The organism is Dapis purpurea BLCC-M126 (assembly GCF_050015975.1).
Taxonomy (GTDB): Bacteria; Cyanobacteriota; Cyanobacteriia; order Cyanobacteriales; family Microcoleaceae; genus Trichodesmium.
The window spans coordinates 1-44,792 of sequence record NZ_JBNHER010000247.1; the positions used below are offsets into that span (position 1 = coordinate 1).

Here is a 44,792-nt window from a genome sequence, read left to right on the forward strand (position 1 = left end):
TCAATTATCAATTAATGAACTCCTGTCTCCTGTCTCCTAACTCGTAGCTAACGCGCATATTTATAAAGATACGCTTAGGGGTTCTACAAGCGAAAAATTTGGCAATGGCGCTTGTGAAGAGAACATTTTTTTATGCCGAATTAAGCGGATTTGATATAACTATTTGAGCAATAGTATATTACTACCCATTTAGGGCGCGGACATTGGTAAATCCTGTTGACAGAATATTTGGGCTCCGAAGACTCACTCAGATTACTTTTGACTTTTTACTTGAGTGTAGCGCTATATCAGTGCCAATTTTTGAAGTGTCTACTTTTAGGGTAATCCTCCTTTCCGATATTAACAGTAAAATGTGGGATTAGCCTGATGTCTAAGATGTTGTGATTAGAATAGTGGCATATATCTATCACTATTTGGAGAGCAAAGTTACTACAGTTAAAGCATAGAGTTAATCAAGGAATTTAACAATGACATCTAACTTCTGCCTCGAACAAGTCAACTCCCAGTCTCCCTCCTTTGTTGCTCATACTAATACAGATTCTTGTATCACTATTGCCTGGCTTGACTTAGTAGCATCAACAGTAGACAATTTTGATGGAGATGATTGGTTAGCCTTATGTGGTGATATTGACGAAGGTGAAATTTACCGAGATTGGTTTATTTGGCAAGATGTAGACTTTTCCGAAGAGTGGGAAGCTTACGATTTGGTTACTAACAAGAGATTTGTGACAACAGATTTATCCTTACTTAAGGCTAAAATTGATGCAATAGAAGATGCCAGAAGCAACATATCCATCAGAAACTGAGAAAATTAATTATTGTGAAAAAACACTGTTATTGCAGGTAGCAAAACTTATCTGTTATCTGCATTGCTACTTTATAATGTTTATTGATCATCAAAAATATCCCTATACATTATTAATCTCATCAATGATGAAAATCACAATTGACCTATGGCATAAATCACTTACATTTTATCTATTTCCATATAATATCAAAATATAAATTAAATTAACAAATACTATTAAAAGTTTAATTTTAGTCTACTCTAATACTTTCAGTATTTTTTTTATTACTTTATTAAATTTTCCTCAGAGAAACACAACGGTTTCCCTTAACTTTGCAGCTTATTCAAGCTGCATTTTTTTTAATTGTAGTAGCGTTGCTAAATTAAGATATGAAAAATAATCTGTGCAAAAAATTTGGATTATTGAGAATTATAATCTCGGAATATTTGCACATATTAGGGTTTATAGTTTAAATCAGGAAAGCCAAAAATAGTAGTGCAAGAGAGGATTTGTTGTTGGGGAATTCACCATTATCTCCAAAACTTTAATCTCTGGTATTATAAGTAAAGTAGGCGAATTACTAAAATCAGGAAAAACTAATGGCAACAGCTATTTTGAACGGGGTTGTTTTAGCACAGAGCGATGAGTGTGAAATTGTCGAAGGTAATTATTATTTCCCATCAGATACGGTGAACCGTCAATATTTCAAAGAAACTAATACCCATACTAACTGTTTCTGGAAAGGTAATGCGAGCTACTACAATATTGAAGTCGATGGTAAAGTCAAAAAAGATGGTGCTTGGTATTATCCTAGTCCTAAAGAAAAAGCCAAAAAGATTCAAAACTATATGGCCTTTTATCCTCCTGTGAAAATAGAAACCTAGGAAGAAAAATTGGCCACAATCATTCTAAATTATTCATCCACAAAACAACAACAAGATCAAACTATGTTTTTTCTAGCTCTTTGTGGAATAATCGCCTCTGAAGCGATCTTAAATTTATGGGGGTAAATACAGAAAGCGAAAACTTATCTAAAGTTCCTCAAACTTACTTATAATTATAGCTATAAAACGATTTAGGAGTAAGTTTGTTCAGTTGTCTATCCATTGAGTCCCTATCAACTACAATTAAGGTATGAAGCTAGTTGAACGTCATGTTATAACGAAAAATCATCCTTTTTGGTCTGAAATTGACCACAAGGCTTTTTTATCTAAAAATCTGTTTAATTTAACTAACTACTATTATCGTCAATATTTCTTTACTACTCAAAAGAAATTAAATTTTACTGAACTTTATCACCAGGTATCTAAAACTTCCGATTATCAAGCTTTACCTACCAAGGTAAGTAAGCAAATTATTAGGAGATTAGCTCAAAGTTGGACAAGTTATTTTTCGGCTTTAAAAGAATGGAAAAAACAGCCTAGTAAATTTTTAGGAAAACCGAAAATTCCCAAATATAAACATAAGACAAAAGGCCGAAATATTCTGCCCTATCCAGATGAATCAATTTACAAAAAAGCCTTAAAAACAGGAATTTGTCATCTGTCGATGAGTGAAATAAAAATTCCCACCTCACAGACCGAAATAATAGAAGCCAGAATTATCCCCAAAAGTAGCTGTTATCTAATAGAAATAGTCTATGAAAAATCGGAGGAAACAACAGATAATCAACAAATAGCAGGAGTAGATTTAGGAGTAAATAACTTAATAGCTGTAACAACAAATCAAACAGGAACTGCACCTCTTTTGATTAAAGGCAGGCCATTAAAAGCCATTAACACATTTTATAATAAACAGCGCTCTTGTTTACAATCTCAATTACAAGCTAACCACAATCAAAAGACATCTCCGAAGTTAAAAAAATTAACTCACAAACGAAATTGTCGAGTAGAAAACTATCTCCATACAGCAAGTAAAAGAGTAATAGATTGGTGTGTAAACCAGGAAATAGGCATCTTAATTATTGGGCATAACCAGACATGGAAACAGGAGGTAAAATTAGGTAAAAAGAACAATCAACAATTTGTGAATATCCCTCATTATAGGTTAATAGAGATGTTAAGGTATAAAGCCAAATTAATCGGAATAAAAGTAATGATTACAGAAGAATCTTATACATCTCAATCGAGCTTTTTAGATGGGGATGATTTACCAAAATATGGAGATAAAAAACCTAATTTTAGTGGAAAAAGAGTAACAAGAGGGTTGTATAAAACCAGGGAAAATAAATTATTAAATGCAGATGTAAATGGGTCGTTGAACATTATTAAAAAAGTAATTCCTGATGTCTTTGACCAAGGAATAAAGGGTTTGCCGTTTAACCCTGTGGTGCTCGATCCACTACGAACAACTAAGCTTTCAGATTTTTGAGTAAGTTTGAGTAAGTTTAGTTGAGCGGTTCCTTAATTTTCTAGATATCCCAATTATTATAATTATTACTAACAAAGAAAATGGTTTCTGACGGCCTCATTTTTATACTTTTTCTTATCTTCCTGATCCTGCTATTTTTTGGGTCTGGTCTCTAGATTGACAAAAATCATATCGTGAACCATTTAGTCTAAGAGCTAATATATCAAGATTATACTAAAGAGAATCTGATATGATCGTTGCAAGACAGTGATTCAACAAGTTAAGCTTTAATCAAATATTATTACCCGATGCAATGTCAAACTTGACTTTTATACCAAAGATTGCTATTGGGGTAATAATTGGCTCAACCATTTATGATTAGTCTTTCAGTTCCCCCCCTCGCAATTCTGGTTGAGAAGCTCCTTTAATATTTAGTTTATTAATCATCATCTAAAATAAAATTTCCACATTTTAAGACATCTGACTTTATAATATTAGACAGGTGACTGTTAGAGGATGTCCAGATGTTATTCCCAGATCAAGTTTCTCAGAACTCAGAAACTGAACCCATCCCTAGAATATATCAAATTTTAGGATTTGACAGAATACCTAAAAATATTTTGGAATTGCCCCAAGAACTGCAAATAGTCAGTATAATTCGTCAGGGATTTTCAATAATTTCTGTAATTAAAGTAGCAGAATATTGTGGTATTTCTGAGTCACAAATGGCAGCTTTATTAGCAACTTCCGAACGGACTATATCTAGGCGCAAGAAAGATCAGAAACCTCTCGATCTTTCAGAATCAGATAGACTTTATCGTATTGCCAGAATTTTTGCACACACATTAGATGTATTTGAAAATGTGGAAACAGCAAGAGATTGGTTGAAAAAATCAAATCGTGCCTTGGCTGGAAAAACTCCTTTAGAACTATTAGATACAGATGCAGGCACACAACAAGTAGATGAACTTTTGAATAAAATAGAGTATGGAGTATATAGCTAATGATTAATGATTGATTATTAATGGCTAATGCTTGTTAGTCATCAATAAAAACTAATAGAAATAGGTCGGTTCTTAACTACCTATTGATAGTTGAATAATGAGTTTTAGCTAACTATCAGCTAAAAATTCAAGGGTTTAAGTACCCCACGATATTTGAAAAATTAGTGGTGTGTGTTAATGGGGGTTATAAGATGAGGAGTAATAACTCTATAGTCCCCCATTATACATCTTGAGAAGCTGATAACACAGTTCCTATTGAAGAAGCTTGTTGATAGCTAAGTGCTAAGTACTGCTTCAATCAACCCAAAAAATCACTATAAATCCTGGTTTTTTCTTAAATTAATAATAATTAAAAAGATAATAATTATGAGTTTAACAGTATGGCGAATCTCTCATAAAAAATACATTGATATTGCTTTTACAGGTGAAGCTTATAGTCCTAGTAGAGGTCGTTGGAATTCTAAAGGAACAGCTTTAATTTATACTTCAGCAACATTATCTCTAGCCGCATTAGAAACTTTAGTTTGCATGGAAATAGAAAATTTTGGTAATATATTTGTATCTATTAGTGTAAGAATTCCTGATAATTTTCCAATTAAACAAGTAGATGAATCTCTATTACCTCATAACTGGCGTGATACTCCTCCACCGGAAGCTTTAGCCTCTATTGGAGATAAATGGTTGAGTTCTAAAACTACAGCAGTTTTGAGGGTTCCTTCTGCTATTATTCCCCAAGAATATAATTATTTGATTAATCCTCTACATCCAGATTTTGAGAAAATTTCAATTGCTCCACCTCAGCCTTTTATCTTAAACCGCAATCTAAAAAGTATCAACAAAAATTTGTTGGCAAAATTTTAGAACTAGGGGTTGATGGCAGGGCTGTTTCATTCTCTTGAAAGACAGATGGGGAGACAAAGGAGATTTTCGTTCCTAGTTCGTTTCAAAATCATCAAATTTATCCCACAATCATTTGAGTCTATTAATCAATTATCAGTCATTTGAGGCGTACTTATGAGAATAATCAGTTAGGCTTTAATCAGCTAGTTCGTTCAAATCTAGAGTTATTTAGTTGTATTTTGCCATGTTTCTACCTCTAAATCCCTCCTGCACCTTAAAAAAGCTAACTTCTTGCTTTTTGAAACAGCCCTAGGGGGAGATGGGGAGATGGGGAGATGAAATGGCAACAAAATATAACATTAGTATGCAAAATGGTATAGAATTTGTAATAATTGTCTAGCTCAAGTTGATTGGAATTGTAATTAGAAATTCTGTACCTTTTCCTATCTGAGAATTACATTCTAGTTTTCCTTGATGTTTTTCTACAATAATTTGGTAACTAATCGAAAGTCCTAATCCAGTTCCTTTTCCAATAGGTTTTGTGGTAAAGAAGGGATCAAATAAATTCGATCTAACTTTTTCAATCATTCCTCCCCCATTGTCACCTATCAAAATTTCTACCCAATTGTCTTCCCTTACTTGAGTTTTTATCTTTATACAACCAGCATTACACTGCTTTTCTTCACAAGATTGAGAAGATTGGTTATCTTCAATTGCATCAATAGCATTACCGATAATATTCATAAATACTTGATTGAGTTGTCCTGCATAACAGTTGATACTAGGAAGTTGACCATATTCTTTAATTACTTCAATACCAAGAAATCCTGGTTTAGCTTTGAAGCGATTTTGTAAAATCATTAAAGTGCTGTCAATTCCTTCATGCAGATCGACTTCTTTAATTTCTGCTTCATCCAGACGCGAAAAATTTCGCAGTGATTTGACAATTTCTAGAATTCGCTCTGTTCCAATTTCCATAGATTTGAGAACTTTTTTGATATCTTCTTGGAGAAAGTTTAATTCAATAGCTTCAATTTCTTCCTCAATTTCAGGATGGGGATCGGGATAATGATTTTGATAGAGTTGAAGTAAATTGAGTAACTCTTGAGTATAATCTGCTGCATAAATAACATTTCCATGAATAAAGTTAACTGGATTATTAATTTCATGGGCAACCCCGGCAACCATTTGACCTAAGCTTGACATTTTTTCACTTTGAATCATCTGAGCTTGAGTCCATTTCAGTTCTTCTAAGGTTTGCTGTAATTCTTGTGTTTGTGCTTTTAATTGAGCTTCTGATTCTCGTAGAGCATTCTCAGCAAGTTGACGATCGCTAGCTTCAATTGCTAAAGAAACCATATTAGCAATTGAACGGACAAAAAATTCATCTTCAATAGTCCAATATTTGATTTTACTGCACTTTTCTATACAGATAATACCCAGCATTTCTCCACCGATCCAAATCCCAGCGTCAAGCATAGAAAAAATATCTAAAGGTTTGAGATAGCTCTCAGAAAATTCCTTCGTTCTAGGATCGTTACGAGCATCATTAGCGGCAATAATATTATCTTGTAGTGAGCTAATCGCTTGTAAATAATTAGGATAATCCTTGAGGTTAAGATTTATTTCTCCAATATGTTCATTGAGTTTGTGTTGGTACAAATCTAAAGATTTTAAATAAGTTTTTGAGTCATCATACAACCAGACTCCCACTCGTTCAACCTCTAATATTTTCGCGGTAGCTTCCGTAATTGCTTGTATACCTGTTGATAAATCTCCTTGATTTACAGCTCGATTTTGAGCAAGTTCCATTAATATTCTATTGTCATTTTGCAGTCTAGTTTGACTTTGTTTGCGCTCGCGAATTTCTATAATTAGCTGTTCTTGGGTATAATTTAACTCTTTTAAAGTTAGCTTTTTTTCTTCAAGTTCTTTTTGCAGTTCAGTTTGAATAATCGCCTGACTTGCTAGTGGACGTAATAGCAAAACAATCCCACCTACACCCAAAATAGTCAAAACAATTATGACAATTGCAATAGTAAAAATTTGGCGATTTATGCGAGCATACAATTCCTGACGTTCGATGGCGATCACCAGTCCCCAATTTACTTCTGATACAGGTTCATAGGCAATCATTTGACCATAACTCCAAAACTTAAGTTTGACAAATATTACTCCATAATCTTCAGAAAATAAAGTTTTTTCCAACGCTTCAGCAATTGATTCGGATAAACTTTTATTTTCATTTTTAGATGATAAAAATAATTTTATATTTTGTTCTTCTAAGGTTCCTAAAAAGACTTCTCCAGTTTTACCAAGACCCCTATTATCTCTGATAATTTTTTCTAAACCCTGGATTTTAAACAAAACCAAATCTGTACCTACTTGCTGTTTTTTTGAATTAATAATTGGTTGACTAATAACCAGATAAAATTCATTTTTTATGCGAATTGGATTACTAATTTTATATTTTTGGATTGGCAATTTCCAAAGTGTTTTAGGGATAGGTAAACCAAGTTCAACTACTAATTGGTTGTCTATACCAAAGCGACTAATTCCAACTACATCTTCACTCTGACTAAGGGCATCTTCTAGATCACCTGCTACTATAGAAATATCAAAATCAGATTTATTATTGTTGCGGTTATAAATTTCTAATTCTCGTCTTGCGTAGGTACGACTAGCAATTTGTGAAGTAATACCCCTAGCCCTAGAAAGAAATTCTTCCACTGCTAATCTTCGAGTTCGTAAAGCTGACTGTAAGTTACTTTCTTCATTCCTTCTGAGTTTTTCATAAAGGGGGAATATACTTATTATTGCTACCAATATACTGATAGTAAATATTCCTACTGCAGAATAAAAGATTAATAACCGTTGTAATTGTTTAGAGTTCATTCTTTTACCGAAAAATTGGATTTAAAGCCTTCCTCTTCAGGTTGGGAATGAGAATTAAATAAAGCCCAGAATTTTTTTTAAGAATTCCCATTATAGGGAGCTTAGGAAATTCAACTTGTGTCGAGAATAAAATCCTCATTCCGTAGGTTGTTTCATTCTTCAGGAAATAGCTATAGGCGAGAGGAAAAATAAGAGGAATAAGGCATAAAAAGAATAAGCATTCTCATCGTAACCATTACCGAATAATACAATTTATCAAAAAATTTTCTACACTTTATTGAGTAGGGGAGTAAGGGAGTGGGGGATTGGGGATAGAAGTAAACATAATAATAATTAACATGAACTAGCTAATAATTAGGGAATAAGTTATTTAGCCGATGTTAATTACTTAATAACTGAAGTGTCATCTAAGTATAGCATTAATGCATGGGAATTGGTATAATTAAGGTCTAAAGCCTCTCCTTAAAAGGAGAGGTAATTATTAACTACCTATCAGCTTTTCCGTTCCGGAATGATCCGCAAACAGGATTTAGCTGTCAGCTAAAAAATTAAGGGTAACTGTCCCCCACAAAGGAGTGAAAAAATTAGTGATGCCCCTTTTATGGGGGATTCAGACTCCCATTATACACCTTGAAAATGCTGACTGCTGAAGTGCTGATAGCTGACTGCTACTTCAATAATTAATTATTAATTATTAATTATTGAAAGGAATCCTCAATTTTTAGGAAAATAAATATCTGTATGTGCCTCTTGTCTCTTGGCCATTTAACTATTGTACTTGACTACCGTGAACTCTAGGATCGGCTTGACTTGCTTTGATCGGTGCTAATGAGGCATCAAATTCAGAACCTTGACCAACTGTACCATTATATGGTAGAGAACTTCCGGCAACTAAAGCTTCTATATTTGCTGCCATGAGAGACTTCGGTATCTCTCCAATAGTCTGGCCAACTTCAGTTCCCTCTCGATCTAAAAACACGAAGTGGGGAATACCATCTACCCGGTATTTAACCAATTCTGGTAACCACTTGCTATTATCGACATTCAACATTACAAAGTTGGTATTCTCAGCATATTTTTGTCTAATTTCCTCTAACTCAGGAGCCATAGCTTGACAACTGGTACACCAATTAGCATAAAACTCAACTAAAGTGGGCTTATCATTACTGAAAGCTATATCTAGAGGTGTTGAAGTTTCAGCCATTTCATTTAGAGAAACAGAGGTAGTCTCGGTTCGTAATCCGATAAAAATGGTTACTGATAAAGCGATCGCAACCAAAACAATAATGAAATTTCTCAGACGCATCGCCAAAGAAGAACTGTTTGTAGGATTAGATGGGTTTACATTCATTGTGAGAAAATTAAATAATTATTACAATTACCAGGTCTTTTTGAGAGGTGGCATGAAAACAATGTAGCCTTTGAGACTAGACAACTAAAGTCTTCTTGTTATATGGTATAATTAATAGCAATTTCCAGTTAGAAAAATCTATGGTTGTCAGCGAGTTTTAGTCGCTCAAATTTCAGGTATATCAACCACACAGTAAAAATACAACTTTTGTAGGGACGTTCGATGGAACGTCCCTACTGTGTTCTAATATAATCAAAACTGCTGTAACTAAATAATCAGATAATGAAAAAAATCAATTTTCTAATTTATAAATAGAGGATTAACTTGTGAAAAAAAGAGTAACATTAACATTTCCACAACGGTCAATTCATATGCCAATTACCTATAGATTAGCAAAAGATTTTAATGTTGCTGCTAATATTATTCGCGCTCAAGTAGCACCAAATCAAGTAGGTAAATTAGTGCTAGAATTATCAGGAGATATTGATGAGTTAGAAGCTGCACTAGAGTGGATGAGACTGCAAAATATAGATGTATGTCTAACTAGCAGAGAAATTTTAATCAATGAAAATAGCTGCGTAGACTGTGGTTTATGTACTGGTGTATGTCCTACAGAAGCTCTAAGTCTAGAACCTAATACCTTTCGTCTCAATTTTGTCAGATCCCGTTGCATTGTATGTGAACAATGTATTCCTACCTGTCCAGTTAAAGCAATTTCTACTAACCTATAAAATAATGTGAAACCAATACCTTTAGTTTCTTTCAGTCTACTTTTAATCAGTTATAGTATTTTGGGCTGGAGTCTAGCCAATGCTCAAGTTTCTCTGGTTTTATATCTAGTTGTTATAGCTGGTATTTTTTTATTAGATACAATTTTAACCTTTCGTTTACTTGATTTAAAAGCAATAGTTCCCTGGTTTCAATCTGATATTTTTACTTTCCTTTCTGCAATTTTTATTGCTTTTTTATTTGTAGTTTTCATTAGATGGATCAATATTTTTGTCCATGGTTTAGTATTGGTATCTGCAGGAATATTAGGTAAATTAGAGACTCAAGTTTATGGTTTAAAAAAATGGCAATCTTTTGGCATTTTACTAATTATTTCAGAGGGTGGTTTTGCTCTGGGAAGCGTACTTTACATATTCCTCAAAAACTATACATAGTAATCCTATTTTTTTATGTTTGAATATTATACCAAGCGTGAAAAAACAATGCTATACTTAGGTGAAATTTCAATTATTCAGTAATTAACATAGGCGCATGGAACATTTTTGATAATTACCATCCCAGTTACTGTTAATTATTGATCTTTATTACTTCTTTATCACTCTCCTACTCCCCATTTAGCTAAAACTCTATTTTCTAAAGCTTAGGAATTGGGAATTACTAAAGCAAAATTTTAAATAAAAATAACTGTGATCCTAGTTACAAAAAATACTGCTGTATTAACTTGTTGTGAATGTAGGATTCAGAAATAGTGGGCAGTCTGAGGAAAGGCAGTATGGGCTAATTAAATTTGAGGGGTCATATAGCAATCCTATTTTATTCGTGTCAAAAATCTTGCCACTTTTTGGGAATAGGTATAGAGGGAATGGTTAATGGACAATAGTTCCAGAGTTTATTTCTAGTTTTTGAATTGTTACAACCTATTTATGATTGCTATACCATTATCAGACAGCTTTATTTGACAACTACTTTCTACTTTGTAACTTAAGTATTGTCCCAAATGTTACTCAACCACAATTACTAATTCCCTTAGCTCATCTATAGAACGCCTAAGCGTATCTCCAGAAAATAGGTCGCAGAGATAAGAAATTGATAATTTATGGGTAATAATTGATTTGATGATTGGATTTTGGGAGATATCTAATACACCCAATCTCCCCATCTCCTCCTCTACTTTTAAATAGATACCAAATGGGTTTTATATTGATTCATTAGTCCCTGATTTAGACATGACAAAAATTTTTTCTCTATTAAGTAGAGAATATCCCGTATTTCCCCCTTTTCCCTAATAACTTTTATTTGTGGGTATTTAACAAGACATGAAATAACTATCTTTTTTGAATTTAGTATTTAAGTACACAAATAAATCAAATTGGCAGCATCAACATCAGCAATTTAGCCTAGGTTATTTGTAGAAATGTAAAGTTTAGAAATGTAAACCGTAGTTGTTATGGACGTTTAAAAATTGTCACAAATAAACCTACCAATAATAGTTAATTTCTGAGATAATAAAAAATAAGCGTTTAACTGTTCTTGACCCCTACCTATCAATGGTCGGGGTTTTTTATATCTAATTACTGTACAAATTTCATTTACTCCAGATATTATCGGATTATTACCAATTTTCTATAGGGAGAAATTACTATCTATAATCTTATCGACATAAAATATGAATTCATATTTTTTTTAAAATTCAAACATTGGAATCGACAAGTCATTGACTAATTAACTTACTACCCTTGACTTTACCACCCTTTTGATTTCTTCTAGCACTAACATTGTCACTTCTTCAGGAGTATCTTTACTACTAATATTAACATGAACATCTGCATTCGCATAAAGTGGTTTTCTTTCCTCTAAAAGCTCCTGAAGTTTACCCAAGGGGTTACTATTCTGAAGTAGAGGTCTAGTCCGATCACCTTGCAAGCGACTATATAAAACTTCTACTGGAGCATCTAACCAAACTATTATGCCATGTTGCAAATAACTCCAGTTAAAACGGTTAGTAACTATACCACCACCTGTCGCAATAGTCAATTTTTTGTAACTAGATACTTCTGACAATATATTTCTTTCTAACTCTCGAAACGCTGCCTCACCCTCAGTAGCAAAAATTTCGCTAATTGACTTGCCAGCAGCTTGAGAAATCAAACTATCCGTATCTAGAAAACGATATCCCAACTGTTGGGCTAACAAATGTCCCACAGTTGTTTTGCCAGCGCCCATCATCCCAACTAAATAAAGATTTACTCCTTCTAACAATTCCCTATTAACAATCTCCATATTTATCCAAATAATTGGCTCTAAAACTCCGCCTTTTAATCAGTTAGCCTCCTACGGAGGAACTGCCTTAACAGTTATCAGCTAAATATTTTTCTAGTTTTATCAAAATAACAAAGTAAGAATTTAACTTCTGACTTCTGAGTTCTGACTTCTGACTTCTTTAAGACTCACTGCCTTGTTTATTAGCTTTATCAGGAACTTCGTCTTGAGTCTCTTCATTTTCAGTAGGTTTAGATATATCTGGAGGTGGGGGAGGAGTAATCACCCGATAATCTGCATCATACACAGATTCGGTTTGACCAACCCCAGAACTACTAGGATCGCGATAACCATAAGAATAGACAGAACCAGACCACGACTCTGTTTTTGGCTGTTGTTCTGCTTCATAATTTTGCTGTGCAGAACTTTGATTAAAAGACCCTTGTGGCTCTTCAATATCTTGTTGTTTTGTGCTACTGTCCCAAGAAGGATTAACTTTAGGAGGCTCTTGTTCCCAGTCATCAAAGTTTTCATCTTCCTCAGTTGGTTGAGAATCTTTATTTAGATTAAAGGAACTTTGAGAATCTGAAATTCCTTGAGACTGTGAATATCTATCCCTACTTTCTTCTGGTTGATCTGGATATTGAGATTTTCTAGAGCGAGGTCTGGAAGGTTGTAAACTTCGTTTCAACAGGTAATTGGAAAGTCCAAAGATACCATAAATTAACAAGTAAGTAATTAAACCCGCAATCAGAGCGCCTAAAATCCATACAGATAGAGGTAAAGGTATAGATTTTAACCCCAGAAAAGTTAAGGACAAACTAGGAGACCAATTTTGCCAAGCAAATAAGGCCAACCCACCGATGACTACAATTAAAACAATTAACAATAGTAAATTCCGATTTCTATTCATTGCCTATCCACCTTTTAATAGGAACACAATCTAAACCAAATTGGTCTAAAGCACGAGCTACCACAAAGTCTACCAAATCTTCTACAGTTTGGGGATTATGATACCAGGCCGGGATTGCTGGGACAATTCTTGCTCCTGCTTCTGCCAGAGTAGTTAAATTTCGTAAATGAATCAAGCTCAAAGGTGTTTCCCGAGGCACTACGATTAGTTTACCACCCTCTTTTAATTGTACATCTGCTGCCCGCTCTAGTAAATCTGAACTGAATCCAGCGGCCAATTTACTTACTGTTCCCATACTACAAGGGATAATTATCATACCCTGAGTTCGATAGGAACCACTCGCAACATTTGCCCCTATATCTTGCCAAGGATGACAATAGAGTTTACCGTTACTTTCTTCTCCAGCTTGCTCTCGCCAGAATTTTTCTTGTCTAGTTGGTTCAGCAGGCATTTTAATATTTTGCTCTGCTTGCCATACTGAATAAGTAGCTTTTGATGCTACTAAGTCAATAGTGTAATTAGCTGCCAGTAAAAACTTAATGCTTCTAACAGCGTAAATTAGTCCTGATGCTCCTGTAACTCCGATAACTATCGGTAGTTCAGGAGTAGAAACAAAATTACTCATGTTTGAATAAATCTTCAAAAACTTCTTTTCATTTCCTAGAATATTGGTGTGGCAAAATCAGGCAATAATGATATCAAAAAGTAGATATTTTTTTAATCGGTCTTTACTCAACTATATAGATAGCGGATATATTTTAATTTCTCCCCTATTCCCTGTTAATTAGACATCTCCGATAATTCACCTGAAACCATTATAAAAAGGTTGTTTAATCTTAATTTTCGGAGAGGTCTATTAAAGTAGGGTTCAGCAATCAGCAATCCGTAGGATCATTTGTGTGAGCATACAAGGGGTATTTTAACCCAAGCGACTAAAAGCTGTTTTGCTACGGCATAACTCCGTTCTTCATGTTCGGTAGTCAAACGCACTCGCGACATAAATGTGAATCATTCAGGCACGGAAATGCACTTAAGCTGATAGCTAGTATATTAGAAGCGATAAGGATTACTAGAGGAAGAGAACTCTTCATCCTCAAAAGCAGTGCTGCCACCACTGACTGCAACTAAGTCAATTTGCTGGCGGTAATAATCAACACTCTTAACCTGTACTTCTACCATATCTCCTAGTCTATATTGGTTACGATTTTTGCGTCCGACAAGTGTTTGTTGTCGGGAACGATATTCATACCAATCATCCTTCAGAGAAGATACATGAACTAAACCTTCTACTCTGAAAGTCTCTGTAGACTGAGAGGCAATTTCAATTTCTACAAAGAAACCGTAAGATTGCACTCCTGTAATCAAACCTTGGAAAGTTTGACCAGTACGTTCTTTCATTAATCCAGTTTTAATCAATCCTTCTAAGTCTTCTTGGCCATCTTGTGACACATTTTCTCGTTCAGTTAAATGTACTACTACTGATGTTAGTTGTGCTTCCAATTCTTGCTGTATTTCTGGAGCTAAAACATTCCAGGAAATTTTGCCATGACATGAAGAATGTCCTAATTCTACACCTTCTTTAGAACGACTAGAACGGCGATCGCGACCTTCATTAAATACAGTATGTAATACTCGTGAAATCAGTAAATCGGAATATCTGGAAATTGTTGATGTACAATGAACATAACCATGTTGTAGAGCTAATCCAAAATGAGGTTGAGCAATGGTACTGTAAATTGCTGGTTTCAAAGTATCCTCAAGCAAGTATGTCAGCACTCTTTCTGATTTTGATGTGGTAAATTCCTGAACAAATGCTTGATAGTCAGCGGGCTGTACATCCTCTTCATCTTCTAGATATAAGTCAGCTCCAAGATTACTAGCTAATTTAATAAATTCTTGGATATCTCCTGGATCTGGGGAATTTTGGACTCGATAAATTGCAGGTACTCCTAGTGCTAGCAAGTGACTCGCTATTGCTTGGTTTGCTAAGACGATTAATTCTGCCACCATGGAACGAGCTGGAAACATTTCAGGAACTATCATTGCTCCCAATGGACCCTCATCGTTATAGTAGCTTTTTTCATCTGGTAAATTTAGGTCAAAAGCACCTCTTCGTAATCTGGCACTTCGGATTGCTTGACTGACATCTTGGAGTTTGTTGATAGCACTCTCCAGTTGCTCTGAACTTATATTAACTAATTCTTCTGTGTTACCATTAATAATTTTTGTGGTCTGCTCATAGCTGAGATGAGCATCTACCTGGATGACACTAGGTTCAATTTCAAACTCAACTATCTGACCGTTTTTATTGACAGTAATGAGGATAGATATAGCTAGTCGGTCTTTTTCTGGTAGTAAGGAAAAGTAATCGCTTGATAATCCGTCTGGCAATATAGGAACTACTTTATCTCGCAGATATATACTAATACTTCGCTTACGAGCTTCTTTATCTAGTTGGGAGTCTGCTTTAATAAAGTAGGCTACATCAGCAATGTGAACTCCTACTCGCCAATAACCAGAGGTTGTAGTTTCTATACTCAGAGCATGATTAATGTCTTTCTTGTTGATTTCTCCAAAAGAAATTGTGAGTAGTTCACGCAAATCTAGTCGATTTTTTTGATCTGCTTTGGTAGAGTGGTTTACTAGAGATTCAGCTTCTTTGAGAACTTCATCTGGAAAAGACCGGGGTAAATCATGTTTGCAACATACTATGTCTAGGTCATCTGCTGCTTCTGCATCTGAACCAAGAATCTGAACGACTTTTCCTATAGGACGTTTCTCTCCTAGAGGATAGCGCAATACTTCGACATGGACTAAGTGGTCTATAGCATCTGTTAAGTCTGGACCCTCTGGTACTAAGTCGAATTCAAATAGTAGGCGATCGTCTAGGGGAACCGCTCGATAATAGGGTTCTCCATTATGACCATTGATTTGTTTGATTCTTGCTAATAAGGAAGGGTTAGCACGTTCTAATATTAACTTGACTTCTCCTTCCGGACTCCGGCGACGACTGCCTTCTTTGATGATTTTGACGAATACGCGATCGCCATTCCAAGCATTACTCAGATGACTTTCCCGAATGTAAATATCTTCTGTTCCTTCTGAGTCTTGTATGGCGAAGCAAAATCCTTTACTGGAACAGCGAAGTTTTGCTTCTACAACTGCCTCTTCCAAAAGTCGTCGATAGCGACCTTTGTCTTTAGCGAGGACTCCTATTTTTTCCAGAGCATCCAAGGCAATTTGTAATTTCCGGATACTTTGATCGTCTTGACAATCTAGTTTTTTCTCAACTGCTTTGGGAGCAACTAACTTGTCATCACTGAAGTTTGCTAGGAGTGTAGCGATGGAAAATTTCATGCAGCGTTTTATCCTTTTCTTATCGGTTATGCTATCCTATAAATTAGTCTGCCATTAAGTATTTCAGCTAGGTTTCCTTAAGTTAGCAGCTCAGTTAGGTTTATGCTAGTTTTCTGTTCTCAGAAATCTACAAAAATCAATAAAATCTATGATTATCTGATTGATTGTCGCTTCTCTGTTCTTGCTTCAACTGGAACTGTCGGTAGCAAGACGTCCATAAGCTGTTACGGTCACACTGAGCACCTTGACTAGATTCAAACTAGCATTCAAATCCCTATTACATGGATGGAATTCAGTTTTGAAGCCTATTAACATACAACAGATAATTGTTGATTCTTATAGAGTATACCAGATTATAGCCAACAGTTACTAGCCCCACAGTAAGTTTTGAGTTTTTGATTTAACACAAAGTATTTCTTGCTTCTTCATCTATGGTGGAGCAATTTCTATTTGGTGGAGTAAGCAAATTGAGGCAACGGAGAATTTATTAGAGAAATATTTCTCTCGCCGTGGCTATTTCTGTTAACCTCCCCTGGTTATTTTTTTTAATGGCCTTCAATTGTTATCTGGCCTATTTTTAGTTAAATTTTATGATAACTTCAAATTAGACTTCTGGCAAAAGTAATTTTTGCTAATGTACTAAATTGGACATTAAAATTTCTTTAGGTTTCACCAAGTAAAGAATTATGTTAGAACGTTTTCAAGCTTCTTATCCTACAGGTTGCTTAATCTCTGAGTTAATTACTATTCATAATGGTAAATATGTAGTTCGTGTCCTAGTCCAGGTGAATGGTGAAACTTTAGCCACTGGATTAGGGTCTGGTGATACTGTAGAATTGGCAGAAGACAAAGCGAAAGAGCGATCGCTTGCTAATCTTGCACTTAATACATCTGTCTCTGGACCTCAAGCTTCTGTTGAACTTTCTCCATCTCCATCTGCTACAAACCATAAGCTACATAAAGAATATGTCAATACTCCTTTACAAATCAAAACAGAGAAATTACCAACAGCAGGATTAAATCTAGACTTAAATAAAGTTTCTGATACTCCAACTGTTTCGTCTGTGTTAGAGACATCAGACATTCCTACCCCACTCGAAAAAGAAGAATTATTAACAGTAGAGTCTAATATTGATTATGATGATGTTTCTGATTCTCCTCAAGATTCAAGTGGGTTTGATAATAGTTGGTTAGATACAGATTATAGTCAGGAACAAAAGGAAGAAAAGATTGATGAAACTACAGAATCAGTAATAGATTCTAGAAATCATATAGAAAGTGAGATAACTACATCAGAGCCAATAAATTCAGGAATAGACTTAGCTACTCCAATAAATAGTGATAATGAAATTTATTCCTCGAATTTATCACAGGATGTATCTGATGATAATGTCAGTATAGATATATTAATGGATGGTTTAGGGTGGACAAAAGAGAAGGAACGAGATTTTCTAGAGCAAAATTATAGTCAAAAAACACGGCAATTTTTAACAACCGAAGAATTATTTGATTTCCATCAATATTTAGATATGCTACAGAAAGTAACCAAGGAAGTTAAGGGTCAAGGTTGGAAAGCAAAGCAACAAAAAGATTATTTTGAATATAATCACAACAAAGAATCTCTGGAACAATTAAGTGTAGATGAATTACAAAGTTTTTTGCAGTATTTAGAAATATTCAGCAAAACTACTCATGAAATTAAACGTTTAGGTTGGAATGCCACACAAGGAAAAACTTTTCTCAAAAAAAATTATGGAGAGGAGGGTCGTACACGCCTTTCATTTGAGAAATTACAAGATTTCTTACAACATTTAGAGGGGTTAGATACACCCTAATAGATCGGGGCTGTTTGATTCTCTATAAGTACCTGGGTGCGGGCAGAACGCGGAAGTCAGAAGTCAGAAGTCAGAATTCAGAAGTTTTGATTGGTAAGGCTTTGAGTATTTTGTCACTGATCACTTATTTCCGTCATCTTGCACCAGAGCAGCTGAATTAAGGGATTTCCAAGAAATAAATTATCCAATTTTTGAACTAGACCTGTTTGTTTAGCTGTCTTTACTCCCTAATCCCTAAATTCAGAATTGTATATTTTTTTATTTGGAGGTCCCTAAGTGCTTGGGGGTTAGAGCTTCCTATACCCCAGACCGACCTAGACTTCCGACACTCTATCCCACTGATTGGTTCTACTAGAACGAAACAGCCCTGCCATATAGATAAAGTCAATAGGATCATATGGCCATTTACCCGTACATTCGCAGGACAGACTAAATTTCAGAGGAGCAAGAATGTTCTAACCCCCCTGGGGACTTATGGTTAATTATGGTTTGCTGAAAAAGTCTTTTTAGGGAGTAGGGAGTAGTTAGGAATCAAGGTTTAGGAGAAATGGGAATTTTAGAGGAGGTAGGTGTAAGAATTATCTCTTAATTTTTCCACTCTTTTATACTTAATAAATGCTAACTTTTTGAGCTTGAGCTAAGGAAAAGCTTGCACTTTTTTCACTCCCTATTCCCTATTCCTAATTTACAGGAGATATAGGTTGAGAATTGGAGGGATTACGGTTATAAACTTGGTCTATTATGCCGTATTCCATGGCTTCTGTGGCTGACATAAAAAAGTCTCTTTCTGTATCTTCGGTAATTCTTTCTATAGGTTGACCTGTGTGTTCTGCTAAACATTCATTGAGATATTTTTTGAGGTATAAAATCTCTTTAGCTTGGATTTCAATATCTGTGGCCTGACCTTGGGCACCGCCTAATGGTTGGTGAATCATAATGCGGGCATTGGGTAAACTCATTCTTTTGCCTTTTGTTCCTCCACTCAGAAGAAATGCTCCCATACTAGCAGCTATTCCCATACAAATAGTACAGACATCAGGCCGAACGTGTCTCATAGTATCATAAATACCCATCCCAGCACTAACAGAACCACCAGGGGAGTTTATATAGAGGTAAATATCTTTTTCTGGGTCTTCTGAGTCTAAATATAATAATTGGCCTACGATTAGGTTGGCCAGGTCAGAATCTATTGCTTCTCCTAAATAAATTATGCGATCGCGCAACAGCCGAGAGTAAATATCGAAGGCTCTTTCGCCACGGCCAGATTGTTCTATAACGGTTGGAATCATAGTCTTTAACTCAAAATTTAAAAGTCAACAATATTGACATTAATATATCTTAGCGATTCTGGTTGAAATTTAGCAAATTTATTAGTAATTCAGGTATAATTTATTAGCATTTAGACATAATTTAACCAGATAATTTCAATAAGAAATAGTACATAAGTAGACCGTGGTAAATTTTGTGCTTTATGTATTATCAAATTGTAAATTTCCTCGGAAGTATTTCATATCAATGACTTGAGGTTTTTTATGACTAAATATACAACCTCTTTTTTTTACCTTTTTCTACTTTATTTGTTTGCTTTTGATTCTGATTTTGATTCTGATTTTGATACTATTTGTATTTATAGATATTTTTAAGTTTCAAATTTTAATTTGACATAAATTTGTTCTAGTTATTCTGGTTGAAATTTAGCAAATTTATTAGTAATTCAGGTATGGAAAACTTTGCATTTGTTAACTTGATGATGCAAAAGATGGATAAAAATTATATCTCTGCCGATTTATTACTATGACATCTAAGTATTTGTTGAGATTTTTGCTAGAAAAAAAGAAATTTTATTAATGGCTACTTTGGATATTTTTGCCTACCTTTATTATTGAAAGGATTGCAAAAATATCCTATATATTCTAGCTTATTACTATAAACTTTGAGTATCTGTTGATGGTTTTTATCAGAAAAAAAAGAAATTTTATTTTATTGAAGGGATGAAAAAAAATAATATTTTTGATTAAATATTACTAGAACGTCTGAGTATATACTGAAAGTTTTGCGCTCAATTGTGAATCCTAATAGCTAAATACTTACTATTGATTAAACTTTAAGAAACCAACTGCGACGATACATTAAATCAGAAATTCCCCACCAAAATAATACATTGACAATAGCAAAAATCAAAGAACCATTAAATAAACCAGCCCAAGATTGGAAAAATTGTTCATATATCCATGTCTTAATAGTAGGGGAACCTTCAACCCTACTAATTTTGTTATAAATCATTAGTCTTGCCAAAAATCCAGACCCAACAAATATAAAGATGGCATTTAATCCCATTACTTTAAATGGATGTCCCCATTTATGCCAATCTAGAACTTCGATCGCCTGATAACAAGCAGCTAGTAAAAGTAAGGCCCATCCGCCGGTAAATATTACATAGGAACTTGTCCATAAAGCTTTATTGATGGGAAAAAATAGTCCCCACAGATACCCGACTACTAAACAACTTAAACCGGAAATTACCAGATTTAAGCTGGTGCGACCTTTGATTGGTTGATGTTTGAGCCATTGTCCTGTAAAGTAGCCAATCAAAACAGTTACTGTAGCAGGTAAGGTACTAAATAGTCCTTCTGGATCATATGGTTTCCCTGCCCACAAATGTTGTTGGGTAAGGATGACACGATCAATATAGGCACCAAGATTTCCTTCTGGGGAAAGGTTGCCAATACCATAACCAGGAATAGGTATTAATTGCATGGCGATCGAGTATCCAATTAGTAGTGCAGCAGCAAGTCCATAAAGTTGTTTCCGGGATAGGTTGAGGATAGCTATTGCTGCGAGGAGGTAGGCTACACTAATACGTTGCGGTACTCCCATGATTCTAATAGTAGCTAAATCGTAATTAGGAAAGCCATTGAGTAGTAAACCTAATAGGAAAAGTATGATACATCGCCGGAAAATTCTTTGGTAAATTTGTGGGGTAGGTTGATTTTTATCGGTGTATTTTGACAGGGAAAAAGTCATAGCTACACCCATGATAAATAAGAAGAAGGGGAATATTAAATCTGTAGGTGTACAACCATGCCATTTTGCATGAAGTAAGGGTGGATAAACATAATTCCAACTGCCTGGATTATTAACAAGAATCATACTGGCAATGGTAATGCCACGAAATACGTCGAGAGATTTTAAGCGCATTTGGATAATGGATAATGGATAATGGATAATTAATCCATTGGGTTTAAAGCCTTTCATTACCAATTGGTCATTAATAATTTATGATTAGAGATATAGCAATCCTATTTTATTCGTGTCAAAAATCCTACTACTATTTGGGAATAGGTCTGAAGGCAATAGACAATAGTTCAATAATTAATAATTACCGAAATATTGTGGTTTAAAGCCTCCCCTTTTAAGGGGATAATAAATAAAAATTTTCCTGTTCGTCAATCCTCTTATTTTCAATGAGAGGTAATTCTAAATTCTAAATTCTTAATTCTTAATTCTTGAACTCTTCTTATAAAGAACAGGATTGGCTCAAAGGAATTTTTTTCTTCTCTTGGTTGATTGGATATGGCGTTTAGCGTTCCGCACAACGCGCGTGAACGGCTGTCGCCGACATGAAAAGTGGAGCGGCTCTGCAAGAGCGGGGGACCTCGCCATCCCATCCTAACGGACTGCTCCGCAAACAACCGCTTTTTTATCCATGAATTATAGAGGCTTTATACTTAATTTTTCAGTAAGGGTTTTGGAGTTTATTTATAGTTTTTGAATTGTGACAACACAAACGCGGATTACTATAGTTTTCATTATCAATTATCAATTATTAATTATTAATTAATTTGAGGTACTTCTTTGTCATATAAATCAAATTCCTGTGGTGTTCCATTTAATTCAGAGATAAATTTTTCATATAACTGTTGATTCCCATCTTCTACATCCCATACTTCATCCACCCAGGTGAGTAAAAAAGCTTCAGTTTGATTAATTTCACCATCATCTTTTGTAAAAGAACCTTTACGCAATCTTTCTCTCACACCATCGCTATTAGAGAGAAGATGGTCTAAAATATCTTTAGATACAAAATCTAACTTATTTTCTATTTGTGGGTAAGCTTCAAGAACTTCTTCAATTAGGAGGTTGAATACTTCTTTGTGAGTTATTTTTGCCATAATTAAGACAGTTTTAATTCGTCTTTTTTAAGATAAGTTTTTTGGGTAGGCTTTCCCTATATCTTTGTCTTTTTTTAAGATTCAATAGATTAAGTAGTTTTGCTTTACTTTCGTTATTTAATGTTATTTAAAATATCAAATCATAGGGTACTTAGATAAGAAGTCTATTGCATAAAATATGAACAAGCTCAAAAGATTCTTATTAATCTTAATAATATCAGGTTTGGTTAATCTGGCGCTAGTAGTAAAAGTTCAGGGTTTTACTACAGTAGATAACCCTGAATTAGTAGGACTTTCTTCAATCCAACTCAATGCTTTAACAAAAGATATTCAAAATTTTGTAGACACTGGAAAAATTGCTGGTGCAGTAGGTCTAATTGTCAAGGATGGCAAGATAGCTTATCGTCAAACTTTTGGGTTTAGCAATCTGGAAAACAAAGTTCCAATGGTAGAAAATAATATTTTTAGGATGGCTTCTCAAACTAAAATTGTCACTGGTTTTGCTACTTATTTATTAGCTGAAGATGGATTGATTAAATTAACCGATCCGATTTCTAAATATATTCCTTCTTTCGCTAATATGAAAGTGCTACTGCAAGGTAATTCGGGAAGTAAAAATGATTATACTACTGCTCCTGCAAAGAATCAGATTACCATTGAACAATTACTAAATCATACTTCGGGAATCTCCTATAATTTCCAAAATCAACCAACTCTTTTGCCTTTATTACAAGCTGCTAATATTTCTGATGGTCTTTCAACTACTTCAGGAACTATTGGCGAAATGGTAAACCGTTTAAGTAAAGTTCCTCTAGCTTTTGAACCAGGTACAGATTATCTTTATGGTCTTAACTCAGATGTTTTGGGTTATCTAATAGAAGTTGTTTCCCAAAAACCTTTCGATCAGTTTTTGGCAGAGCGAATTTTTGCTCCTTTAGAAATGGATGATACTGGTTTTTTTGTGACTAAAGATAAGTTAAATCGTTTGGCAATTACTTATACTCCAAATGCCAATAGAAATTTAGAATCTATAGGTGAGAAAACTAGAGAATTAAAACCTGGTTTATTTATTGATGAAGCTTATCCTTATCTTACAGGAGATACTTATTTTTCAGGAGGTGCTGGTTTAGTTTCTACTCCTAATGACTTTGCTCGTTTTTTGCAAATGCTACTTAATGAGGGAAATTTAAAGAGTAAAGATGGGAAGAAAATTGTGAAAATAGCTAATCAAGAAACTATTGAAAAATTTCTTTCTATTCGTCCTCAAGATCGTTTCAAAAATCGTCCCATAAGTGTTGGTTATAAATATACTAATGGGTTTGAAGTTAAGGATAATTCTGAAATTTCAACTGCACTTAGTTCTGTAGGTAGTTTTAGAGGGGGAGGTCTATTTGGGACTAATTATTTTGCCGATCCAGAAAAAGAAATGATTGGTATTATTATGAGTCAAGTCTATCCTTCTATTTGGGAATTAGCTGATACTTTTGAAACTCGTGCTTATCAAGCTGAGGTAATTAAGGAAAAAATGAACAAATAACTGGCATTTGATATTTATGGGATGATAAATAATTGGTAATTTCTAATACCAGAATATTTACTACAGATATTCCCCTTTTTTAGGGAAGGGTTGATTTTATTATCACTAGATAAAAAATTTATCATTATAAATCTGATATATATTGCTAAAGTTAGTTAACGAAAAGTATAGGGTTATAAATCAGTATCTGGCAATAATTAATTACCCTGATTTTTTTTAAGAAGTTTTCCGGAAGCAGTCAAATTAATTATTGTATTTAATATTAAAACCTAACTGCATAGAATAATATTTTAAGCAGAATTGATAGCAGATTAAAGAGAAATAAATTAATCAATTGGATAATTCTGTGTAGCCTCAGATAAAATTGGTATAATCAGAAACAAGTTATTAGCTGCAACTGTTTTAAGTTAGTGATTGAGGTAAGGCAAAAGGATAAAGATATGAACCGAGAACAAAGAAGAAAAGCAGCCAAAAATAAAAGTCAAAAACTAGCAGAAAATAATCTCCCAGAAAATGCCTTATCCTATGCTTTGTCTTTTCACAAAGGTGGGCAACTGCAAGAGGCAAAAGTTATCTATGAAAAAATTATTCAGTCGGAACCAAATAATTCTCAGGTATTAAATTATCTGGGGGTACTTAAAGCACAAATGGGAGATAATAACAGCGCCATAAATTTAATAAATAAAGCTGTTAATCTAGAACCTAATAATTTTGGCTACCTCAATAATCTTGGCAATACTTATCGCGCTGCTCAACAATTAGATAATGCTATTGACTCTTATCAACGAGCAATTCAACTAAATCAAAATTCTGCTGACTCTCACCTAAATTTGGGAATTGCTTTGACAGAAAAAGGAATCATAGAAGAGGCGATCGCTTCCCTGGAAAAAGCTTTAACTATTAATCCAAATCATCCGCGAGTTAATATAACTTTGGGGGATATATTTCAAACTCAAGGGAAGTTAGATGAGGCAATATCTTCTTACATAAAAGCTATTTCTATAGTTCCCAATAATTTTGATGCTTTATCATCTTTAGGCATGGCATTTTATCGCCGTGGCAACCTAAAGGAATCACAAAAAGCTTATCAACAAGCATTAGAAATTAATCCCCATTCCACAGAATGTTTGACTAATATTGCTGCTACTTTTTATGAGCAGGGAAGAGTTGATGTAGCTGAAGCTTGTTATCAAGCTGTTGTTGATTTAATTCCTACTTCTACTGATGCTCATATAAATTTGGGTTTTCTATTAAACCAACAGGAAAAACATGAGGAAGCAATTAAATGTTATAAGGCAGCATTGGAGCAGGATAAAAATTCTGTTAATGCTGTGGCAGGTTTAGCAGAAATTCTAGGAAAAAAATCTGAGTGGGAAGAAGCAGTTAAGCTATATCAGAAAATTATTAAACTTAATTCTAATTCTGCCGATGCTTATTCACAATTAGGAATAGCTTTGCGAGAAATAGGTAAATCTGAAGAAGCGATCGCTGAATTTGAAAAGGCTATAAATATTAATTATAGACATATTAAAGCTTATGCTCATCTGGGTTTAGCTTTGCAAGATGTAGGGAAAAAATATGAAGCTGAATCAATTTTTGACTGTTCGGAATTAGTGGCTAAATACCAGTTTGTGGATGTAGAAGGATGGGAGAATTTTGCAACTTATAATAATGACTTAAAAGATTACATTGTTCGACATCCTACTCTTTTAAAAGATCGACCAGGTAAACCCATAAATAGAGGTAGTCAAACCTACGAAATTTTTACAGATAATAATCCTGTCATGGCTGCTCTGAGCAAAAAAATTAATAGTTCTCTCCATGATTATTTTAGTCGTTTTACTGATAACTCTAATTATCAATTTTTCCAGAATTTACCCTCAGATTGGAAGTTAAGTGGTTGGGCAGTTGTTTTAGAGTCGGAAGGATTTCAAAATTCTCATATTCACCCTGAAAGTTATTGTAGTGGTGTTTATTATATTCAAGTTCCGAATACTATAAAAGAAAATAATTCTGGAGCAGGTTACTTAAATTTTGGAACTTCTTTTATCTCAGAGTTGGATATGGAAAATCCAGATAAATATAAAATTAAACCACAAGCAGGATTATTGGTAATTTTTCCTTCTTATTTTTGGCACTCTACTATTCCATTTACTGGAGATAGTGAAAGAATTTGTATTTCATTTAATATGATTCCTGTGGGTGGGTAAAATTATCTGAGGTTTGGGTAAATACTAATCCTATATTAGAGATTAGAGAGAAGTTTAAATATAAATCAATTTTCTTGATAGTCTCAAATCAAATAATTATGGGGAAGTTTACTGAAATTTTCCTACTTGGTTTCCCTCAGATCTAGAGATGAAAAATCAGGAGAAATATAAGTTGAGACTCCCACCAGGATGATGAGTAATTTTTCTCTATTATTTTAGCGGTTATACTATTCCATTTATTGGAGAGATTGACCGAATTTGTATTTCATTTAATTTCATTACTCTAGACTGAAATTTTCCTACTGGGTTTGCCTCGGAGTTAAAGATGGAAAATCCAGAGAAATATAAGTTGAGACTCCCACCAGGATGATGATTAATTTTTACTTCTGATTTTTACATTTGCATTTCATTTAATTTCATTCCTCTAGATGGATAAAATTCTCTGAGGTTTGGGATAAATTTCAATATAAATAAATTTTATTGATAGTCTGACATCAAATAATTCGGGATTTGGTTACTAAAATTTTCCTACTTGGTTTCTCTCAGAGTTAGACAGGGAAAATTAAGAGAAATATAAGTGGAGACTCTCATCAAGATCATGAGTAATTTTTGCTTGTGATTTTTGGCATTCTACTATTCTATTTACTGGAGAGAGTGACCAGACCGAATTTATATTTCATTTGATTTTATTAGTTTCAGCAAATACTAATCATTATCTTAAGTAAGCAAGTCTTAATGATGAATATTTTTGTATATTAACTCACCCTTGAATATTCTGACAGTACAAATATATGGGAAAAATTTTGCCAGAGTATATTCACAATCAGTCGAATTTTATATCAAGTTTAATGATATAAATACTTAACTTATAGTAGAGTTGATTCTAACTTGGTTTCAGATAAATCTATTAGATATTTCCATAGATTAAATATAGCCCTTTGCAGAACAATTAGGTACACAGATTAAAGGCATAATCTTTTGAGAAAATTAATTTTTTTTTACTCATTTTTATCAATGTACTAGTTAGTCATGCAAAGTTCTGTATTCATTTTCGAGCAACCCTTGTGCAGACGTTCCATGAAAAAAACTCTAAATTCTTTTTTACGCTTATGTAGATTAGAGAAGCAACCCCTAAAAATTTTTCTTTAATCAATTTCTATTGATTACTTGCCAGAGGAAAAAATATCTTGGTAAGTATTACAAAGAAATATTTTTTGTAGAACCCAAATATTGATATACTCTTCTTAGTTAATATGGAGAAATTTTGTGGATTTATCGCTAATTCCAGCTCAACCAAAACCTGGACTCATAAGTGTCCTGATAGAAATTCCTGGCGGAAGTAAAAATAAATACGAGTTTGATAAAGATTTACAAGCTTTTGCCCTTGACCGTGTACTATATTCTTCTGTACAATATCCTTATGATTATGGGTTTGTCCCTAACACCCTAGCAGATGATGGCGATCCCCTTGATGGAATGGTAATCATGGATGAGCCAACATTTCCAGGATGTGTTATTGCAGCAAGACCTATCGGAATGTTAGAAATGATTGATGGAGGAGATAGAGATGAAAAAATTCTCTGTGTTCCAGATAAAGATCCACGCTATACTGAAGTTAAATCTCTCAAGGATGTAGCACCTCATAAACTAGAAGAAATAGCCGAATTTTTCAAGACCTACAAAAACCTAGAAAAAAAGGTGACAGAAATACTTGGTTGGAAAGATGTTGAGCAGGTAACGCCATTAGTAGAGCAATGCATTAAAGCGGCAAGCAAGTAATATTCATTCTAGTATTTTCGGAATTACAAAAAATTTAGGGGTGGGTTTTCTACAGATTTTACTCAAATGAAAACCCACCACTACTTTTTAAAAAGACCAGTTAATTTTTTAAAAATCCTGAATTTATGGCAGTTATTGTTGGTATATAAAATAAGGTAATGGTAAGCAAGGAGTAGGAACTAAGAAGCAGGAAAATTTTAATTCTGCTTGAAAGACTACTTTCTCCTTCCCTGTGATAATGAGTTAATAACTAAAAGCTGATAGCTGACTGCTAAATTCTAAATGAAATGCTTACTTTTTATGTAGAAATTATCAATTATTTCTTCTTTCCTGTTTCCTCTTTTATTTTTCCCTACTCCCTACTCCCTTGACTCTAAAATTTCAGCAAATAAAGCTTCATAACTATCTAAAGCACTTTTAGAACCAAAATTTTCCTCTGCATATTTTCTCCCTTTCTCACCTAGTTGCTGAAGTTTTTCTGGATTTTCATATAATTCTAAAATAGCTTGTGCCAAAGCATCAGAATCTTCTGGAGTAACCACTATCCCACCGCCACTTTCTTTGACAACTCTCATTGCTGTACCTGTATCTGGAACAGAAGCTATTATTGGACGGCCACTAGCAAGAATAACAGGAATTTTTGAAGGTAAATTAAAAGCAGTAACTGTCTTTTTCTGGATTACTAAACCAACATCAGCAGCAGATAACATTTCTGGTAATTTTTCTCGTGGTACTAAAGGAAGTAAAGTTACATTATCTGCTTGATAATTATCACAACATTCTTGCAATTGTTGACGCGCTTTTTCTTCCCCTAAGATGACAAAAGAAATTTCTGATTTTTCTTTGAGACTAGCAGCAGCTTTAACTACTGTTTCTAAACCTTGAGTTAAAGCAATATTCCCAGAATAAACAACTACAAACTTATCTTGAAGATTATGTTCTGCTCGGAAAGAATTATTTTTATCCAGAGGTCTAATAAAATTAAGGTCTACCCAATTAGGAATACAAACAAGTCTGTCTTTAGAAACTCCTTGTTCAACTAAAGTCGTGAGAAAATCTTCGGCAATAACACTAATCTTAGCAGCTTTGAGATAAGCTAACTTTTCTACTGCTTGAGCTATACTTAATATCCAACTACCCTTTTTCACTAAGCCAACTCTTACCGCAGCTTCAGAAACAATATCTTGAATATTTAACACCACAGAAGAGTTAGAAAATAATCCGTAAAAAGTAACTGGTAAAGAAATTAATATAGGAGGAGTCGTCGCAAAAATTATTTCAGGTTTCCAACCATTAAAAGCTTGCCATAAACTAGACAAAATAAAACTACCATCTAATAATAGTCGATCTAAAAGTCCTGGTTTAGAACCTCTCACGTGGATATAACTACGTTGAACTGTCACACCATTTTGTTCTTCTGTCAGAAAAAACTTCCCTTTATACTCATCATAAACTTTACGTTCAGGATAATTTGGCATACCAGTTACTACACGAACTTGATGTCCACGTTTAGCAAAGCCTTCCGCAAGTTCCGTCATTAGGGGTGCAATACCAATTGGTTCTGGGTGATAGTTGTAGGAATAGATAAGAATACGCATAATTTAATTAATTATTGTTGCTACTCTGCAAATGTATTGATACAGTTTTACAGCAGTCAGCCATGATGTAAGCTGTCAGTTTTATTAATGAATGAAACAAGGATTTATTTAACTTCTACTACATCAAAGACAATGAAATTGATAATTGATAGCTTACCCTGAATTCTACCCATACTTTCTAATTCTCTCAATACTAATTTCTCCATCTCAAGGTAATAAAGCTAATAGCTGAATTGGTTATTTCTAGATGTTAAGCTTCAGTGGTTTATCCAACTCAAAAAATATCTGTATGTTTCATCCGATAAAATTCTTAAAGTCATTTATTTGAACTAATTTTTGTTGACTACTGAAGTAACAATTCTCAGATTGTGCTAAAACAATTCTCAAACATAAAATATCCTCATATGATTAAGATTAAAACAAGTCAAACTTAAATCCATAATCATTTAATTTATAGCTATAGCACTACCCATTTAGGTGTTTGACATTTCTAAATACTGAAACTCATTCATAGATTAATTTTTACTTTTGCCTTTTGACTTTATTAATTGCGCGTAGTGCTGTAAGAACTTATGGAAAAAAGATGGGTACAAACAGGAAATATCAAATTCCTACAATGAGTCAATTGGTTTGAATAACTGAAAATTTTAAAATATCAACACCTTAACGGTAAATATCTTAAATCATTCTAGTAGGCTCCACTACTTTTCTCGAATAGAATTGCTACAGTCCTAATAATTAACTTTATGTCATACATTAGACTCCAATTCTTTTGGTATTTTAAGTCCAACCTAATAATATCTTCAAAATCCTTTACTTGAGAACGACCATTCACTTGCCATTCTCCTGTCATGCCAGGTTTAACATCTAAACGTTGCCATTGAGGAACTTCATAACGCTCTACTTCATCAGGAGTTGGAGGTCTAGTTCCCACTAAACTCATATCTCCTTTTAATACATTCCAAAACTGAGGTAATTCATCTAAACTCTTTCGCCTCAAAAATCTACCGACTTTAGTAATTCGCGGATCATTTTCATTCTTAAAAATTGCACCTTGAGCTTGATTTTTGATTTTACTCTTAAGTTGTTCTGCATTTACACACATAGAGCGAAATTTCCACATTCGGAAACGCTTTCCCATCCAACCACACCGTATTTGACCAAAAAATATAGGACCAGGACTATCAAACTTAATAGAAATAGCTATTGGTATAAACAAAATACCTGTAATAAATAATCCTACCAAAGCACCAACAATATCAATCAGGCGTTTCACCCAAGATTTAATCGAAGGATGAGTCACAGGTAGTTGATTTTCATCAGTTCTACGATTACTTTTTACCTCTGGTTCTGTTGATTGTTCAATGATTAAAATCTGATCTAATCCAGTTAGGGAAAATACGCCCATAACCTGAGAATTAACATCACAAAGGACAAAATCTGTATTTTTTTCCCTTGCTGTTTTGAGATTTGTTACTAAGGAACCAATACCACAGCTATCTATAAAATTGGTGTTACTAAAATCAATAATAATTTTGCCTGTGGTATTTTCTTCAGAGAAAAGTTGTTGGCAAGTTAACTTAAATGATTCTGCCTCTGAGACAGTAAAACGAAGAGGCAAATTAATCACAGGAGTTTTTTCTCTAAAAGTTACTTCCATATCTGTTTCTGAGGTTTGGCTGACCATGAAATCCTGGTTCCTATTTTCTATAAGACTATAGTATTGTTGTTTTGTGCAAGAGTTATTTCTTTGAAGATGAAAATTTGAGGCATCTTACTAGAGATTCTCCTGGCATAATAAGCTTCATAATTATTACCAAATTATGCTTAAGCGATGAGATAAAAATCACTTAAATGGTTAGACCACCCTCTAGACTAAAATTCTAGTCTAATCATTAGTAATGACTTAATACTAATATACTATCTCTAATAGATTAATCTATACCCACTACCTTATAAGAATGGAATGTATTTAGATGATGTATATAGCCACCAAGCCAGATTACCATTTATATTAATTTAGTTATATCCCTATCATAACACCAAAATAACCAGGATAAATTTGAGTGGGTTGTTACTTCTGAACAAGTCTAGTTTTGATTACTTTCTGGCTAACCCACCCAATATTTTCTGTCTAGTTATATATATTTTCAGAACGTGAAGTTTCACGACTTCCTTTAACTCTTGCCTTGGCTTTACCTGCACTACGTTTGAGAGCTTGAAGTCGTGCTTCATATTTTGCCCTCTGCCGTTTTTTGGGAGTTTCTTCAATTAGAGTTTTCAGAGCACTACCTAAACTTTTATAAGCATTGGGAAGTGAATAACCAAAGCGAGTGGCTAGAGCGATCGCTTTATCATCTGCCTCTATTGCCTCTTTTAGATTGCGTTCTCCGTTATTTTTCTGATATAGTCTATACCCAGATACACCACACAAAGCTAAGGCCAGAACTAAAAGTAGACCATCCTGTACCCATAATTCACCAACAGCACCCCCCAAACCAATTGCGAGGGCAGCCATTTCCCAACCATCCCTAGGAATTGTATCGTTTTGAATTCTGGCCACTTCATGCCAGAATAATAAGTTACGTTGGTCTAATGCTAGTTGTTCCCAACGTGCTAGGTCAATAGATATTTCTACTTGGTCTTTGCCTATTTCCTCACTGCGAATCAGTGTCGGATTAACTTCAATGGACTTTTCTACCATTACCCAACTTTGTAATTCTGGTGGTAGTAAGCCTTTGAGACGACGAATTTCACTCATTTCTGCTCTAGCAGTAGTAGTAGCATAAGATGTCATAGTTTGTTTGAGTCCTATAGATTTTTCAACACATATCATCCTTTCTTTAAATAGTTTACCGTAAGATTTCGGACTGTATGTTTTCTACTATTGCTGACCAGAAAATCACGTCTCATGCCTCCCCTTTAAAGAGGATAAAAAAATAAAATTCAGTATTTTCTTGTCTCTTACTTCAGTAGAATGTAATCTTTGGTAACTGAATATCGGAGCTATATTAAAGTTGAGTGACAAAATTTTAAACATCTCATCTGAGATATCTGTCTGAAAAAAATATCCAACTACAAAAGTTTTGAATATTTTTTGGTCTATATTCAATCACATTAATTAAACGTTTGGTAATTGTATAGCAATATAATTTGAGTTGTGATATATTCGAGATTTTTAGGGTAACAGGGAACAGAGAAGAAGGAAAAAATGTATATAAATTAATAAGATAACTGCTACAATCTATTCTTTCAAGAAACACTTCAATTCTTAGAGATGATTCCTGATTGCTATATATTAGTATCTGTACAGCTTGCGTTTCATTTCCTCATCAAATTTCCGATGTTTCTTAGTTAACGATAAGTATTGAACATTTTCAAAGACAAAAAAATCTGTTCGACCATAACTATAAACTGACATAAAGGGAGGAAATTTTTCATTAACAAATACAAGTTCAAAGCCAGTATTTTAAAATCCTAAGTATAGAAAGCTATAGCCTAAAAAAAAAGAAAAATATTTTTCTTTTTGCCATCATTTACTATAAATATTTTAGCGATATTAATGTCTTGTCAATTGGTTAATATTGTCTATATCAGGCATTTAGTCAGAAAATTTTGCCTATATTTCTACTATTTATGCTTAACCTAGTAGCAATTAGGTAGCGATCGCCACTAATAAAATAGACAAATATAGAAGTTATTTCATTCAATCATTGAATTGGGGGTAGAAGATGAGGGGCATGGATATGAGGATTCAATCTTTTTACTATCGCTCTGTTGCAGAGCTGGAGAATTTTTTTTATTTTCCAAAAACGGATAATTTTTGTCAGTTAGTAGTAAATTTTGGCAAGATAATCGAATTTTTTATACTACTAAATCTTTGTGAAATTAGACTTAAACAAATTTTCGTGAAAATACTTTTATAGCTTTTAGAAGCTATAAAAGTATTTGGGAAAATAAATGGTATTTTATTGATAATTATAATCAAGGTTTCCTGTCGCCTCTGAAAAAGATAGGCAACTCACTGTACTTCTATTAGCACATCTTAAAAAGACTATTAAATAAGTTAATCTTTTAAATCACTATCAATGAGAACTGCAATAAAAAGTGCAGGTTCTTTACCATTATTTACCCATGCGTGATTAGTGCCTCGTTGAACCACAACATCAAATGGTTTTAACTGAACTTCATCATCATCTAGTAACAGAGTCACATCTCCTTTTAGTAAAATAACATAATCTATTGTTTTTGTTTTATGCATTGCAGGATGTCGAGTTGTATCAACTCTGTCTTGAGATGCACCTATTTGGGCAAAAACTATAGCTGTTAATTCCTCAAGCTTTTCCTTTGGTATTCCCTCTGGAGTAGGATTTATGGCAAAATATCTAAATTTGGTTCCTCCTTTTGAAGGAGACAAAAGTACATCAATATCAGCTCTATCAATTTCATCAAAAGTATTTATTTGATTTCCATCAGTGTTCCATATTTCAAATAGTCCTCCGAATTCCTCACCTATCGATCTTGCTGGGAGTCCATCAATCATAATGATTGATTTACCATCAGCGTTATGTCCGGTAACAATTCTTCTCAATCCTTCCATAACTTTTGTTTTTAATAATTAATAACTAAAAGATTTGCCTAGATATTTTAGATCGTTAGTCTTCTATATCTAGTAGGATGTTGAGGTATTTTACTATAAAAAATTTATTTGCTGAATACTCACTTCAAAAAATCTATTCAAAAATCTAAAATGCGTAGTTCTATAGATATAGTGATTTATTGTGGAGGTAGGCAACACGCAACAGAAAATTTATCTAATTCTAGGGTTTGAAAGGAACAGTATTTGGTTGCCCACTTAACTTTTTTGAATCACTACTTGTACACTACTACCGTCAAATGTAGGAAGAGCAAAGTTTATAGTAAATTAAAATTTTTTCTATTGTTCTACCTCAATGCTTAATATTGTTAAAATTATCGAAATTTTTTCTGTGACAAAATCTGTGGATGAAATGGAAGTTGCTTTCTACTTCCTGAGTTGGAAAAATTATCTCCTTAGCTGCGAGTAATACCAGTTTGAAAAAAGAATGCTACGAAAAGGTAGCTTTTGATCGGATGTGCTGAAAAATAGCTACTCCAATTCATTTTAGATAGTTATATCTATCGTTTTCCCTTTTTTTTTGAATGTTTATCCCTTCTTGCTTCTTCCTTCTTCCTTCTTCCTTATTTCTACCATTTGTAGCAAACATTTATAAAATTGGTATAACTGAAAATCAGTAAATTCCCAAAATTATCGGCATTTTTTCTATGATAAAATTTATAGATAAAATGAAAATTATACCCTATTTTTTGAGTAAAAAAAAATTAGTAGAGCAAGTAAAACTCACTCTACTATCTCCCAAACTAAAGTCTACAATTTAGGAATTTTTCCTGCCCAACAATCTGTCAATTAAACCTTAGCCTCTTCCTTAACTAATTTATCCCAACCTAAATCTTTCAAAGCATTATTTCGACGCAACGGACGAGTTACTAACTCCAGAATATCACGAGCATTTGTAAACCCATGAATTTGAGCAAAAGTAAACTCAACAGACCACTTAGTATTAATACCCCGCGCCTCCAAAGGATTAGCATGAGCCATACCAGTAATTACCAAATCTGGTTCTAATTCATAAATCCTTTGAATCTGATTATAATTATCAGGTTTCTCAATAATCTTTGGCAAAGGTGCACCCATTTCCTGACAAGTTTTTTCCAACATTTCCAACTCAGCCTTTTGATATCTTTTATCCATATAAGGAATACCTATTTCTGGGCAAGTCATCCCACAACGAATCAAAAAACGAGCCAAAGAAATCTCCAACAAATTATCACCCATAAAGAAGACAGACTTACCACGAATTAACTGAATATAGTCTTCTAAATTCTCCCAAATTTGCTTTTCCCTTTCTTCTAAACCTTGAGGTTCAATCCCAAAAACAGAACAGATTTTTTCAATCCAAGCTCTACTTCCATCAGGTCCGATAGGGAATGGCGCACCAATTAATTTACACTTCCGACGCCGCATTAAAGTAGTAGCAGTACGACTCAAGAAAGGATTTAAACCTGCGACATAATATCCTTCTTCAATAACTGGTAATTCGGTGTAACGTTTAGCAGGTAACCAACCAGAAACTTTAATTCCTTGCTTCTTCAATTCTAAAGTTAACTGAGTTACAACTGGGTCTGGTAAAGAGCCAAATAAAACCAAAGGTGGATGGTTCACATATTCAGATTCTTCCACAGCAACTTCTTCTTTTTTTCTGCCAAAACTTAATAGTTTTTGGATGCCAGTTCTTTCTTCTTTTTCTGCTTCTAAAACTTGTTTCGGACAACGAGCTGCCATTGCTGCTAATACTGTATCTTCCCCTTGAGTAAAAGCATAATCCAAACCATTAGCACGAGCAACTACAATTGGAATGCCAATTTCTGACTCTAATTTAGGAGCCAAACCTTCCAAATCCATTTTAATAATTTCAGTTGTACAAGTGCCAATCCAAACTATTACACTAGGGTTCCTATCACGCTTAATTTGTAAACATAAACGCTTCAATTCATCATAATCATTTAACTTAGCTGAAATATCACCTTCTTCCAACTCAGCCATAGCATAACGAGGTTCAGCAAAAATCATTACTCCCATGGCATTTTGTAAGAAATAACCACAAGTTTTAGTGCCTATTACTAAGAAAAAACTATCCTCAATTTTTTGATAAAGCCAAGATACACAACTAATCGGACAAAAAGTATGATAGTTGCCTGTTTCACATTCAAAAGTTAAAGCTTCAGGTTGAACAGCATTACTCATAAAAAATACTCCTATTTATCAACATTTTTGGGAGAAAATCAATACTTACAAATGGAAAAATTGACTACTCCCTAGACGAAAGTTACAGGGATTAGTTGTAGGGGTTTAGTTACGAATGGAGAATTGATAATTGATAATTAATATCCAAGAGTTTAAAGCCTCTCCTTTTAAGGAGAAAAAAAAGAACAGGTAATTTCCTTATCTTCAATCTGATGGTTTTAACCAGAGGTAATTATCCATTATTCATTATTCATTATCAATTAATGAAAAACCCCTACTCCTACTACACAACGGGATAAATCAGTTTGAGAGCTTTCTTCTTAACTGACCAAAGAAATATCTTTGGGGAATCCTTAAAATGCTCCTACAAAGTCGGCTGAACTCTAAACCTAGCTTTGGTGGTTACTTTTCTGATAATATTTGCTATTTGCAGGAACCTTACAGTCTGTATTCAGATGCTAATTATTAACACTTTCATACAAGCTGCACTTCCCTCTTCCTGTTTCCCTGCGCGACATGAAACGCTTTTGCGCAGCACTCAGTAGGAAAGCTTATCAGAAGGACTTAGGTTTCTCATCATTGGATTTATTACCATAAGTAGCTAGATTCTCTCCATCTAAACACTAGGCAATAGTTGTATAACTCATTTTGTTTTTCTATAAAGAATATGGATATATTCTTCATCTAACTGAGCTATTCTATCTTTGAGTCTAGCCGTAAGAATTGGTACAAAATCTGAGTTTTGGAACAGTCAATATTCCTATTACTTAACCCAATAACCGTTCAGGATCATTATTATTAGAAGACTTTTTATCTCCAGCTAAAGAATCTAGATCGGCCTCATCCAAATTTAAGTCTTCTCCATCCAGGTCAAGATCAAAGTCTCCTAAATCATCAATTTGATTATCATCTCCTAATTCACTAAGGTCTATATCATCTAGATCATCTGAGGAACTTTGACCAAATAGATTTATATCTTCATCACCAAGCTCATCTAGTCCTGACTCGTCTAACTTAGCCGATGTATCCTCAAATGGATCGGGAATATCTTCTGCTAGAAAATCGGAGCTATCTTCTCCCAGATCAAGATCATCAGAGTTATTTCCATCTAGATCCTCAAGGTCAATATCTCCCAAATCATCATCAGCTTCAGAGTCAGAATCTAATCCCATATCCAACTCATCCACTGCCGATTCCATATCCAAATCCAAATCATCATCAGCTTCAGAGCCAGAATCTAATCCCAAATCTAAATCATCATCAGCTTCAGAGTCAGAATCTAATCCCATATCCAACTCATCCACTGCCGATTCCATATCCAAGTCCAAATCATCATCAGCTTCAGAGTCAGAATCTAATCCCATATCCAAATCATCATCAGCTTCAGAGTCAGAATCTAATCCCAAATCCAAATCATCCGCTGCCGACTCCATATCCAAGTCCAAATCATCATCAGCTTCAGAGTCAGAATCTAATCCCAAATCCAAATCATCGTCACTTTCCAGTTCCAAGTCTGACTCACCTTGGTCATCACCAGGGAAATCATCCGAATCTTGATCCAATCCCGCAGCCAATGCTACTCCTCCAGCTAGAGCTGCTGCTCCAGTGATTGCTGCTGCTGCTGCAGTACCTAAATCATTAGAATCCTCAATTGTATCTGGCATAAGTGGCTGTTCCCCCGCTGGTGACTCCATAGCATCCTCACTTGGAGTATCCAAAGGCGATATAGGTGTTGATTTGTCTGAGGGAGAACCAGATTTTACACCTATGGCAATGTCAGGGTCAAAATTTAACTCTAAAACCTCTACTAAACTATCTGCATCTGCCTTAAGTTTAGAGAAAGGTAACATTAATGCTTCTAATTCTGGCTCCAGGGCATTGAGAATTCCCAGGATAAGGTATGATACAGGTCTTCTCCCTCCATCAGGAGTTTGGACCGTATTTTGTTCTGTCATGTGTAGTATTAACCAAGGGCGATTTTTTTGGTAATACTCTAACCATTTTTGTTTGAGGGACGTTGATAATTCTTTAAAGAAAACCATAATCTTTATATTCCTTATCCTGAGAAGGGCTAAATCTATTAAACCATCATCAGGTCAAGCTCTTCATCCTCTGAGATAACTTGAGGCTTACTGGGATTTAAGTAGAAATCAGATAGAAGGGAGAACAAATCACGATCTGGAGATTCGTTGGGTACTACTCCCTCTGGTAGGGCCAAAATTTGGTCGGCGATATTCAGGTAATAATTACAAACGTATTGAAGAGAAGGATCGGTTTCGGCCATTTCAAATAGTGTTTTGCCTTTGACACGAGAAACTCGAATATCTTCAATGAGTGGCAAAACTTCCAGCACTGGCATTGGTACGGCTTCTACATACTTATTAATCAGATCGCGTTTGGATGTACGATTCCCTATTAGGCCAGCTAAACGTAGGGGGTGGGTACGAGCTTTCTCTCGCACAGAGGCGGCAATGCGGTTAGCTGCAAATAGGGCATCAAAACCGTTATCTGTGACAATCATGCAGTAGTCGGAATAGTTGAGTGGTGCGGCAAAACCACCACAAACTACGTCGCCCAATACATCAAATAGGATGACGTCGTATTCGTCAAAGGCGTTTAATTCTTTGAGTAGTTTTACTGTTTCGCCAACAACGTAGCCACCACAACCTGCTCCGGCAGGAGGTCCACCTGCTTCTACACAATCTACGCCACCATAGCCTTTATAGATGACATCTTCTGGCCAAATATCTTCGTAATGGTAGTCCTTTTCTTGCAAGGTGTCAATAATTGTGGGGATGAGAAATCCTGTGAGGGTAAATGTACTGTCGTGTTTTGGGTCACAACCGATTTGTAGAACTTTTTTACCACGCTTGGCTAAAGCAACTGAGATATTGCAGCTTGTTGTAGATTTACCAATTCCACCTTTTCCATATACTGAAAGTTTCACTTTTTTTCTCCTAATAATATTTAGAATTTAGAATTTAGAAGTAATCTTTTACCCCAAAATCTGGTCTCAAATCTCCTGACTATTCCAGGAGGTACTGATAACTGATAACTGATAACTGAAATTACCTATTTGCTTAATTCTATAAATCTATTTTTTTGGCTTCTCAATGGAATTATGGTCTAACTTGAATACAAAAAAAAGGGGGGCAAAATTTATAAAATGCTCTAAAAGTAATTATTTAGTTTTAATTTTTTCTAAAATTTATTTTTTGTATCTACAGCTATAATTAGTCTTATTTTAGGAATTATTAAATAATTTATTTAATTATCTAAATATAAAAAGTTACAATATTAAAAAATATGGACAATAGGAGGAATTAAGGCAAAATTTTTCTGCTGAAATCTAAGTTATCAGAGACTTTGAGACTATAATTTATATCAACTTGAATTTGAGTATTGAATTATGAGCTTCTGGTAAATTCAATTCTTAAGGGGAATAATCAATCGAGGTTAATTTTTATAACAAAAAGTTTGATTAGCCCAAGTAGATTTTTATGTAAATAGTAATTAGTACTCAGCTTTTCAAGATTTACTGATAGTGGAGAAATTAAACCCTAGGATTTTTAGCTAATGGCTAAATGCTTCTTGTAGAGTATGACAAACTGAAAAGCTGATCACTAGTTAATTCTGACTCCTTCTTCAATCAGAATGGTCGAACAATTACACTGAAATAAAATCCAGAATCTTGAGCATTATTGCCACGATCATCTATGTGTACCAAAGGCAAACCATAGTCCAAACGCAGATCGACCTGTGGCACAGGTTGCCAAATCAAACCTATTCCAGCTCCGGCCAAAAATCTTTGGTCTGGTAAAAACTCATTATTAGGATTACTACCATCATTCCAAACAGCTCCGATATCTATAAAAGGAGTAAACTGTATCAATGGCAAACCAGACTCATCTCGATAAACCGTAATCCTGTCTTCAATAGAAAATCGAAAACCATTATCTCCAGACCTAACATTCTGACGATAGCCCCGTAACGACAAACCACCACCAATAATAAATTGTTGATATGGCAACACACCAGTTGAGGACAATTGCAAATCTCCCTGGACAATCAATAAATGACTACCACTTAATCTTTGTACCCTTTGTACTTGGCCTAGCCAACTAAAGAAATGTCCATCAGGTTGTGGATCTTGCCTGACAGTAGCATCAAATAAACCAGTACCAATATTGAATTGCGATCGCAAAGCCCAAGCACCTAGTTGGTCTCGACGAATATAATCTTGTCCCAACCTAATTACTGTACTGCTATTAATACCATCATCCTGAGTATCATTTGGATCGGCAAAATTAAAAAGTTCATCGTTGAGGAAAGTTTTTGTGCGCTGATAACTCAAACCCAAAGATAAAGCCAACTCTTGTCTAGGATTTCTCAATATAGGTTGACGGTAACTAAACTCATATACATCTGTTGAGCCACTAATATCGAAATCCTCAAAATCTTGACCAATTCTATTACTGTTAGGTGCTGCTCTTACCTGCAAAGTACCATTCATGGCATTAATAGGCAAATTATAAATAAAGTCAAAGACATCTGATTCATCATCAAACAGCCTAGTGGTGTTATAGGATGCCACAAAAAAATCACCCCGCCCAGTTAAGTTCCGATGTAGTGCAGTCCAACCAACTCGTTCTGAACCTACTGTCGGAGGAGAATAGTTATCACTATTCATACTCAACTCTAAAGGATTTGTTTCTGTGACACGAACAATGAGAATACTCTCCCCTGGTGTTTCACTAGCTCGCAAACTAGCTTCAATATTTTCAAATAAAGGATTGGATCGAAGTAACCGTAGTTGATTTTCTAACCTAGCAGTGTCCAATGGCTTTCTCACCCCAAGTCGTATCCGACTTTTGATATAGGAGTCCCGTAATCTTTTTGTGCCTTCAATTTGGATTTCTCCCAAAATCCCTTCTACAACTTCAATCGTAACTACACCCTCGTTAATAGTTTGGGGAGGTAAAAATGCTCTTGAGGTAATATAGCCACGTTCTAAATAAATTTCGGTAATTTTATCTGCTACTTCCCGAAGTTCTAATAGAGTGACTAAACGTCCTTCTAATGGCCCAACGAGGGTATTAATTTCTTCTGGGGTTAAAATTGTACTCCCTGATATTAAAATTCTCTGGACAGGAATTTCTTGAGTTGGTTCATCTGGTAGAGGTTGGGATGGTGGTGGCTTTTGTAGTTCCTGTTCTTTGGGGGTTTCTGGTTTGCTTGGTTGAGGAAGGGGTTGGAGAAAGCGATCGCGATTTGGCTCTGGTCGGGGATTTTCTGGTAGAGTAGTTGGTAGTCTGGGCTGATTTGTTGGAGAATTTTGAGCATAAATTGATTGCCTTTGAGTTAAAGAATTAATCACTTCAGAGGAAGTAAGAGTTTCTTCAGTATTGGGTAAAGTTTGAGTTAATGTTTGTATTTGTTTAATATTTTTTTGTCGAGGATAAGTTTTGGCACGAGCGATTAATTTTATGCCTTCTCTTTTTCTTAATTGAGATATTAAAGTTTTGTGATTAAGGTTTTTATGTTGATGTTTATCAATCAACTTGGGAGTTGATTCTGATGTAAATTTAGATTCTTTGAATAATGAAATCTTGCTTTTCTTAGCTGTAAGTGAAGTTTTATTCAAGAATTTATCCACCTCTGTAGTTTTGGATATAGCTTGATTAGCTAATAGGCAAATAATTATAAATGTACTAGGAATTAATGGAATTATTTTCAACATTGCAATAGTTATAATCTAGGTATTGTCAATTTTACTTACAGGAAAAAGATACTTTATAGTTCTTGAAAATATTGAATAACACCCAGAAAAAAAATTAATATTTTTAGATATAAAATCACTAAAATATCCGCATAAGTTTCCTCTATATTGATTGAGAAGAAACTTATTTATTTACAAGAAATTTATAGGGTGTGCTGAATTCCTGATTTTCTGTCGGCAAATATAAGTTTTTTCTGAAGCCATAGCACAAACTATTTTATTCTGTCAATAATTGTATGGTAGAAAACCAATACTCGAGCATGTTCTCTAAAAATATTTCTTCTGAATTTAACATGAATTTTGAATCATCTGAAAGTACCCAAAAACAAAATTTTGGGCCACGGACTATTAGACCAATTGGAGTAGCCTCACTGCATAGTATTGCCTTTTCCAGAGAGACTCTCTATGCTATTGACAAAAATCGTGGTTTTCTGCTAAAGATTGACCCAAAAACAGATAATACAACAGTTATTAATCCTTATCAGACTGATGAATTTATTGATGTTACAGGCATTTCTATCTGGAAAGACACTCTCTGGTTAACATGGGAAAATAAAATTTATTTTTGTCTCAATGCTATTGGTAATTTATCAGAGGGACGTTTAAGATGGCAACATTTTTTCACTTTACCTTATGCTGCTGATGGAATTGCTGTATGGGAATCAACTGTTTATGTAACTTGTCAAAAATTAGGTAAAATTATAGTTTTTGACAAAAATACTAAAGAACAAATTACAGGATTTTATGCTCCAGGAATAGGGTTTGAAAATATCACGGTACAGGATGAAGAATTGTGGCTTTGCGATCGCGAAGAGCAAACAGTTTATTGTCTAGAAAGAGGAACTGGTAAAGTTAAATTTAGTGTACTGACTCCTTTTGAATGTCCAACTGGATTAGCATTTTATCGCAATTTCACTACTGGGGAACGACAACTTTATGTTGCTTATTCTGGAGATGAACTTTACATTAGGGATGATCCGAACTCGGAACAACAGTATGAATTGAATAAGCGCGATCTCACTTTTATACATCCCCTTTATTTTTATTACAATGAACAGGAAAAATATGCTGTTTCTAATGGTTTTTTAATTGAGATGTCTTATGTGGAAGAATTAGAACCATTAGATGAAATCTTTTTAGAAGATGTGGAATGGCGTATTGCTTTACCTTCAGAAACTCATCGTCAAAAAGTTAGGGAAATTTCTCCTATAGGAATGCCTTTTACTGAAGAAATTCAAGATGGTCAAAAAGTTGCTGTTTTTCGATTTCAACCATTGCGTCAAAGTGAAAGACGGATATTTGGTTGGAAAGCTTTATTAGAAGTCAGGGCAATTAAGTACCAACTTCAACCTTTTAATGTAGAAAATATTCCGGAAATTCCACCCGATTTTCAAGAAAAATATCTGGTAGATAATGATAATTTGGCAATGGATAAGGAAATAGTTATTCGAGCTGCAAAAGATGCTGTTTTGAGAGAAAATAATCTATTACGTCAACTTTTGAATATTCGGAATTATGTCTACGATCAACTTTCTTATGGAGTAACAGCTAAGATTGATACTCCCGATATTGTACTGGAAAGAGGTATTGGTTCTTGTGGAGAATATGTAGGATTACTGTTAGCTTTGGCACGATTAAATGGTATTGCTTGTCGTACAGTAGGTCGCTATAAATGTCCAGCTTTTGCTGATAGAAAAGGTGTGCCTTTAGAACCAGAGTTTAATCATGTATGGTTAGAATTTTATCTACCTGGTTTTGGTTGGGTGCCTATGGAGTCAAACCCTGATGATTTACAGGAAGGTGGTCCTTATCCGTTAAGGTTTTTTATGGGGTTGGCTTGGTATCATGTAGAAATTGGTAAAGGAATTAAGTTTGAAATTATGAAAAATAAAGGAGTTCCTGTTAATAAGGAAGAAGTTTCAATTGGTAATTTGGCAATTAATCATGTTAGATTTACAATCTTAGAAGAGTTACCTGCATTAGCTGAAGTCAGAAGTTAGAACTTAGAAGTCAGAAGTTGGGTAGATGGTAACAGGGCAAACGCATCTTATTTTGAAATTCTGACAGGGCAAGGATATCAGACTTATAAATATTTATACTTATTATCTCTCTAAAGCTTAACGGCAGAAGTTTCTAAAATTTAGATGGGTTTGCCCTGGAGATAGTAGGGAGATTGTATGCAAAGTTTTTCATTAATTGATAATGGATAATTACCTCTGGTTAAAACCATCAGATTGAATCTAAAGAAATCTTATTAATGGATAATTGATAGTGGATAGTTGATAATGAAAACTATCTCGGATTATTAATTATTAATTAATAAAAATTATCTCTCATTATCAATTGTCAATTATCCATTGGTCAACAGAGGCTTGAAAATTGGTAATAGTTGCATACAAAGTCTCTAGAACGTAGTAGTTATGGTTCAGTCAGAATGAAAATAAAAAAGACAAAAGTACTTGATTAACTTGAGAACCGCTGTAATATTTTTATATTTAGGGAGTTCATTAATTGATAATTGATAATGGATAATTGATAATTACCTCTGGTTAA

At 34.2% G+C, this 44,792-nt stretch carries 29 protein-coding genes; 12 read left to right on the forward strand and 17 right to left on the reverse strand.

The features are described 5' to 3' along the window. Positions 1-467 precede the first annotated feature (467 nt). The 5 genes from ACP6PL_RS22135 to ACP6PL_RS22155 all read left to right on the forward strand — a co-directional run bounded on the left by ACP6PL_RS22135 (position 468) and on the right by ACP6PL_RS22155 (position 5,002). Positions 468-806 (forward strand): hypothetical protein, encoded by a 339-nt coding sequence (locus tag ACP6PL_RS22135; RefSeq protein ID WP_426547441.1) that lies wholly within the window; start codon positions 468-470, stop codon positions 804-806. A 581-nt stretch (positions 807-1,387) separates the two neighbouring features. Beyond that, complete coding sequence (locus ACP6PL_RS22140; protein ID WP_426547442.1) at positions 1,388-1,672, forward strand: DUF427 domain-containing protein; 285 nt, start codon at positions 1,388-1,390, stop codon at positions 1,670-1,672. A gap of 250 nt (positions 1,673-1,922) precedes the next feature. Continuing rightward, complete coding sequence (locus ACP6PL_RS22145; RefSeq protein ID WP_426547443.1) at positions 1,923-3,158, forward strand: RNA-guided endonuclease InsQ/TnpB family protein; 1,236 nt, start codon at positions 1,923-1,925, stop codon at positions 3,156-3,158. Positions 3,159-3,661: 503 nt separating this feature from the next. After that, the gene (parS, locus tag ACP6PL_RS22150) at positions 3,662-4,141 is read left to right on the forward strand and encodes a type II RES/Xre toxin-antitoxin system antitoxin (RefSeq protein WP_426547444.1); all 480 of its coding nucleotides are present in this window, start codon (positions 3,662-3,664) and stop codon (positions 4,139-4,141) included. 366 nt (positions 4,142-4,507) lie between these two features. Further along, on the forward strand, positions 4,508-5,002 hold the full coding sequence (locus tag ACP6PL_RS22155) for an RES family NAD+ phosphorylase (protein WP_426547445.1): 495 nt from the start codon (positions 4,508-4,510) through the stop codon (positions 5,000-5,002). A gap of 375 nt (positions 5,003-5,377) precedes the next feature. Here ACP6PL_RS22155 and ACP6PL_RS22160 read toward each other — a convergent pair whose 3' ends face one another. Together ACP6PL_RS22160 and ACP6PL_RS22165 are read right to left on the reverse strand one after the other, a co-directional pair. Next, positions 5,378-7,876 (reverse strand): ATP-binding protein, encoded by a 2,499-nt coding sequence (locus ACP6PL_RS22160; protein WP_426547446.1) that lies wholly within the window; start codon positions 7,874-7,876, stop codon positions 5,378-5,380. A 769-nt stretch (positions 7,877-8,645) separates the two neighbouring features. Further along, on the reverse strand, positions 8,646-9,227 hold the full coding sequence (locus ACP6PL_RS22165; protein ID WP_426547447.1) for a thioredoxin family protein: 582 nt from the start codon (positions 9,225-9,227) through the stop codon (positions 8,646-8,648). 326 nt (positions 9,228-9,553) lie between these two features. On the opposite strand from ACP6PL_RS22165, the gene ACP6PL_RS22170 reads away from it, so the two are divergent. Next, positions 9,554-9,958 (forward strand): NIL domain-containing protein, encoded by a 405-nt coding sequence (locus ACP6PL_RS22170; RefSeq protein ID WP_426547448.1) that lies wholly within the window; start codon positions 9,554-9,556, stop codon positions 9,956-9,958. Between the two features lie 6 nt (positions 9,959-9,964). Next, positions 9,965-10,390 (forward strand): hypothetical protein, encoded by a 426-nt coding sequence (locus ACP6PL_RS22175; protein WP_426547449.1) that lies wholly within the window; start codon positions 9,965-9,967, stop codon positions 10,388-10,390. A gap of 1,288 nt (positions 10,391-11,678) precedes the next feature. On the opposite strand, the gene ACP6PL_RS22180 is transcribed toward ACP6PL_RS22175, so the two are convergent. The 4 genes from ACP6PL_RS22180 to ACP6PL_RS22195 form a co-directional block, all read right to left on the reverse strand. Then, positions 11,679-12,236: a shikimate kinase gene (locus ACP6PL_RS22180; RefSeq protein ID WP_426547450.1), complete on the reverse strand. Its 558-nt coding sequence runs from the start codon at positions 12,234-12,236 to the stop codon at positions 11,679-11,681. 160 nt (positions 12,237-12,396) lie between these two features. Beyond that, positions 12,397-13,128, reverse strand: coding sequence for a LapA family protein (locus ACP6PL_RS22185; RefSeq protein ID WP_426547451.1), 732 nt, complete (start codon positions 13,126-13,128; stop codon positions 12,397-12,399). After that, positions 13,121-13,753: a flavin prenyltransferase UbiX gene (locus ACP6PL_RS22190; RefSeq protein ID WP_426547452.1), complete on the reverse strand. Its 633-nt coding sequence runs from the start codon at positions 13,751-13,753 to the stop codon at positions 13,121-13,123. Before ACP6PL_RS22190 ends, ACP6PL_RS22185 begins: the two co-directional genes overlap by 8 nt. A 425-nt stretch (positions 13,754-14,178) precedes the next feature. Beyond that, the gene (locus tag ACP6PL_RS22195; protein WP_426547453.1) at positions 14,179-16,485 is read right to left on the reverse strand and encodes a ribonuclease R family protein; all 2,307 of its coding nucleotides are present in this window, start codon (positions 16,483-16,485) and stop codon (positions 14,179-14,181) included. Between the two features lie 686 nt (positions 16,486-17,171). Between ACP6PL_RS22195 and ACP6PL_RS22200 the strand changes: the two genes are divergently transcribed. After that, a complete protein-coding gene (locus ACP6PL_RS22200; RefSeq protein WP_426547454.1) occupies positions 17,172-18,320 on the forward strand; it encodes a hypothetical protein in 1,149 nt (382 codons plus the stop codon). A gap of 680 nt (positions 18,321-19,000) precedes the next feature. On the opposite strand, the gene clpP is transcribed toward ACP6PL_RS22200, so the two are convergent. The 3 genes from clpP to ACP6PL_RS22215 form a co-directional block, all read right to left on the reverse strand. Next, positions 19,001-19,609, reverse strand: coding sequence for an ATP-dependent Clp endopeptidase proteolytic subunit ClpP (gene clpP / locus ACP6PL_RS22205; RefSeq protein ID WP_426547455.1), 609 nt, complete (start codon positions 19,607-19,609; stop codon positions 19,001-19,003). Between the two features lie 808 nt (positions 19,610-20,417). Further along, a complete protein-coding gene (locus tag ACP6PL_RS22210) occupies positions 20,418-21,518 on the reverse strand; it encodes an acyltransferase family protein (RefSeq protein WP_426547471.1) in 1,101 nt (366 codons plus the stop codon). 635 nt (positions 21,519-22,153) lie between these two features. Further along, on the reverse strand, positions 22,154-22,492 hold the full coding sequence (locus ACP6PL_RS22215; RefSeq protein WP_426547456.1) for a hypothetical protein: 339 nt from the start codon (positions 22,490-22,492) through the stop codon (positions 22,154-22,156). 178 nt (positions 22,493-22,670) lie between these two features. Between ACP6PL_RS22215 and ACP6PL_RS22220 the strand changes: the two genes are divergently transcribed. The 3 genes from ACP6PL_RS22220 (at position 22,671) to ACP6PL_RS22230 (ending at position 28,018) form a co-directional block, all read left to right on the forward strand. Next, positions 22,671-24,029, forward strand: a complete 1,359-nt coding sequence (locus ACP6PL_RS22220; RefSeq protein ID WP_426547457.1) for a serine hydrolase domain-containing protein — start codon at positions 22,671-22,673, stop codon at positions 24,027-24,029. Positions 24,030-24,469: 440 nt separating this feature from the next. Then, positions 24,470-26,239 (forward strand): tetratricopeptide repeat protein, encoded by a 1,770-nt coding sequence (locus ACP6PL_RS22225; protein WP_426547458.1) that lies wholly within the window; start codon positions 24,470-24,472, stop codon positions 26,237-26,239. A 1,266-nt stretch (positions 26,240-27,505) separates the two neighbouring features. Beyond that, the gene (locus ACP6PL_RS22230; RefSeq protein WP_426547459.1) at positions 27,506-28,018 is read left to right on the forward strand and encodes an inorganic diphosphatase; all 513 of its coding nucleotides are present in this window, start codon (positions 27,506-27,508) and stop codon (positions 28,016-28,018) included. Positions 28,019-28,377: 359 nt separating this feature from the next. Here the strand turns inward: ACP6PL_RS22230 and ACP6PL_RS22235 are convergent, their stop codons facing one another. From ACP6PL_RS22235 to ACP6PL_RS22270, 8 genes are all read right to left on the reverse strand, one after another. Beyond that, complete coding sequence (locus tag ACP6PL_RS22235) at positions 28,378-29,616, reverse strand: glycosyltransferase family 4 protein (RefSeq protein WP_426547460.1); 1,239 nt, start codon at positions 29,614-29,616, stop codon at positions 28,378-28,380. Positions 29,617-30,304: 688 nt separating this feature from the next. Further along, positions 30,305-31,303, reverse strand: coding sequence for an anti-sigma factor antagonist (locus ACP6PL_RS22240; RefSeq protein ID WP_426547461.1), 999 nt, complete (start codon positions 31,301-31,303; stop codon positions 30,305-30,307). Positions 31,304-31,750: 447 nt separating this feature from the next. Beyond that, a complete protein-coding gene (locus ACP6PL_RS22245; protein WP_426547462.1) occupies positions 31,751-32,413 on the reverse strand; it encodes a DUF3318 domain-containing protein in 663 nt (220 codons plus the stop codon). A 1,269-nt stretch (positions 32,414-33,682) separates the two neighbouring features. Beyond that, on the reverse strand, positions 33,683-34,216 hold the full coding sequence (locus ACP6PL_RS22250; protein WP_426547463.1) for a cupin domain-containing protein: 534 nt from the start codon (positions 34,214-34,216) through the stop codon (positions 33,683-33,685). An 846-nt stretch (positions 34,217-35,062) separates the two neighbouring features. Then, complete coding sequence (locus tag ACP6PL_RS22255; RefSeq protein ID WP_426547465.1) at positions 35,063-36,460, reverse strand: ferredoxin:protochlorophyllide reductase (ATP-dependent) subunit N; 1,398 nt, start codon at positions 36,458-36,460, stop codon at positions 35,063-35,065. 767 nt (positions 36,461-37,227) lie between these two features. Then, positions 37,228-38,502 carry a DUF5331 domain-containing protein gene (locus ACP6PL_RS22260; RefSeq protein WP_426547466.1) on the reverse strand — a complete coding sequence of 425 codons (1,275 nt, stop codon included), beginning with the start codon at positions 38,500-38,502 and terminating at the stop codon, positions 37,228-37,230. A 38-nt stretch (positions 38,503-38,540) separates the two neighbouring features. After that, positions 38,541-39,407, reverse strand: coding sequence for a ferredoxin:protochlorophyllide reductase (ATP-dependent) iron-sulfur ATP-binding protein (gene bchL, locus ACP6PL_RS22265; RefSeq protein WP_426547468.1), 867 nt, complete (start codon positions 39,405-39,407; stop codon positions 38,541-38,543). Positions 39,408-40,109: 702 nt separating this feature from the next. Then, positions 40,110-42,200, reverse strand: coding sequence for a ShlB/FhaC/HecB family hemolysin secretion/activation protein (locus ACP6PL_RS22270; protein ID WP_426547469.1), 2,091 nt, complete (start codon positions 42,198-42,200; stop codon positions 40,110-40,112). Between the two features lie 332 nt (positions 42,201-42,532). On the opposite strand from ACP6PL_RS22270, the gene ACP6PL_RS22275 reads away from it, so the two are divergent. Then, complete coding sequence (locus ACP6PL_RS22275; protein WP_426547470.1) at positions 42,533-44,239, forward strand: transglutaminase domain-containing protein; 1,707 nt, start codon at positions 42,533-42,535, stop codon at positions 44,237-44,239. Positions 44,240-44,792 lie beyond the last annotated feature (553 nt).

Excerpts from the sequence above, each read along its gene's own strand:
- ACP6PL_RS22135 (WP_426547441.1), top strand. The coding sequence starts at position 468 with ATGACATCTAACTTCTGCCTCGAACAAGTCAACTCCCAGTCTCCCTCC.
- ACP6PL_RS22140 (WP_426547442.1), top strand. The coding sequence starts at position 1,388 with ATGGCAACAGCTATTTTGAACGGGGTTGTTTTAGCACAGAGCGATGAG.
- ACP6PL_RS22145 (WP_426547443.1), top strand. The coding sequence starts at position 1,923 with ATGAAGCTAGTTGAACGTCATGTTATAACGAAAAATCATCCTTTTTGG.
- parS (WP_426547444.1), top strand. The coding sequence starts at position 3,662 with ATGTTATTCCCAGATCAAGTTTCTCAGAACTCAGAAACTGAACCCATC.
- ACP6PL_RS22155 (WP_426547445.1), top strand. The coding sequence starts at position 4,508 with ATGAGTTTAACAGTATGGCGAATCTCTCATAAAAAATACATTGATATT.
- ACP6PL_RS22160 (WP_426547446.1), bottom strand. The coding sequence starts at position 7,876 with ATGAACTCTAAACAATTACAACGGTTATTAATCTTTTATTCTGCAGTA.
- ACP6PL_RS22165 (WP_426547447.1), bottom strand. The coding sequence starts at position 9,227 with ATGAATGTAAACCCATCTAATCCTACAAACAGTTCTTCTTTGGCGATG.
- ACP6PL_RS22180 (WP_426547450.1), bottom strand. The coding sequence starts at position 12,236 with ATGGAGATTGTTAATAGGGAATTGTTAGAAGGAGTAAATCTTTATTTA.
- ACP6PL_RS22185 (WP_426547451.1), bottom strand. The coding sequence starts at position 13,128 with ATGAATAGAAATCGGAATTTACTATTGTTAATTGTTTTAATTGTAGTC.
- ACP6PL_RS22190 (WP_426547452.1), bottom strand. The coding sequence starts at position 13,753 with ATGAGTAATTTTGTTTCTACTCCTGAACTACCGATAGTTATCGGAGTT.
- ACP6PL_RS22195 (WP_426547453.1), bottom strand. The coding sequence starts at position 16,485 with ATGAAATTTTCCATCGCTACACTCCTAGCAAACTTCAGTGATGACAAG.
- ACP6PL_RS22200 (WP_426547454.1), top strand. The coding sequence starts at position 17,172 with ATGTTAGAACGTTTTCAAGCTTCTTATCCTACAGGTTGCTTAATCTCT.
- clpP (WP_426547455.1), bottom strand. The coding sequence starts at position 19,609 with ATGATTCCAACCGTTATAGAACAATCTGGCCGTGGCGAAAGAGCCTTC.
- ACP6PL_RS22210 (WP_426547471.1), bottom strand. The coding sequence starts at position 21,518 with ATGCGCTTAAAATCTCTCGACGTATTTCGTGGCATTACCATTGCCAGT.
- ACP6PL_RS22215 (WP_426547456.1), bottom strand. The coding sequence starts at position 22,492 with ATGGCAAAAATAACTCACAAAGAAGTATTCAACCTCCTAATTGAAGAA.
- ACP6PL_RS22220 (WP_426547457.1), top strand. The coding sequence starts at position 22,671 with ATGAACAAGCTCAAAAGATTCTTATTAATCTTAATAATATCAGGTTTG.
- ACP6PL_RS22225 (WP_426547458.1), top strand. The coding sequence starts at position 24,470 with ATGAACCGAGAACAAAGAAGAAAAGCAGCCAAAAATAAAAGTCAAAAA.
- ACP6PL_RS22235 (WP_426547460.1), bottom strand. The coding sequence starts at position 29,616 with ATGCGTATTCTTATCTATTCCTACAACTATCACCCAGAACCAATTGGT.
- ACP6PL_RS22240 (WP_426547461.1), bottom strand. The coding sequence starts at position 31,303 with ATGGTCAGCCAAACCTCAGAAACAGATATGGAAGTAACTTTTAGAGAA.
- ACP6PL_RS22245 (WP_426547462.1), bottom strand. The coding sequence starts at position 32,413 with ATGACATCTTATGCTACTACTACTGCTAGAGCAGAAATGAGTGAAATT.
- ACP6PL_RS22250 (WP_426547463.1), bottom strand. The coding sequence starts at position 34,216 with ATGGAAGGATTGAGAAGAATTGTTACCGGACATAACGCTGATGGTAAA.
- ACP6PL_RS22255 (WP_426547465.1), bottom strand. The coding sequence starts at position 36,460 with ATGAGTAATGCTGTTCAACCTGAAGCTTTAACTTTTGAATGTGAAACA.
- ACP6PL_RS22260 (WP_426547466.1), bottom strand. The coding sequence starts at position 38,502 with ATGGTTTTCTTTAAAGAATTATCAACGTCCCTCAAACAAAAATGGTTA.
- ACP6PL_RS22270 (WP_426547469.1), bottom strand. The coding sequence starts at position 42,200 with ATGTTGAAAATAATTCCATTAATTCCTAGTACATTTATAATTATTTGC.
- ACP6PL_RS22275 (WP_426547470.1), top strand. The coding sequence starts at position 42,533 with ATGAATTTTGAATCATCTGAAAGTACCCAAAAACAAAATTTTGGGCCA.